The following is a 52,282-nucleotide window of genomic DNA, read 5'->3' as shown; positions in this document are numbered from 1 at the left end:
CCCAGCCGCACCCAGACACTGACCGTCCAGGCCAGCACCAACGTCGCGCGCGAAAGCAGTATCCCGAGCGCCTGCAAGTCACCCTCACGCAAGCGTCACCGATTGGGGAACCATGACCGAGGTAGGCAGAGGCATGGCGAAAAGCCTGCTCTCCCGGCGTGCCTTCACCACGTCCGCGGCGGCTGCCGCGTTGGCACCATTGGTCACAGCGAATCAGACCGCGGCGTCGACCCAGGCCGGTACGGCCGGCACGACCATGGGCGCGGTCCGCCGCATCACCCTGTACGCCGAGCGGCTGGAGGACGGCCATCTGGGCTACGGCCTGGAGCCCGGCAAGGCCACGATTCCCGGGCCGCTCATCGAGATGGTCGAGGGCGACACGCTTGAGATCGAGATGGTCAACAACCTGGACGTGACGGCGAGCCTGCACGTCCACGGGGTGGACTACGACGTGGCCAGCGACGGTACGAGACTGAATGACAGCGTGGTCGAGCCCGGGGGCCGACGCACCTACATCTGGCGCACCCACGCGCAGGGCAGGCGCGGGGGCGGCGCCGGCATCGAGCCCGGCAGCGCGGGCTACTGGCACTACCACGACCACGTGGTGGGGACCGATCACGGCACGGGCGGCATCCGGCAGGGGCTGTACGGCCCGCTGGTGGTCCGGCGGAAGAAGGACGTCAGACCGGACAAGACGTTCACCGTCGTCTTCAACGACATGATGATCAACAATCGCCCCGCGCACGACGCGCCGGAGTTCGTCGCCAAGGTCGGCGAGCAGGTGGAGTGGATCGTGATCACCCACGGCGAGTTCTACCACACGTTCCACATCCACGGGCACCGCTGGGCCGACAACCGCACCGGCATGCTGGAGAGCCTCGAGGACCCGAGCCGGATCATCGACACCAAGATCACCGGGCCCGCCGAGTCGTTCGGCTTCCAGCTGATCGCGGGCGAGCGCGTCGGCCCGGGGGCGTGGATGTACCACTGCCACGTCCAGAGCCACTCCGACATGGGGATGGCCGGCATCTTCACGGTGACGGACGCGGACGGGAACGTGCTGGGTCAACCGGGCGGCGGTCACTCGGGCGGTCACTCGGGCGGTCACTCGGGCGGTGACCACGCGGACCACTGACGGCCGCGCACGGCCGGCCCGGCCCCGGGCCGCCCCCTCGAGACCGGATCCGGTCGTCCCATGCCGTACGAGTACGGCCCCACGCAGACGTCGACACCCCGGACCGCGGCCGACCCCCGAACTCGTCCGCATATGGTCCCGAACCACCCTCGATCCCAAGGAGCAATGATGGGTCGAACAGGCTATTTACCGCCCCGACCACCCGCCTGGCGACGCGTACTGATCACGATGTCGGGTGCCGTCCTGGTGCTCGGACTGGCGACCCCGACCGCCGTGCCGGCCCAGGCACAGGCCCCCGCCCCGGCCGCCAAGAAGCCCGCCGTCAACGTGCTGGTCTTCAGCGGTCAGGCCGCGCAGCAGGACGACCCGGTGCGGGCGGCCGCGACGGCGATCAGGGAACTGAGCAAGAAGAACGGGTTCTCCGTCGAGGAGGCTCAGGATCCGGCGGTCTTCACCGCCGACAACCTGGCGCGGTTCCGCGGCGTGGTGTTCCTGTCCGCCAACGGCCTGAGCCTGGACGCATCGCAGCTCGCCGCCTTCCAGGCGTACATCAGGGGCGGCGGCGGGTTCGTCGGCATCCGCGACGCCGCCCGCGCGCAGGTGGACTCGGCCTGGTTCACCGAACTGATCGGCACCCGTCCCGTCGGCGCCGTCCCCATCGCGGAGAAGGTGACGGAGACGGCGGCGAGCGCGGAGAACCCGCCGAACGAGACCAAGGACAAGGCTTTCGACGGGGACAACGACACCAAGTGGCTGGCCCGGACGCCGACCGGGTGGGTGCAGGGCAAGCTGGAGAAGCCCGTCGTGGTGGCGCACTACGCGCTGACGTCGGCCAACGACTCCGCCGGCCGGGACCCGAAGGACTGGACCCTCCAGGGCTCGCAGAACGGGACGACCTGGACGGATATCGACAAGCGCAGCGGGGAGACCTTCCCCCAGCGGTTCCAGAGTAAGGAATACAAGTTCGAGAACACCACGGCGTACCAGTACTACCGGCTCAACGTCACCGCGAACGGCGGTGAGCCCCTGATCCAGCTCGCCGAGCTGCGGCTGTTCGGGCCCGACTCCGCGCCTCCCCCCGTGGCGAAGGAGCAGAAGGCCGTCGTGGACATCCTCGACCGCCGGCATCCGGCGAACGAGGGACTTCCGCTCACCCTGTCGCGGACCGACAAGTGGCTGAGCTGGAACCCCAATCCGGTGGGCAAGGTCCACACGATCGCGCAGGTCGAGGAGTGGACCTACAACCCGAGCATGAATGGCAACGGCCCGTTCCATCCGGTCTCCTGGTGCCGTGACTACGACGGCGGCCGGTCCTTCTACACCGGCATGGGCGGCACCGCGGCGAGCTACACCAGCGACAAGCAGTTCCGCACGCACCTCGCCGGCGCCATCCGGTGGGCGACCGGCATCGTCCGGGGCGACTGCCAGGCGACCATCGCGGCCAACTACACCAGGGAACGGCTGACGGCGCCGAACACGCAGGGCCAGCTCGACCAGATCGGCGAGCCGCACGGCCTGACCATCGCGCCGAACGGCAAGGTGTTCTACATAGGCAAGGCGGCCTGCGCCACCGGCCCGATCCCCGACTGGAACGACCCGAAGGTGGGCCTCGGCTGCGGCACCATCCACCAGTGGGACCCGAGGACCAAGCAGGTCAAGCTGCTGACCACGCTGCCCGTCATGGGCAACCGCGGCAGCGGCGACGAGCTGGTCAAGAACGAGGAGGGCCTGGTCGGCATCACCCTCGACCCGGACTTCGCGGAGAACGGCTGGATCTACGCGTACTGGATGCCGCACGCGTCGATCGACCGGGACAGGCGCATCGGCAAGCGGACGGTCTCCCGGTTCGACTACGACTCGCGGACCCAGACGATCGACCAGAGCAGCCGCAAGGACCTCCTGCAGTGGGACACCCAGATCCACAGCTGCTGCCACGCGGGCGGAGGCATGACTTTCGACGAGGACGGCAACCTCTACATCGGCTCCGGTGACAGCAACTCCTCCGGCGGATCCGGCGGTTACTCGGGGAACAACTGGACCCAGGACTACAAGGGCACCTCGTTCCAGGACGCCCGCCGTACCTCCGGCAACACCAACGACCTCAACGGCAAGATCCTGCGCATCCACCCGGAGCCCGACGGCACCTACACGATCCCCGAGGGCAACCTGTTCACCGGCGAGGAAGAGGGCGGCGGCAAGAGCCGCGCGGAGATTTGGGTGATGGGCGTCCGCAACATCGCGCGGCTGGAGTGGGACAAGGAGAACGACTGGATCACGGCCGGCTGGGTCGGTCCGGACGCCGGCGGCCCGAGCGAGACGTGGGGACCGGCGAAGTACGAGACCGTGACGGTTCTCACCTCCGCCGGCAACCAGGGCTGGCCGTACTGCATGGGCAACAAGCAGCCCTACCGCGACCGCAGCAACAGCGACGCCACCCAGCCCGCCGAGTGGTACGACTGCGACAACCTGAAGAACACCTCGCCGCGCAACACCGGCCTCGTCGACATCCCGCCGGCGCGCGACAACATGATCTGGTACTCGCCGCAGGGCGGCGGCCCGGTCTACCCGGAGCGACAGGACGGCAGCGGTCTCCCGACGTACAAGCAGGGCGAGGAGACCTTCACCATGCCCTACCTCAAGGGCGGCGGCCAGGCGGTCATGTCGGGCCCGACCTACCACCGCTCCCAGACCGACACCGACAGCGGGGTCGCGTGGCCGGAGTACTGGGACAACAAGTGGTTCATCGGTGACGAGTCCAACGGCAACAACCGCATCGCCGTGACCGTGAACCCGGAGACCGCCCGGGACGCGGGCCGGCCGGCGTTCGCCGAGGACCTGCGGAACATTATCCCGGGCGGCGGCGGCGCCAACCAGCTCCAGTCGTGGATGGACGCGAAGTTCGGTCCCGACGGTGCGCTCTACCTGCTCGACTACGGCAGCGGCTTCTTCAGCCTGCACGCGAACCAGAAGCTGGTCCGCGTCACCTACAAGGGCGGCCCGGCGACGCCGAACCCGGATGCCGCCGTGGCGCGTCCCGCCCGGCAGAACGCCGAGCCCAGGACGATGACGTTCTCCAGCGCCAAGGCCGGCGGCGTGGCGTGGGAGTGGGACTTCGGCGACGGCAGCGCGCCGTCGAAGGAGGCCGCCCCGACGCACACCTACGCCGGCTTCGGCACCTACGAGGCGACACTGAAGGTCACCTACGCCGACGGCGAGCAGACCACCGGGAAGATCGCTGTCACGGTCGGCTGCGCCGCACCCGACGCCCGGCCGACGGTGCAGCTGCTCGACGCCTTCACCGGCGTGCGCAACAAGGCGGCCGGCGGCGGCTGCACGATCAACGACCTGATCGACGACGAGCGTGACTGGAAGAACCGCAACCAGTTCGTCCAGCACCTCGACACCGTCGTGAGGCAGCTCCTCAAGGACGGCGTCATCACCGCCCAGGAGGCGGAGGCGCTGCGCACCGCCGGTGCCAAGTCGGAGGTCGGGAGGGTGAACGGGTACCAGCCCATCTTCGACGGCACGGCGTCGTCGCTGCTGGGCTGGAGCCAGGCCCCGTCCGGGCAGTTCGCCCTCCAGCCGGACGGCACGATCCGCAGCTCCGGCGGTCTGGGCATGCTGTGGTACTCCGACAAGGCGTACGCGGATTTCTCGGTCCGGCTGCAGTTCCGTGACAGCTCGCCCGACCCGAATCGCGCCAACAGCGGCGTCTTCGTCCGGTTCCCGGACCCGAGGACCCCGCTGGAGCAGCGTCCCGCCGGAAGCTGCGGCACGGTCGGCGCGGCGCGCACGTCACCCGCGTGGGTCGCGATCTTCTGTGGCCACGAGATCCAGATCTACGACGGCGACACGGGCGAGCCGCAGAAGACGGGCTCCGTCTACAACTTCTCGCCCAACGGCCTGAGCCGGGCCGGGGTGACCCCGAAGGGCCAATGGAACGACTACGAGGTCCGGGCGGTCGGCCAGCACTACACGATCATCCGCAATGGCACAGTGATCAGCGAGTTCGACAACACGCCGGGCAAGGCGTCGTCCCGCGCCGGTGACCCGCCCACGGACCTGCGCCAGTTCATCAGCGGGTTCGTCGGGCTGCAGAACCACGGCAACAACGATGTGATCGACTTCCGCAACATCCGCGTGCGCGAACTCTAGGACGGTACACCGGCCGGGTGCCGGGCCGGGGAGCGTTCCCCGTGCCCGGCACTCCACCCCAGCTCGGAAAGGTGCATCGACACATGCATGCCGGATCTCTCCTCTCCCTCGTGATCAGAGCCTTACGGCGGGCGTCCGGAGCGGTGAAGGCGCCGCGCCTCGCCGTGGTGCTGCTCGCCGTGGCGCTTCCCGCGCTCTTCCTGTCGTCGGTCCAGGCCGCCGCGCAGCCCCGAACGCAGCTCACCGCCGCGCAGGCGGCGGACCAGGTGCTCACCTGGACCGCCGACGACAGCATGACCGCGTACAAGTCGGCGCCGGAATCGGCGACGGCGGGTCCCGCCACCATCGTCTTCGAAAACAGCGCGGCCACCGGCAACACCACCGGCATGACGCACACGCTGACGTTCGACACCTCCACCCCCGGCTACAACCACGACGTCAGCCTCAACATCATCGCCAGCCCCTTCGACGCCGACGGCGGCCGGCACATCGCGCAGGTGAACCTCACCCCCGGCAAGTACCGCTACCACTGCGTGATCCCCGGTCATGGCCAGATGACCGGCGAACTCGTCGTCACCGAAGGCGGGGGCGAGGACACGACCGCACCGCAGGTCTCCGCGCAGGTGGCGGGCGACCAGGACGCGGACGGCAACTACGTGGGCGCGGCGACGGTCACGGTCTCGGCAAGTGACACCGAGTCCGGGGTGGACACCGTGGAGTACGCGCTCGACGGCGGGGAGTTCGCGGCCTACTCGGCCCCGGTGTCGGTCAACCAGGTGGGGGCGCACACGGTGACCTTCCGGGCCACCGACAAGGCGGGGAACACCTCGCCGGTGGGCTCGGTGAAGTTCACGGTGGTGGCTCCGCAGGAGGAGGACACCACCCCGCCCGAGGTCACCGGGGAGGTGACCGGTGACCGGGACGCGGACGGCAACTACGTGGGCGCGGCGACGGTCACGGTCACGGCGAGCGACGCCGGCTCTGGGGTCGACACCGTGGAGTACTCGCTCGACGGCCAGCCGTTCGCGGCGTACACGCAGCCGCTGTCGGTCAACCAGCCCGGCGCGCACACGGTGACCTTCCGGGCCACCGACAAGGCGGGCAACACCTCGCCCGTGGACTCGGTGGAGTTCACGGTGGCGTCCTCACAGGAGAAGGACACCACCCCTCCGCAGGTCTCGGCGCAGCTGTCGGGCCAGCAGGACTCGGCGGGCAACTACGTCGGCTCGGCGACCGTGATGATCTCGGTGAGCGACACCGAGTCGGGGGTCGCCACGGTGGAGTACTTGCTCGACGGCGGGCCCTACACCGAGTACCCGTCCCCCGTGTCGGTCAACCAGGCGGGCGCGCACACCCTGTCGTACCGGGCCACCGACAAGGCCGGGAACACCTCGCCGGTGGCGACGCTGAGGTTCACCGTGGTGGCTCCGGAGGACGACACCACGCTGCCGCAGGTGTCGGCCGCGATCACCGGCACCCAGGACTGGGCCTGGAACTACGTCGGCTCGGCGACGGTGAAGCTGACGGCGAGCGACGTCGGCTCCGGGCTGGACACCGTGGAGTACTCGCTCGACGGCCAGCCGTTCGCGGCGTACACGCAGCCGCTGTCGGTGAACCAGCCCGGCGCGCACACCCTGTCGTACCGGGCCACCGACAAGGCCGGGAACATGTCTGTGGGCACGGCCAAGTTCATGATCGTGAAAGCCGGCGGCGAGTAGCGCCCGCCGCCGGGCAGGGGTGACGGCCGCCCCGAGAGGCGAGTCCGTCAGCCGGTGAGCGTGTCGGTGCCGAAAACTCGGCCACCCTATGCGACCTGGGGGCCGGGATCGTCGGCAGAGGCGGGCGGAACGTTCTGGTTAAGCCGGAAAAGGTTGTCGGGATCCCAGGTTCGCTTGATTTGGGCGAGCCGCTGGTAGTTGTCGCCGTAGGCCCGGCGAACCCCCTCAGAACCCTCGTCGGCGAGGTGGTTGACCTCCACCCCGATGGCCCATGACCGTGTCTCCGCCCACAAGCGGTCAGCCCACTCGATGTGCCTGCGCGGGTTCTCGTCGTCCGCCGACCAGGCCGCCCCGATCTCCATGCAGTAGGACGTCTCCCGGTGCCGGAAGGCGGTGGCGTCGGCCGCGACTCGCGCCACCGCGCCACCCATCGGCAACAGAAGCACACCGTTGTCCGGCGAGCTCAGCCCGCCGCCGTGCTCGATCATTGTCGCGATGAGCTCCTCGGTTATCGCACCGCCCAGGTGAGAGCGCATGTGATAGGGCGTGGGCCGGCCCTGCGGGTCGAAGATGTGCTGCAGTATCTCGAACGTCGTCGGTTCGACCAGGTCGGCGAACGGCCTGCCGAACCCGCGCACCGGCGCGAGCTCGCGCTCTCCATCAGCGAGGGGCCCGACGTAACACATCGCCAGCGCGAGCACCGGCTTCCCGTGCAGTTCCTGAGGAACGAACGGCGCCGGCGGACCGGCGAGGATCGCCGGCGCCACATTGACCTCGTCGGGGGCGCTCTGGCCGTACTCGGCGAGGAAGCGCAGCACGTCGGCGGCGTCCTCCAACCGGTGCAGGACCATCCCGCCGAGCAGCCGGTCGACCGGGTGCAGGCGCAGGGTGAACTCGAGGACGATCCCGAGATTGCCGCCGCCGCCCCGCAGGCCCCAGTAGAGATCTTGATTCTCGTCGGCGCTCGCGCGGACGATCTTCCCCGAAGCGGTCAGGACGTCGGCCGCGACGAGGTTGTCGCAGGCGAGCCCGAAGACCCGCGCGAACCACCCGTTGCCCCCTCCGAGCGTCAGCCCAGCGACGCCCACATCGGCGACGTGCCCGCCGACCGGCGCGAGGCCGTGCTGTGCGGTAGCCGCGGTGAGCTCACCCCACCGCACACCGGGGCCGACGTTGGCCGTCCGCCGCTCTACGTCGACGACGATCTGCTTCATCGGGCCCAGGTCCAGGACCAAGCCGCCCTCGGTCGTCGAGAAGCCGGGGAAGCTGTGCCCGCCGCCGCGCACGGCGAGCTCGAGGCCGGTGTCACGTGCGACCGTCAGTGCCGTGACGGCATCGTTTCGGGTTCGGCAGCATGCGATGGCAGCGGGTTTGCGGTCGATCAGTTGGTTCCAAACGCGGCGGGACGATTCGTAACCGGCGTCCTCAGGCCGGATCACCTCGCCGTCGAAGCCGTCAGCCAACGCGCGTAACGCGTCCTCAGGAGTCACGTTGCCTCCGATATTTCAACACACAGGATGACTGGGTCGTATCACCTCCAACCAGGAAGTTCTACGCCTTGGCTTTGCCGACTTTCGGACGTCGTCCTTCAGCAACCGAAATCCCACCCACAAGCCGTCGGTGTGGTGAAGTGTCTCGGCCTCCGCCGTGAGCAGTTGGGCGTCGTCCGTGGCGGCGGTGCGCCGGTCCGGCGGCCGTTGGCGACACGCGAGGCTCGCGCGCGGCACACGCGTCCCACGGCCATGCGTCCCACGGCCATGCGTCCCACGGGGCTCGGCGTCAGCGCCCGCGTACGGCGGGTGTCACGGTGACCTCCACCCCCTTGCGCCGCAGTCGCTCCACGTGCTCCGCCGGGGTTCGCCAGTCCACGATGACCTGGTCGAAGGCGGTCAGCGGCGCGAGGGCGTGCAGGGCGCGGCGTTCGAACTTGGTGTGGTCGACGATCAGCAGGCAAATGGCCGCCGACTGTAACATCGCACGCTTGGTGTCGACCGTCTCCTCGGTCTGGTGGAAGCAGATGTCGTCGGTGATGGCGGAGGTGGACATGATGACGATGTCGGCACGCACCTCGCGGATCGCCGAGACGGTCATGTGCCCCATGAACGAGTTCGACCAGGGGTGGAACCGGCCGCCGAGCGCGATGAGGGTGAGGTCCGGTTCGCCGGTGAGATCCTCGATGACGGGCACGAAGTTCGTGATCACGGTCAGGGGCGCCTTGTCGGCGAGCATCGGTACGAGGTTCAAGGTGGTGGTGGAGTCGTCGAGGATGACGGCGTGTCCCGGCTCGATCCACGCGTACGCGGCTCGGGCGAGCGCCTCTTTCTCGGCCTGCTGCCGGCCGCGCCGGAACAGGTCGCTGGCCTCGACGAGGCTGGAGGGCAGCGCGGTGACCACGCCCCGGGTCTTGCGGACGATCCCCCGGGCGACGAGCGCGTCGAGGTCGCGGTGGGCGGTCATCAAGCTGATCCCGTGCATCTCCACGAGCGCCTCGATGCGGACAGAGCCCTTCATCATCACGTCCTCGGCGATCGCACGCTGGCGCGCGCGCTGCCGCTCCAGGCGGCCCTCCGCGGGCGGCTCCTTCATCACATCTCCCGCTTATCAGGATGTTCGGCCTCCCGACTATCTCGCATCCGCCCGTCCCTCGTGACAGGCACAAGCCGCGATGCGCACCAGCTCGATGAATTCCGCGACGTCCCACGCGGCCCGGCCGACGAACAGGCCGTCGGTCCCGGGTACGCCGAGCAGCGCCGCGGCGTTGCGCCGGTTGACGCTTCCCCCGTAGAGGACGGCCGCGGGCCGGAATCGGGCGGACAGCATCTCCATGACGGGGGCGATTTCGTACGGCTGCGCCTCACGGCCGAGGTCGCCGATCGCCCAGACGGGCTCATAGGCAACGACGACCTTGTGCAGGTCGGGCGTGGCGAGCCTGGAGAGCCCGCGGCTCACCTGTCCGGCGACCCAGTCGGTCTCTCCTCCGGCGGCGCGTACCCCGGCCGGTTCGCCGACGCACAGCAGCGGCGTGAGACCCGCCGCGACGGCGGCTGCGACCTTGAGCGCGACGGTTTCGTCGGTCTCGCCGAAGTGCTGCCGGCGCTCGGAGTGGCCGATCTCGACGAGCGTCGCGCCCACGTCCGCGATCATCCCCATCGACACCTCGCCGGTGTAGGCTCCGGCGGGTTCCCAGTGGGCGTTCTGGGCCCCGATGAGGACGGGGACGTCGGCTGGCAGACGCTCTCGTACGGCGGCGATCGCGGTGTGCGCCGGGATGACGAAGGCCCGGACGCCGTCGAGCGCGCTGCGGGCGGCGACGAGCCCGTCGACGAACGCGCGTGCCTCGGCCAGCGTCTTGTTCATCTTCCAGCTGGTGCCGATCCACGTCATCCGAGCTCGGCCCATACGGCCGTCATCCTCTCCACGATGCGCTGATAGCGCCGGTAGCTCTCCTGCTGCCGTGCCACGCCGCCGGGCGCTGGCTCGCAGACCACGGGCTTCGTGCCGGTCGCCGCGGCGGCCTCCGGCAGGTCGGCGTAGACGCCTGCCGCAATGCCGGCGAGCATGGCGGAGCCGAGCGCGCCCGCCTCCCGCACGGTGCTCACCCCGACCGGCGCGGCCAGCGTGTCGGCGAACATCTGAACCCACCGGGCGCTGTTGGCGGCCCCGCCGGTGAGCCGTATGTCGGTGACGCTGAACCCGTCCCGCAGCGCGTCGACATGGTGACGGTGGTTGAAGACCACGCCTTCCATCACCGCGCGGAGCAGGTGGCCGCGCTCGTGCCACCCGCGCAACCCGACGAAGGCCGCACTCGCGTCCACCGGGTAGGGGGAGCCGTAGAGGAAGGGCAGGTAGACCAGGTCGCTGGGGCTCGACTCGGTCGCACGGAGCTCTTCTTCCACGAAGCCGAACGGCCGGCTGGCGGCACTGCCCGCCCGCATGTCGGCGGCGGCGAGCCGGGTGACGAACCACTCGAGGTTGGCCGCGCTCGAGGGGGAGAGTGACATGTTCATCCACTGGCCCGGTACGACAAACGCGCGGGCGTTCCACCGCTCGTCCACCCGGGCCGTGTCGGAGATGACCTCGTTGATGCTGAACGTTCCCGCGATGATCGCGAGCTGGCCGGGGAGCACCGCACCCATGCCGATGGCCCCGCAGTCGACGTCGTGCGCGCCCGACGCGACCGGCGTGCCGGGGACCAGGCCGCACCGCTCCGCCGCGGCGCCGGTCACCTCGCCCGCGACCTCATCGGACCGGATCACCTCGGGCAGCAGGGGGAACAACTGCTCGACTCCGAAGACGCGCAGCGTCTCAAGGTCGTACTGCTGCGTGTGCACGTTGGCGAACGACAAGCTCGACTCTGTTGGATCGGTGGAGAAGACGCCGGTGAGGCGGTGCTTGATGACGTCCTTGCCCGGCAGCGCGTAGGCCGTGCGGTCCATGACGTCCGGTTCCATGCGCAGCAGCCAGGCGAGCACCGACACCGGCGAGCCCGGCCAGGGCTTCTGTCCGCTGAGCGGGAGTACGGCGGCGCTGCGGCCGGTGCGCTCCCAGCCCGCGACCAGCTCGGCCGCGCGGGTGTCGAGTGAGAGGATTCCCGGACGGGTCGGCCGGCCCCGCTCGTCGACCAGGTAGATCCCATCGCCGTGGGAGGTCACCGCGACGCCCGCGATCTCCGCGGCCGGCACGCCGGTCGTGGCGACGACCTCCCGGATGACCGAGCACGTCACCTCCCACAGCTCGTCCTGGTCGCGCTCGACGTGGTGGGGTCGCGGGTAGCTGTGCGGCACCCGCTGTGCGGCCTGGCCGATCTCCCGGCCGGTCTGGTCGAAGAGCACGGCCTTGGTGACGGTGGATCCGGCATCGACGCCGAGGAGAAAGCGTCCCATCTACACCACGGGCCCTGGTTGGAGTTCGCGGAAGCGCCGGAGATAGGCCAGGTAGGCGGCCTTCTGCCGGGTGGTCTCCGCTTCATCCCAGCCGAGTTCGGCGGCGCAGACGGCGGCGACCGCGTCCATGGCTCCCTGGCCAAGGTCTGGCTCCAGGCCGATCATGGTACGGCGGGCGAGCACGTCGGCGAGGCTGACGGCCTCTTCTTCCCTGATCGTGAAGACGACCTCGCCGGCCCGCAGCCCGATGGAGGGCGCGACTGTCCGGGAAAGGGTCTCGGACGAAGAGATCAGGTCGGTGGCCAGGCGGGCGCGGGCGCCGTAGACGCGCACCAGCCGGCGGGCCTCGGCGGCCGGCAGCTCGCTCTCCTGCTCGAACCTGAACTCCTCCGGCGGGCGGCCGGGGAGATCGAGCTTGCGGGTCCGCGATGCCGTCTTCCTGCCCAGGCGCGCGCCTACCTCGTCGACGGCGTGCTCGGCGAGTGTGCGGAAGGTGGTCAGCTTGCCGCCGACGATCGAGAGCAGCCCGTCGAGTTGCGGGCGGTGGTCGTGCAGGATGTGCTTGCGCGTGATGTCTCCGGGTGCGCCGCTCGGCGCGAACGGCAGGGGCCTGACCCCGGTATAGGTGTACAGGATGTCGTCCTCGGTCAGGTTCGCGGTGGGGAACAGGCGGTTGGTCTCGGTGAGGATGTAGTCGATCTCTCCCTGATTGGCCGTGACCGTGCCGGGGTCGCCTTCGAACCGCTCGTCCGTGCTGCCGATGAGGTATCTGCCGAGCCAGGGGATCACCATGAGAGGGCGGCCGTCGCTGAGCGCCTCGTAGTACATCGCGCAGGGCGGCGCGCCGGGAAAGGGCTCCACGACGAGATGCGTGCCTTTGGTGCCGCCGATCAGCCGCTCGGGCGCGGGCAGCGAACCGGAGAGCACGGAGTCGGCCCAAGGCCCTGCGACGTTGACGGTGAAACGTGCCGTGACCTCGTGGTCCGTGCCCGTGAGCAGGTCGCGGACCGACGCCCCGGTCACGCGGCCTCGCTCGACCCGTAGCCTGGTGGACTCGGCGTAGTTGAGCGTGGCGGCCCCGGCCGCCCGCGCGGCGAGCATGATCTCGACGCAGAGCCGTTCGGCGTACTCGACCTGCGCGTCGTAGTAGACCGCCGCGCCCTGGAGCCCGTCCAGCGACAGACCGGGCAGTCGGGCGGCGGTCTTGCGCCGCCCGTAGGTGCGATGGGCCGGCAGCGACTTGTCGAAGGACAGGACGTCGTAGAGCACCATCCCCGCACGCAACACCAACCGGTGGTGGCTGTTGCCCCGGTAGAACGGCAGGGCGAACAGCAGCGGCGCGACGAGGTGCGGCGCGCCGCGCAGCAGCCACTCCCGGTCGCGCAGCGACTCGCGGACGAGTCCCACCTCGAGGTTGTCGAGATATTTCAGCCCGCCGTGGATCATCCGAGACGACCACGACGACGTGCCGCTGCCCCAGTCTCCCTTGTCGATCACCAGCACCGACAGTCCGCGGTCGGCCGCGTCCCACGCGATGCCGAGCCCGTTGACGCCGCCACCGATGACGAGCAGGTCGAAATCGTGCTGAAGGCGCTGGAGGGAGCGGTCTCGGTAGCTGCTCATCGCGCTCCTGTGATCATCTCATGTTCGGATGAGGTCGGCGGTGTGATTTCTAACGTGATGTTCGCCGAAGTTAGCGTGATTCGCGTGATAAATCTAGCGAATGGTGACCTGTGTCACACTTGTGGACACTTTTCCGCGTACTTAGCAGGTCAATCTTGATACATAACGAGATGTTCTGTTACGTTCCCATTAACGCGTGATAAGACTGCGCACTCTCGCCTCCGGATCGCCGCTGCCGGCGAGTTCCTGGAAAGGAGCCCCCACTCCAATGAGCACCGCCGCCGACCCGCCCCGCATGCTCGCGCGCCTCCTCTGGCCTGCCGCGCTGGTGGTGCTCCTGGTCGCCATGGGCATAGACACCAAGGTCCTGACCAGGCAAGAGGTCTCCGCGGTCAACCCCGCGGAGTTCAACGCCAAGGACTTCGCCGCCGCCGCGTACCCCAAGATCGTCAAGACGGTCGAGGCGAAGGCCGTGGAGCTCAAGGAGATCGCCACCGCGGTCGACGCCGACGCCTCGGCCGCCGGTGCGAAGTACGGCAACATCGCGGGCACCGACAAGTACGCGATCCCGGTGCGCTTCGCCGGCAAGGTCACCGAGACCGACGCGGGCCTCCTCACCGTCCACGTGACGGGGCTGCCCAAGGGCAGCGTGGTCCGCGTCGCGGTCGGTCAGGCCGCCAACGGCACCGCCCTGCGCGACGTCACCGGAACCCTCAAGTTCAAAGACTTCCAGAACCAGACCGACTACCAGCAGGTGGCCAACGAACTGAAGGCCAAGATGCTCGCTGACGTCGCGGGCAAGGTCGACGCCGCCGCTGCGCGAGGCAAGAACGCGACAGTGGTCGGCGTCTACGTCACCAACACCGGCCCCGAGCGCAGCTACCTCGTCACGCCGGTCAAGGTCGAGGTGGCAGGCTGATGCCCGGGGAAGCCGCGGGCTCCGCCCAGACCGACGTCATCCTGCGGGCGATCGACATCACCAAGCACTACGGCGCCACCCAGGCGCTGAAGGGCGTCACCTTCGAGGTGCGCCGAGGCAAGGTCACCGCCCTGTTCGGGGAGAACGGCGCCGGCAAGTCGACCCTGATGAAGATCATTGCCGGCGTCGAATCACCCACCTCGGGACACCTCGAGCTCGACGGGGAGCCGATAGAGCTGCGCTCGCCCAACCAGGCGGTCGAGCACGGCATCTCGATCATCCATCAGGAGCTCAACCTCTGCCCGAACATGAGCGTGCGCGACAACATCTTCATCGGCCGCGAGCGCATGAGCAGGTTCGGCACAGTGGACTACCGCGGTGAGCGCAAGGCCGTACGGCGGCTCATGGAGCGGCTCGAAGAGGACATCGACCCCGACACCCTCGTCGCCGACCTCCGCATCGGCCAGCAGCAGATCGTCGAGGTCGCCCGCGCCCTGGCACTGGACGCCCGAATCCTGATCATGGACGAGCCCACCTCGGCGCTCAGCGCCCCTGAGGTCGAGGTCCTCTTCAAGGTCATCAAGGACCTCACCGCCAACGGGGTCGCGATCATCTACATCTCCCACCACCTGGAGGAGGCGATCGAGATCTCCGACCACGCGGTCGTGTTCCGGGACGGCGAGCTGGTGGCCACCGCGGACGCCGCCGACATCGACCTGTCCTGGGTCGTCGGCAAGATGGTCGGACGCGCCGCCGAGTACGACTTCCGCGACGCCGAGCGCGACTGCGGCGACGTCGCGCTGAGCATCAGGAATCTCAAGGTCATCGATGTCGCGGGGGAGGGCCGTCTCGCGGTCAACGACGTCTCGCTGGACGTCAGGTACGGCGAGATCGTCTGCCTGTACGGGCTTATGGGCGCCGGTCGGACCGAGCTGGTGGAGGCGCTGGCCGGCCGCGGGGCGATCGCCACCGGCCGGGTGGATCTCGGCGGCAGGGACCTGTCCGGCCTGTCCATCGTGGAGCGGATCGAGCTCGGCATCGGTCTCGTCCCGGAGGATCGGCAGCGTGACGGGCTGGTCCAGTCGATGTCGGTGGGCCAGAACCTGTCCCTGTCGAGCCTGCTGGAGCTGACCCGGTCATTCGTCGTCTCCCGTTTCGTCTCCCGCAGGCTCGAAGCAGGCCGGATCCGGGACGGGATCTCCGAGGTGCGGGTGAAGACCTCCGGCCCCGGCGCGGCGATCACGTCGCTGAGCGGCGGGAACCAGCAGAAAGTTGTGATCGGCAAGATGCTGCTCACCGGCCCGAAGGTGCTCCTTCTCGACGAGCCGACCCGCGGTATCGACGTCGGCGCCAAGGGCGAGATCTTCTCGCTGCTCTTCCGCGAGGCGCGCAAAGGTCTCGCGGTCCTCTACGTGACCAGCGAGATCGGTGAGGCGATCACGGCATCGCACCGCATCGTCGTCATGTCCAAGGGGCGCGTGGTCCGGGAGTTCGACCCCCGCACGGCCTCACGTGAAGAGATCATGGCCGCCTCCGGGGAGTCCGAGGCCGGCATCCAGCCGATGGGAACCGCAAGTGAGTGAGCTGACCCAGACCGCCGTCAAGACGACGGCGCCGCGCGTCCTCCGCAAGATCAACACCAGGACCCTGATGATCGAAGGGCGCGCCCTGCTCGCGCTCGTCCTCATCGTGGTCGTCTTCTCGCTGCTGTCCCCCAACTTCCTCAGCCCCGACAACCTCATCGTCATGACGCGGCACGTCGCGATGAACGCGATCCTGGCCATCGGGATGCTCCTGGTGATCCTCAACGGCGGCATCGACCTGTCGGTCGGCTCGATCGTGGGCCTGTCCGGGGTCATCGCCGGCATGCTGCTCGAAGGATTCGAGATCCCCGGCCTCGACCTCTTCCTCTACCCCGCCGCCTGGGTCGTGATCGTTGTCTCCCTCGGCGTGGGGACTCTCGCCGGATGGGTGAACGGGGTGGTGGTGGCCAGACTCAACGTCGCGCCGTTCATCACGACACTCGGCATGCTGTACGTCGCCCGCGGCATCGCGCTGCTGATCACGAACGGCACCCCGTTCTCCCGGCTCGGCGGGGAGGAGAAACTGGGCAACACCGGCTTCCTCACCTTTCTCAAGAGCGCGCCGCTCGGGCTGCCCATGCCGGTCTGGGCCATGATCGGCTTCGCCGTGGTGTTCGCGGTGGTGCTCAGCAAGAGCCCGTTCGGCCGATGGCTCTACGCGACCGGCGGGAACGAGCGCGCGGCCGAGCTGTCCGGCGTCCCGATCAAGAAGGTGAAGACCCGCATCTACGTCCTGTCCGGGCTGTGCGCGGCGGCGGTCGGCCTGCTCCTCACGGGCGACCTGTCCTCGGCCACGCCGTCGGCCGGCGAGTTCTTCGAGCTCAATGCCATCGCCGCCGTGGTGATCGGCGGAGCCGCGCTCTCGGGCGGCCGCGGCACCATCCGCGGAACCCTGATCGGCGCTTTCGTCATCGGCTTCCTCGTGGACGGTCTCGTCCTCGTCGGGGTCTCCCAGTTCTGGCAGCAGATCATCAAGGGCGCCGTGATCATCGTCGCCGTCGCGCTGGACCAGCTCCAGCAGACCCTCCAGAAGCGCCGGTCCGGGAAGGCCGCGCTGTCACCCCCCCAGCCGTCGGAGCAAGTACCCGCCCCGGTGTGACCCGAAGCACCCCGGACGGCCCGGCCAGCGCCGTCTGCACTACCAGTATTCGTGAAAGGCTCCACATGTTCCGAAAGATCGCCTCCATCGCAGCGACGAGTGTGATGGCACTAGGCCTCGCCTCCTGCGGCTCGTCAGGGACCGACACCGCCTCGGGCTCCGCCACGAGCTCCGCTGCCGCCCCAGCCGGCGCCTCTCAGGGCGGGACCATCGCCGTCATCACGGTGGACCTCGCCAACTCCTACTGGCAGGCGGAGGCGAACACCGCCAAGGCCGAGATCGAGAAGGCGGGCTACCAGGCCACGGTCAACGCCCACAACGCCGACCCTGACAAACAGAACCAGCTGATCGACACCGCCGTCAGCAACAAGGTCAAGGCCATCATCCTCGACCCGGCCGGCGCCGACGAGTCCGTGGCCGCCGTGCAGAAGGCGACCGACGCCGGCATCCCGGTGTTCCTTGTGAACGCCGAGATCTCCAAGCAGGGCATCGCCAAGTCGCAGATCATCTCCAACAACGCCCAGGGCGCCACGATCGGCGCCGAGGCCTGGGTGAAGTCGATGAACGGCAAGGGCAAGTACGTCGAGCTGTTCGGCAACCCGACCGACAACAACGCCCAGGTGCGCTCCGACGGTTATGCCGCCGTCATCTCCGCCTACCCCGACCTGAAGAAGGTCGGCCAGGAGACGGCGAACTGGGACCGCGTCCAGGGCAAGGACAAGATGGAGGGCCTCCTGGCGGCCCACCCCGACATCACCGGCGTCATCGCCGGCAACGACGAGATGGCCCTCGGCGCGATCGAGGCGCTCACCGGCGCCAAGAAGATCGACAAGGTCAAGGTGCTCGGCTTCGACGGTAACGCCGACGCGGTCGCGGCGGTGAAGGCCGGGACCCTGGTGGCCACCGTGCTCCAGCCGATCGTCCAGGGAACGACGAATGCGGTCGCCCAGGCGGTCGAATACATCAAGACCGGCAAGACCGGCGTCGCCGACGAGAAGCAGAGCATCGACTGCGTGCTCATCACCAAGGAGAACGCCGACAAGTACTCGGCGCCGTTCGTCCTGGACAAGTGAGCGCGCGCCACCCAAGCCGGGGAGTGGGCGCGGACCTGACCACTGCCGTCGTGCTCTCTATGGCCGGCGCCCACTCCCCACACCTCTGAAGAACCCTCTGCGAGAAAGGTCCCGATAGCGCATGCCGAACGGCCAGCTCAGCCCGGCGGAGCGCGCGCAAGCGCTGGCGCGGCTCGCCCGCACCGAATACGACGTCCTCGTCATCGGCGGCGGCGTCACCGGAGCCGGGGCCGCCCTGGACGCGGCCACCCGCGGGCTGACCGTCGCCCTCGTCGAAATGCGCGACTACGCGGCCGGCACCTCCAGCCGGTCGGGCAAGCTCATCCACGGCGGTCTCCGCTATCTCGAGCAGTTCGACTTCGGGCTCGTCCGCGAGTCGCTGCGCGAGCGCAGGCTGCTCCTGAAGGACCTCGCGCCGCACCTCGTCAAGCCCATCCGCTTCCTCTACCCGCTGCGCCGCAGGCTGTGGGAACGCGCCTATGTGGGCGCCGGTCTCCTGCTCTACGACACCATCGGCGGCGCCGGAGCGGTTCCCCGTCACCGCCACCTGTCCCGCGGCGCGGTGCGGCGCCTGGCGCCTGGTGTCAAGCAGAGCGGGCTGATCGGCGCGATCACGTTCTACGACACCCAGGTCGACGACTCGCGCCACACCCTGGAACTCGTGCGCACCGCGGCGGCGCACGGCGCGGAGGTCGTCTCCGCGGTCAAGGTCGTGGGGCTCGCCACGTCCGGCGGCGCCGTCCGCGGCGCGCAGGCGCAGGACCTGGAGAGCGGACAGACGTTCACCATCCGCGCCGGGCACGTGGTCAACGCCACCGGCGTCTGGACGGACGGGCTGAGCAGGCGCGCGGGAGGCAGGCCCGGCTTCAGCGTGAAAGCGTCCAAGGGCGTGCACATCATGGTGCCCCGGGATCGGATCAGGAGCGAGGTCTCGCTGTTCGTCCGCGCCGAGGACAGCGTCCTGTTCGTGCGGAGCTGGGGCAGCCACTGGCTGATCGGCACCACGGACACGGCGTGGACGGCCGGGCTCGACCATCCGGCGGCGACCTCGACCGACATCGACTACCTGCTGCGCAACGTGAATGTCGCGCTGGAGACGGAGCTCACCAGGGACGACATCGACGGGGTCTTCGCCGGGCTGCGCCCGCTCATCCGCGGCGACGCCGACACGACCTCCCGGCTCAGCCGGGAGCATGCGGTGGAGACGTCTGTTCCCGGGTTCACCACGATCGCGGGCGGCAAGTACACGACATACCGGATCATGGCCAGGGACGCGATCGACGAGGCGGTGAAGGGACTCGGCCGCGCGGTGCCCCCGTCGCGCACCCAAAGCGTCCCCCTGATCGGCGCCGTCGGCTACGCCGCGACCATGACGCGCGCGGCTCGGCTCGCCGCCTCCGCCGGTCTCACCCCGGCCCAGGTCGATCACCTCCTCGGCCGTTACGGCTCCCTGACCGAGGACTTGATCGCTATGATCATCGAGCAGCCGGAACTCGGGCGGCCCGTCGGCGGAGCGCCGGACTACCTCCTCGCCGAGGCGGTGTACGCCGTCACCCACGAGGGTGCGCTCCACCTTGACGACGTTCTGACCCGCCGTACCCACATCGCGATCGAGACGCGTGACCGGGGCGCCGCCGCCGCGCGCGCGATCGCTCCGGTGATCGGCGTGGAGCTGGGATGGGACGCCGAGCGCGTGGGGAAGGAGCTGGACTTCTACCTCGCCCGGATCGAGGCGGAACTGGCCGCCCAGCGCCTTCCCGACGACGAGTCAGCCGTGGCGGCCCGCGAGGCCGTCAGGGACCCCCGGCTCCGAGTGGCGGACGGCGAGCGACTGTGACGAATCCTCTGAGTCCCCCCGACGTCGAAAGAGTGCCCGTGCGAAAAAACAAGGCACGTCAGAGTCAGATCGCCGACCTCATCCTGGAGCAGGGGTCGCTGACGGCGCAGGAGCTCGCGGAAATGTTCGGCGTCAGCGTCATGACGATCCACCGGGACCTCGATGAGCTCGAGCGGCAGGGCGTCCTGCGCAAGGCGCGCGGCGTCGCGACCGCCCAGCCGAGCGGCGTGTTCGAGGCTCGCGTGGCGTTCCGCCACGCGGCCGCCGTCGACCAGAAGCGCCGGATCGCCCAGGCGGCGCTGCGCCACGTCGAATCCGGCATGTCCGTGATGCTCGACGACTCGACGACCGTCCTGCACATGATTCCCGGTCTGGCGGAGTTGGCGCCGCTGCACGTCGCCACGAACTTCCTCGCCGCGCTCAAGGAACTGGCCGCCCTGCCGGACATCCGCGTTATCGGGATCGGCGGCGACTACGACCCGCTGCACGACTCCTTCCAAGGCATGCACGCCATCGAGATCATCCAGGACATCCATGCCGACGTGCTGTTCATGTCCACCTCCGCCGTCACGGCCGGCCACGCCTACCACCAGGAGGAGCGCATCGTGGCGTTCAAGCGCGCGATGATCGAGTCCGCCTCCGCGCGCTACCTGCTGGTGGACAGCAGCAAGCTGGACAGGACCGCGCTGCACCGGCTGGCCCCCCTGTCCGCCTTCGACCTGTTGATCACCGACTCCGAGGCGAGCCCGCAGGCGCTCAACTCCCTTGATGCGGCCGGAGCGAACGTGGAGGTGGCCTCATGACCAACGCCCAGACCATCGAAGGGGTCGTCTTCGACCTGGACGGTGTGATCGTCGAGAGCGAGCACCTCTGGGAGGAGGTCTGGCGAGACTTCTCCGAGTCCCGGGGGCACCCGTGGGAGCTGTCCGACACCCTGGCCGTCCAGGGCATGAGCTCGCTTGAGTGGGCCGGCTACCTCGCCTGCCACGTCGGCGCCCCTGGCGACGCGGACGTGGCCCGTGATCACTGCGTGAACGGGCTGGTCGACCGCATCCAGCGCGGCGAGGCTGAGCTCCTCCCAGGCGCGCGGGAGCTGGTCACCAGCGTGAGCGCCCGGGTGCCCATCGCGCTGGCGTCGTCGGCCGCCCGCAAGGCGATCGACGCGGTGCTCCGCCATCACGACCTGGCCGGGCTGTTCACCGCGACCGTGTCCAGCGAGGAAGTGCCGCGGGGCAAGCCGAGCCCCGACGTCTACCTCGAGGCCGTGGCGCGGCTCGGGATCAGCCCCGGTAACGGCCTCGCCGTGGAGGACTCCAGCAACGGCATCCTGGCCGCGTACACCGCCGGCCTGCTCGTCGTCGGAATTCCGAACGCCACATACCCTCCCAAACCGGATGCGGCGGCACTGGTGGACCACCTTGCCGCCGACCACGTCGATGCACGCGAGTTCATCCTCGCCCAGCTGTCCGAGGGGGCACGCCAGTGACCAAGATCTACAACGACCCGGCGGAATTCAAGAACGAGGTCATCGACGGGTTCGCCCTCGCCTATCCGGACTACGTCGCCCGGGTGCCCGGCGCCTCCGGCTTCATCCGGTCCGGCGGCCCGCGCGCGGGTAAGGTCAGCCTGGTCATCGGCGGCGGATCCGGCCACTACCCGTCCTACTCGGGGGTGACCGGCGTCGGGTTCGCCGACGGTGCCGTACTCGGCGACGTCTTCACCTCGCCCTCGGCCGAGCAAACCTACCGGGTCGCCCGCGCCGCGCACGGCGGCGCCGGCCTGATTCTGGCCTTCGGCAACTACGCTGGTGACCGGCTGAACTTCGCCGCCGCCGCGGACCGCCTGCGCGCGGAGGGCATCGACGTCCGCATCGTGTACGTGACCGACGACATCGCCTCCGCCCCCGCCCCCGAGGTGGACGAGCGGCGCGGGATCGCCGGCACGTTCACCGTGTACAAGATCGGCGGCGCCGCCGCGGAACGCGGCGACGACCTCGACACGGTGGAGAGGATCATGCGCGCGGCGAACGCCCGCACCTTCTCGTTCGGCGTCGCCTTCGCCGGCTGCACCTTCCCGGGACAGTCCAGCCCGCTGTTCGCGGTGGCCGAGCGGACGATGGACTTCGGCTTGGGCATCCACGGCGAGCCCGGCGTACGATCCGACACCTGGATGCCCGCGGCGAAGATCGCCAACGCGCTGGTGGAGCCGCTCCTCGCCGAACGCCCGGAAGGCGCGCACCGCGCCGCCGTGCTCCTCAACGGCCTCGGAGCCACCAAATACGAGGAGTTGTTCCTGCTCTGGAACAACGTGCGGCCGCTGCTCGCCGCCGCCGGCGTCGAGCCGGTCATGCCGGAGGTCGGCGAGCTGGTCACGAGCCTGGACATGGCGGGCTGCTCGCTGTCGATCACCTGGCTGGACGACGAGCTGGAGGAGCTCTGGCAGGCCCCGGCGCATACGCCCGCCTTCCGCAGGGGCAGCGTCCGCACCGCGACCTTCCAACGCTACGTCGCCTCGGACGAGACGGCCTTGGCGGGCACGGCCGAGCAGGCCACCCCCGAGTCGGAACGCGCCGCCGCGGTCGTCAGGGAAGCGCTTCGCGCGATGACCGCCGTCGTGGCCGAGCACGAGGACGAACTCGGGCGGATCGACGCGGTCGCCGGCGACGGCGATCACGGCTCTGGCATGGTACGCGGGCTGCGCGCCGCCCAGTCGGCGGCCGAGGCGGCCCGGGGAGGCGTCCAGACTGTGCTGGTGGCCGCGGCCGGGGCCTTCGGCGACCGCGCCGGCGGCACCTCCGGAGTGCTGTGGAGCCTGTTCCTGCGCACGATCGGGGAGTCCCTCGGCAACGCCGAGCCGGTCGACCCGGCGCGACTCGCGCGGGCCGTTGGGCGGGGCGCGGCGGCGATCAAGGACTTGGGCGGGGCCGAACTCGGCGACAAGACCATGCTCGACGCGCTCTTCCCGTTCGTCGACGCCCTTGACACGTATCTCGCCGCGGGCTCCGCGCTCGACCGCTCGTGGGCCGCGGCGGCCCGGTCCGCGGTCGAGGCGGCCGCCGCCACCGCGGACCTCGTGCCCAAGGTCGGCCGGGCCCGTCCCCTGGCCGAGCGCAGCATCGGGTCTCCGGACGCCGGCGCGACCTCCATGGGCCTCATCCTCACCGCCGTCGGCGACGCGCTCGCCCGGCACTGCGGCTGACTCACCGAAAAAACGTACGAAGGAGACTGTCCATGGTGTCCAAGCGCTGGCGGATGGCGATCGGCTGCGACTCCGCCGGACTCGCCTACAAGGAGCTGATCCTCGCGGATCTCCAGCACGACGACCGCGTGGAGTCGGTCCGCGACCTCGGCGTCCCCGCGTCGGATCCGGACAGCGAGTCCTACGGCCAGGTCGGCATCAGGCTCGCCGAGCTCGTCGCGGCGGGGGAGATCGACCGAGGTGTCCTGATCTGCGGCACCGGCATCGGCATGGCCATCAGCGCCAACAAGGTGCCCGGCGTGCGCGCCACGGTCGCCCACGACTCCTTCAGCGCCGAGCGGTCCATCCTGTCCAACGACTGCCAGGTGCTCGCGCTCGGTCAGCGCGTGATCGGCCCCGAGCTGGCGCGCCGCCTGGTCAAGGAGTGGCTCGGCTACGAGTTCGACAGCTCCTCCCCGTCGAATGAGAAGGTCGTGGTCATCACCCGCTACGAGGAGCGTTCGGCGAGCTAGGGAGCCGGCGCGGAGCCACGAAGGAGCGAGAAGCATGGCCATCCTGTGCGTCGATGCGGGCACCACCATGGTCAAGTCCGTGATGTTCGACGACGAAGGCCGCGAGCTGCGGGTCGCCCGCCTGGCGACGCAGGTCCGGCGACCTCGTCCGGGCTTCAGCGAGCAGGACATGTACGGCGTCTGGGACGCGGTCGTGCACACCGTCCGATCCATCGTCCACGCTTCCCGCGAGCCGGTGCGGATGATCGCGTTCACCGGCCAAGGGGACGGATGCTGGCTGGTGGGACCCGACGGCCGCCCCACGGGGCCCGCCATCCTGTGGAACGACGGCCGGGCCGCCGACATCGTCGACCGCTGGGAGGCCGAGGGGGTGCTCGACGACGTCTTCAGGATCAATGGCAGCCACGGCTTCGCCGGTACGTCCGGGGCCATCCTGACGTGGCTGCACGCCAACGACCGGCAGCGGCTCGACGCCTCCCACAAGGCCCTCTACTGCGGCGGCTGGCTGTTCCTGCGGCTCACCGGCGAGTACGCGGCCGAGGAGTCCGACGCCGCCTCGCCGTTCCTCGACATCCGCACGCGCGCCTACGCACCGGAGATCCTCGATCTCCTGGGCATGCCCTGGGCCGAGCGCCTCCTGCCCGGCGTCCGCGGCGACGCCGAGCGGATCGGACAGCTGCAGGTCACCACCGCGGCGGAGCTTCGGCTCCCGGCCGGGCTGCCGGTGGTCATGGCGCCCTTCGACATCCCGGCCACAGCGCTCGGCATCGGGGCCGTCACGCCGGGACAGGCCTGCACGGTCCTCGGGACCACCCTCTCCACCGGGACGCCCGTGGCCGCAGTCGACACCACCGGCACGCCGGCCGGGATGACCCTGCCCTCCGGCGTCCCAGGCGGATACCTGCGCTCCCTCGCCTCCATGGCCGGCGTCGAGGCCATCGGCTGGGGGATGAAGCTGATCGGCCTGGACCGGCCCGGCTGGATCTCCGACCTCGCGCAGACCACCGATCCCGGCGCGGACGGACTCTTCTTCCATCCCTACCTCAGCCCCGCCGGCGAGCGCGCCCCGTTCCAGGACACCCGTGCCCGCGGTTCGATGAGCGGGCTCTCCTTCGAGCACACCAGGTCTCACATCGCGCGCGCCATGCTCGAAGGGATGAGCTACGTCGTACGCGAATGCCTGGAGTTCACCGGCACCCGCGCCACGGAGTTGCGGATCACGGGCGGCGGCGCGAACAGCGACTTCTGGTGCCGGCTCCTCGCGGACATCACCGGGGTGCCCACGATGCGCTCCGCCGACTCCGAGATCGGGGCCAAGGGGGCGTTCGTCGCCGCGCTCGTCGCCTCCGGCGCCGAGCCCTCCGTGCCGGCCGCGGTGAAACGGTACGTGTTGCCGCGCGACGTCTTCGAACCCGACGAGAAGCGCTCCGCGCTGTACGACGAGCTGTACGGCGACTTCCTGGCCATCCGTGAGGGGATCACGAACGATTGGGGGCGCCTGGCCGTGTCCCGGGCTCGCCACCGGCCGGCCGGACCGGTCGGCGGGGAGGACCCCGGCACGGCCATTTGACCGCGGGACCCCGCTGGCTCGCCGACTCTGCCCGGTACATGCCAGTGTGTGCACGCCTGACACGCCCGCACGGCTAGATGGCGGTCATGCCCGCGATCCCCGCCTCTACCAAGACTTCGCTGGACCAGCGGCTCACGCTGCACGCCAGAGAGCACTGGCCCCAGCTCGTCACGGTCCACGTGCGCTACCACGGCCAGTTCGCCTACGGTGAAGGACAGCTCCCCGACGGCGGCAGGCTGCCCCTGATGCGACTGCGCTACGGCGGCTCGGCCACCTACTGGGGCTGGCCATCCACACCCCCAGCAACGACCGCTACGAGGCCGCACCCTGGTTTACCGGCACCCCTCAGGACGCCCTGAACCTGGTCCGCGACCTGTATGTCACCCGCATTGACACCTGAAGGCCGACGCACGACCAGCCTCAGTCCGTCAACCTTCCTGGTTCGGCGTCTTGTCGCGCCTGGTCCGGCCGGTCGGCTGTGTTCGCCAGGGCGGTCGATATTGACGTGCCAAGAATGGCGGGGGAGCGGCAGGCGGGGGTCATGGCTGTGCGAGAAGTGTTCTGTCGTCGGCCGAATTCTCCACCGGGGATGGCAATTTCGGTTCCTATGCCGGGCGTTATGAGCGGCGCGGACGCGCGCCGGTGGAGCCGGTCACCGGACCCGCGTCCTGGCTGATGGCAGGGGAGCGGCCGGTGCGGATAGGAGGAACCGTACGATGAGCTTTGGTGCCACTTCCTGTGCCATACGGAGCTGAGACATGATGGCCATCCTCAAGAAACTCTGCGTTTACGGGACGACGGTCTCCTGCCTTTCCGGCCTGGCCGCGTGCGGAACGAGAGAACAACACGCCCTGCCTTCGCACATAAACTCGGCATTCGCCCAGGAAATGATAAAAAGCATCGAGAAAATGCACAGGGACATGGCGGCGGCCCCCATGACCGGTGACCCGGGCCGGGACTTCGCCGCCATGATGATCCCGCACCATCAGGGCGCCGTGGACCTGGCGAAGGCCCTGCTGGCACAGCCGGGTGGGGACCCCGTCCTGCGGCGGCTGGCCCAGGAGATCGTCATCACCCAGGGGCAGGAGATGACCCTCATGCGCCGCCGACTGGCCGCCTCGCCTCCGAGCGCCCCGTCACCCGCACCGCCGGGGGCGGATCGGATCCCCGTCTCCGGCCAGGACCGGGTCTACACCGCGGACCAGACCTCGAACACCGTCTCCGTCATCGATCCCGCCACGAACCGCCTCCTTGGCGTCATCCGTCTCGGGGACACCGTGCCCGGCGCGCTGAGCCCGCTGTACAAGGGGCAGGTGCTCGTGCACGGCATGGGATTCTCGCCGGATCACCGTACCTTGTGCGTGGTCTCCATCGCCTCCAACTCGGTCACGCTCATCGATACGGCGACCAACCGGATCAAAGGCGTCGTCTATCTCGGCCGCTCGCCGCACGAGGCGTTCTTCACGCCCGACGGCAAGGAGGTCTGGGCCACCGTACGCGGTGAGGACTACGTCTCGGTGATCGACCCGGTGCGGATGCGGGAGACGCGGCGGGTCCGGACGGCCAACGGGCCGGGCATGGTGCTCTTCCATCCGAACGGGCGCTACGCCTACGTGCCGTCGAGCTTCACCCCGCAGGTGGACATCGTGGACACGCGGACGTACCAGGTCATCGCCCGGGTGCCGCAGACGAGCCCGTTCTCGCCGAACCTGGCCGTGACCAGGGACGGCAAGGAGGTGTGGTTCACCCTCAAGGACTCCGGCAAGACGCAGGTGATGAGCGGAGAGCCGCCCTTCCGCGTCCTCGCCACCCTGGACACCGGCCCGATCACCAACCACGTCGCCACCGTGGACAACGCCAACGGCCACTTCGCCTACGTGACGGTCGGCGGGGAGAACAAGGTGAAGGTCTACCGCCGGGGTGAGCGGCCGGTGCAGGTGGCCACGATCCCGGTCGGCGACCTGCCGCACGGGGTCTGGGGATCCGGCGACGGTACGCGCGTCTACGTCGGATTGGAGAACCAGGACCGGGTGGCCGCCATCGACGCTCTCACCAACCGCGTCGTCGCCACCATCCCCATCGGCCAGCAGCCGCAGGCGCTCGTGTACGTGCCGAGAGCGGTGCCCTCCGGCGACGGAAGGTCGGGCCTGGCGCCACTGGGCTGGGCGGGCAAGGCCGATCACCTGGTCATGACCGGCCCTCATGGCAAGGGACACGCGACGGTCTCCGTGAACGCGATGGGTCCGATGGACACGCTCCAGATCGCCGCCTCCGGCCTGGAACCCCGCAAGACCTACACCCTCTGGCTGGTGAGGGAACGAACCGCGCCGTTCGGACACAAACAGCAACTGGCCAACTTCACCACGAACGTGGCCGGGGCACAGGTCGCGCAAGCGATCGGCCCGCTCCGCGAGATCCTTTCCCCCTCTAACGCCGCCCAGGACCGCCGCCGATATCTCCTCCTGACCTTGGCGGGCTCGGACGCCCCCGTTCTGACCCAGCGGACGCCGTGAGCCAGGACTTCGGGACGTTCACGGTGTACCGCTCGAATATCGAGTCTGTGGTCTGAGAAGCGGCGTGGTGGGTATTCGCTGATCGTGCCTTCGACGACGCGTCTTCGGCGGATGGATCGCGGGTCGCTGAGTTCGGTCACGTCGCGGGCGGGCCGCGTTGCGGTCTCCGGGGGCCGTTGGTGCCGGGACTGGTGCGGCCGGTGCCCGTTGTAGTGGATGATCAGATGCTCCTGGAGCACGAGGGCCAGGTGGTGTGCGTTGAGGATCAGGATCCGGTCCAGGAGTTCGCGACGCAGGGTGCCGATGACCCGCTCGCAGATGGCGTTCATCCTCGGTGTCCGCGACAGCGTGATGATGACCCGCAGTCCTTCACCTGTGAAGACCGCGTTGAAGGCGGCGGTGAAGAGCGGATCCCGATCGTGGATCACGAATCGTAGCCCGGCGATGCGCTCCTCCAGGTCCATGGGCAGGTTGCGGGCCCGCTGCACTGTCCACAACACCTCGAGATGGTCGCAGTCGCCGCCTGATCACGCGGCGAAATCCCAGCTCACAGCACGCAACCGTATTTCCGAGCGGGACACCACGATGCGGCAGAAGATCAGATAGAAGAGACGGAGCGTCACGAGCCTCGAGCATGCCTGGCCCAGGCCACTGCTTAGGCCAGGAAGCCGAGACGAACCCGCAGCTCACGACCGTGAACGAAGTATTGACACCCTTCACGTGCCCGCCCGGTCGCCGGGTCAGCCGCCACGCTGGATCAGGCCGTCGACCGTGTCGACGGAACGGTAGAGTCGCCTGAGCGTGGTGGCGCCCAGCAACTGGTCGTTGACGAAGAATGACACGCTGTCCACCTGCCACTCCGTAGGTCTGTAGGAGGTCGACTCGGTGCGGCGGATGGAATAGTTCTTCCCGAGCAGCTGGCTCAGCAACGGGCCGCCCGGGTGGGCGCGATAGAGCTCCGGGGTCAGGTCGTAGACGTCGTAGTCGCCGCCACGGTTCCGGCCGCCGTACCAGTGGGCCGCCCCCTGCGACCACAGCTGCGTCAGGTCGTAGTCGTGGCCGTCGATGTTGCACGCGAGCGGGTCGGATGTCGTCGCGTCATAGCCGGTGCGGATCACGAGCAGGAGTTTGCAGATCCGGTCGTTGTCGTCGAGTCGTGTACGCCACCGTTCGACGTCGTCCAGTACCCGCTGGTCGATCCGCCGGATATAGGCGTGGTCGTATCCAAGTTCGAATGTGATGTCGTACCCACCGCGCCACTCGCCGTGAGAGAACACGCCGACGGCCTTGTAGGTGTTCCCGTCCAGGATATGGATGGGCGAGCCGCTCGCGCCGCCCCTCATGTTCGTCCTCAACTCGGCGAGCAGGTCGTCGTAGACGGACAGGGTGACGGGTTCCTCGTACATCCGGGCCGGGATGCGCGGATGCCGGAGGGGGAAGGGGCGGTCGGCCGGGTAACCGGTGAGCTGGGCGGCCTGGCCGGTGAGCTGGTTGTCGGTCATCACCGTCGGCGTGAACCCCCCGCTGTCCCACCGGGGAGTCGCGATGCTGTTCACCCTGATAAGAGCGTAGTCGTGGACCGGTGGGCAGTAGACGGGGAGGATCCTAGCCTGGCTGACCGCCAGCCAGTCGAGTGGGATCTCCATGTTCTCCAGCGGGACGTTGACCATGGCATAGGGGAACGTGGAACCGTTCGCCCCGGGTGTGATGTCGATGGATTTGGCCCAGCCGTTGGTGCCGTGGCAGACGTTGTGGGCCGCCGTCATGACGTAGTAGGAGCCCGGTTTGCTCGTGGGGATCAGCCAGCCGCTGCCCGCGGAGCTGCGCCCTGCCTGCCAGTTGATGGAGAAGAGACAGACCCATCTGTACGGTTTGTTCGCGGTGTTCGCCAGCGGAGGTCCCGCCACGGCACGAGCCGTCAACGGATCGGGGTCCGGCTGCGGATCGAGAACACGCACCGACGTGCCCGCGATCTTGGCCGCGGCACGGCCCGCCACCTGCCGGGCGGGCGTGGCGCTGTGCTCGATGCGGATCTTCCGCAGGCCGGGCCCGTACTGGGACACCGTCTGGAAGAACGACTGGAACGCGGTGGTCCGCAGGTTCGTTGTCCGCACCTCGACGGCACCTGAGTCCACGGTGGCCAGGACGGTGTCCTCGGCGTTTCGCAGCTCGGCGCGCACGGCGTAGGTGCAGGTCACCTCCGGGTCGGCCGCCATCCACTGGCCGATCCGCACGGTGGGCGCCTGGTCGAGGAAGTCTGTGCGGTATCCCGCTTCGACGAGGTCGATGACCTGATACTTGGTGGCGGTGCCTGAGGCCACCGCGAAGGCGGCCTTGCTCGCCGAGCCGGGACAGGCGATCCCGGAGTCCGGCTCGGTCACCCAGGTCCCCGCGCCTGTGGCGGAGGTCCACCCGGTGAGCTGCCCGGCGCCGTCGGGGTTGCCGACCAGCTCCGCGGGGCGGGGGCCGGGCCCGATCAGCACCCGCACGGTGGTCCCGGTGACCTGGAAGCCGTGGCCGGTATCCGTTCCGGAGGGGTTGCGCCCGCCATGCTCCACGGAGACGTACCGGACCCCGGGTCCGTAATCGCGCAGCCGCAGCAGGATCTGCCTCCAGTCGGGCCGGTACGGGATCCCGGTGGCCGGGATGACGTCCACGGTGTCCGAGCGGACGTCCTTGACCACCTGGCCGGCGGCGTCCAGAAGCCGTACGCGCAGGTAATACTGGCAGCCAGCGGTGGTCACCGCGCTGACCCAGTCGCTCACGCCGAGGTCCGGGGCCCCGTCCAGGTAGGGGTCGGTGAGGCCGGCCGCCGCACGTAAGTCGATCAGCTGCGACTTGCGGCACCAGCCGTTCGCACCGGCGCCCGCCGTGAAGGAGGTCGTCCAGCCGAGGGCGTCGGCGTACCCCGAGGCGACCTGCCAGGAATTCTCCAGTACCGACCATCCGCCGACTCCGTCTTGGCCCGACCCGTTCGCCAGCACCTGCCGCTGAAGGCCCGGGCCGGCGAACGAGAGCTGCTGGGCGAGAACGGTCAGTACGGTCGTGGCGTCACGCCCGCGTACCAAGTCGCGGATGTGTGATGCTTCCGGCGCGGCGAGGCCGAAGACGTCCACGAGCAGCGCGGCCTGGTCCATGATGAGGCCGGACGGGGCGGCGGCGAGCACGGCGGCGAGCGGGCCGTAGGCCCAGCCGAACATCTGGAAGGCCGCCAGCAGCGGATCGGAGGGCGCGGCCCGCCCGCCCGGCCAGTGCGGGCTGAGCGTCAGCAGTGCGTTCGCCAGCGGGTCCGCGGCAGGCACGGTGATCAGGGCGGCGCATGCCCGCACCCCCTCATCGGCCTGGCAGGCCAGCGTCCAGGTGCCCGGAGCCGGTGCGCGCAGCACCAGCGCTCGCGGCCGTCCGTCCGTGCCGAGCACGACCAGGGTGTTCCCGGTGTTCTTGGCGGTGCTGTGAACCGTCCCGTCCGGGGCGGTCACCGTGATGCGCGCGCCGGTCACGGGGCCTCCGGTGACCGGATCGGCGACGCCTGCGTAAAGGACGGGTGTGCCCGGGACCACCTCCACGCTGCCGGCGAGCAGACCCGCCGCGCCATCCACATTGATCTCGCATGCCGCGAACCCGTCCTCGCCCTTGACCGTGAAGCCGTCCACGTGCGCTCGCTCTCCCTGCTGTCATGTGACCGGGGGCATTCCGTGCGGTCCGTTACGCACGGGGCCGTCGGGAGTTCCCGCCGTCGCCCGTCACGTGAAAAGGCCGTCCTTCAGGTAGGTATGCATCTGCTCGGCGAGGTTGAGGTGGGTGAAGTCGATGGCGGTGATACGCCACGTCAGGTAGCCCGCCTCACGCAGAGCCGGGATCGCCCACTGCTCCACCGACGCCAGGCTCGGCGTGTAGTGCCCGGAGGAGTTGGTCAGCACGATGTCCCTCTGCTTGTTCCGGACGCGTAACATCCCTGCCGTCTGGGCGCACCCGCCGCCGTTGAGCTGGCTGTGCCGCACGTACAGCTCGTGGCCGCCTGCCCGGTCGCTCATGTCCCGGTACCGGAACACGCCGTCCTCGTCCATGACGAAGATGTAGAACCCGTCTGGGATGGGGGCGACCGGCAGCGGCCGTAGCCGCTGCCCGCCGATCGTCTCCATCGGCCCGTAGAACTGCAGGTGGTAGACGTCCTCGGCCAGGCTTTCCGAGCCTATGCCGAACAGGCCGCGATCGGCGCAGGACCTGGTGAGGTAGCGGTTGTAGGCCCAGCGCGGCAACCCGTACAACTGCGGAGTGAGGAACATCAGCGCGCCCGCCGCCCGCATGGTGCGCGTGGCCGGCGGCCCGCCCATCGTCATGGCGAAGACGGACCAGTCGTAGGGGTTCCAGCCGAGGGTCTGGGCGACCAGGCCGTGAACTGGCCAGGCGTGCGGGATGTACTTCCAGGATGTGACGAAATGTAGATGCAGCACATTGGTCACGGTGGTGACCAGGCCACTCGCCACGGTGCTGAGCCCGGCCGCCCGGCCGAACCACCCGTCGCCGTACGGGGACGTCGTGATCGCCGGCGCGAGGGGATCGGGCGCCGCGGCGGACATCGATCCTCCGGGATCGGCCGCCGGCGTCAATGCCCGCCCGAGTACGGGATCGTAGGGCGCCGTGCCGTGGGGCGCCAGGCCGGAGAGCGGGTCGAGTTCCTCCGCGAGCAGGGGCAGGAGGGGTTTCCCAGACGTGGCGGATCGGGGCAGCGCGCTCTGCGGGCGGCCGAACGCGTCCAGCTCGGAATACCGGATCAGCCGCCCATCGGGATCGACGACGGCCCTGACGCCGCCGTCGGCCCCGCGGATCGGATAGCTCATCCGGCCGTCGTCCTCGACGGCGACCGCTCCGAAGGGGCCCGGTATCAGGTAGCGTCGGCGCACGGTCGTGTTGCCCGCGACATCGGTCACCGCGTCGAACTGGGCGAGCGGCGAGCCCGCGGGCGTGCGCAGCGTGAGCGAGCGCACGGTGAAGCCGTCGCCGTCCGGAGCGGCCACGCGGCAGACCGGCCGGTCCGCCGCGTCGAAGCCGAAACCGACGTCGTACGGGCAGACTCCGGCGGACGCGAACCCGCTCACGGCGTCGTTGCCGGGCGTGTAGGTCAGCGAGCCGACGCCGGCGGACGGCAGGCCGGTGACGCGCCCGGCGGGGTCGTAGTCCAGCGACCCGCTCGATCCCGTCCCGCTGATGGTGACGTCATCGACGCGTAGCGCGCCGTTCCTGCCGTTGACCAGCCGCAACGCCACCTCGGTCACGCCCGCGCCGCCACTGGCGCCGAGACCGGGCGGGAGTGTGGCGAGGTCGAGGGTGAACGACTGCGGGCTCCACGTGGTGGTCAGCCCGTCGAGCGCGCGCACGAGCCGATGGGCGAGCGGGCCGTCGGGGCCTGACACGGTGACATACCAGCCGAGGACCCCGGGGCGTCCGGCGAGATCGGCGTCGGCGGAGATCCGGTACGCCACCGTGTAGCTTCCGCGCGCGTCGAACCGCCACCGGTACTCCAGGTAGCACGAACCGCCCGGAGATCCTCCGCCGGGGAGACGGAGGCACTTGGCGTTCTGGTCGGGCACGACCGGCTCCACGGCCGGTCCCCCGGGGCCGGCGTTGGCGCTGCCCCATGTCCAGCCGGCGCTGGGCCGATCGAAGTCGCAGCCGGTCGTGAGCGTCGTCTCGACCTCCAGCACCCTGTCCGACTCCGTCTGCGCGAGCAGGACGTCGCGGGTGGCGTCTTTCGGCGTGTAGCGGTAGACGGACAGGGAGTCGCCGCGACGCACCTCCCGGAGGTTGCCGTCGCGGTAGTAGGTCACGCCATCGCCCGCCCCTCCCAGGTAGGGCATGGCCGCGATCACGCGTCCCGCCGTGTCGTACCCGAACCGCTCGGTCGTGTCACGCACGGGATAGAGGGCGCCCGGTTCCGTGAACCACATCGAACGCCGCCGTGCCACCTTCCCGTCGTGGTAACCGCCGGGTCCGGGATAACCGCCATCGGCGTAGCCGATCTCCTCGCTATAAGTTCCGGTGGTGATCCGCTCCGGCCAGCCCGCCGCCGTGTAGTCCAGCCTCACCGGTACGGCCCCGTCCGCGTAGGAGATGGACCGGGGAGTGCCGTCGGGGTTGTAGGCGAACCGCGAATAGATGCCGCTGGTGTCGGGACGGGGCCCGAGCCGCTGGAAGGCGCCCTCGTCAGGCGGTGCTCCGACGGCGACCACCCGCCCGGTCCGGTCGTAGGTGTAGGCAACGCTGAGCGGCGGCGATCCGTCGCTGACGGCCTTGGGAAGGTCGATCCTCGCCGGCCGCCCGCGACCGTCGTAGGCGTAGGACGACTCCCAGACCGTGTCGGCGTAGGCGGGTGCCGAGACGCGATAGCGGGTGACTTGCCCCCGGGTGTCGTAGGCGTACGACTCGGTGACCCCGGTGCCGGCCACCGAGGTGAGCCGCCCCTCGTTGATGGCGGCACCTCCCTCTGCTCCGGCGCCGTCCGTGGCGGTGTCGTAGACGAAGGACTGCCGGACCTCGTGGGCGACCCCCGTCCCCGGCCATCGCGGGTCGTCCACATGCTCGATGGCGGCTTCCCACGCGACGGCGGTGTCGGCGATCGTGCCCGCCTCGACCACCCGGCCGAGCCGGTCCAGGCGGCGGTAACCGATCCGGACCGGGCTTGCCGCCGCGCCGGCCGCGTCCATGCGGAAGCGCGGTCGGCCGAGACCGTCGTACGCGAACCGGGTACTGCCCGTCTCCGGGGTGACCAGCAGCGTCAGCCGTCCGAGGAAGTCGTAGCCGAACGTGGTGGGCCGGCCGGTGCCGCCGTCGAAGGAACTGGGTGGTTCGATCCGGGTGAGCTGCCCGGCCGCGTCGTAGGCATACCCGCGTGTCAGGGACGTGCCGTCGCCGAGCTCGACGCGCTGCGCCACCAGCCGCCCGCCGGGCGTGGCGAGAGCGTGGGCGAGGGCGCCGTCCGGTCCGGTGACCTCCAGGAGCCGGTGGTTGCCCGCGGCGGCGTCGGGCACCAGCCCACGCATCGGGCCGGTGACGGTGTTGCGCGCGTAGGCCATCGTGGCGGCGTGGTCACCGCCGACGGCGAGATCGTCGCCGGGCAGCCCGAGACGGAGCGGTCTGGTCAGCGGGGAGCGCTCGTGGTCGATCCGGGTGAACGGGCTGCCGTTGCCCCGCTCCAGGTAGTGCTGGAGGGTCTGGTTCCCGCTCGGGAGGTAGGCGGTCGCCCCACCGGCGATGAGGTTGCCGGTCGCCGCCACGGGGGCCAGCACGGGGTTCTTGCCATAGGCCACCCTGCCGAGGTCGTCGTAGACCACCCCACGTGCTTCCACCTGCTGGGAGTCGCGCAGTTCGAGCGACTGCTGCGCAATGCCCCTCCCGTCGTGCAGCGTCATCCGCAGCTCTGGATCGGTCAGCGCGATGAGGTTCGCGAAGGCTCCCGGCCCGGTCAGGGAGAGCCCGAGGGTGCCGTCCGGGACGAGTCCGGGAAGCCGGGCGGAAAGGATCTGGCGGCCGGACGCGAAGAGGCTCACCCGTCCGTCGAGCACCGAGAAGACCAGGTCGCCATGGGTGAAGTCGCCCGATTGGGTGATCGGAGTACGCCAGGTGGAACCGTCCAGGTACTTGAGCGACCACGCTCCGTCCTTGTGGGAGACGAGCACGTTTCCGCAGCCGACGGCGACGTCGCCCGGTGGTGTCGGCTCGCCGGTTCCGGGCGGCAGGACCTGGACGTAGACGACGTAGTCGGGAGCGGAGAAACCCTTGAGCAGGGCACGGTCGCGCCACGGCCCCGAGACGGTGCCCGCCTCGCCCCCGGTGCCGGCGAACGTGAGCCTGCCCGCCGCCACGTCCCATCCGGAAGGCAGGTCCCACAAGGCCCGGTCGGAGGCCTCGAAGTTCTGGTGGACGGCACCGTCGCCCGCCACCGCTTCGAGCAGTGTGTTCGGCAGGTTCTCGGCGTAGTCGCCGTCGGAGGTGAGCAACCGGGCGAAGCCGGGCACGCGTAGCCGTGCCACCGAGTCGTCGGGGCCGAGCGTCGCGGTGACGATCCGGTTGGCGTCGCGGATGAGCCGGAACGTCGCGCCGTTCGGGCCGAGCGATCCGAGGGGGAGCCCCGTGAGGGGGTGCGTGACCTCGGCGTGGAACGCCGCGTCGACGGGCTGGAAGCGCAGCCCGTCGACCAGGACCTGCGCGCTCGTCCCGGCGTTGCGCCCGCGGATGGTGACGCTCGCGCGTTGCCCGCCCCGCCTCGCGGCCAGCGGGATGACACCGCTGAGGTAGCGCCATCCGCCGCCGGTCGCGGGCACGTCGAGCGGGATCGCGTCGCCGAGCCGCTGAGGCGACTCACCGAGGGTGGAGATCGTGATCTCGAACCGGGCCTCTCCTGCGGTATAGCCGGGCGGTGTCTGCGCCCAGCAGGAGAACAGGTAGGTCCGGTCCTGGTCCTCGGGCACGAACGAAGCGAACGGGCCGGCGATCCCCCCGAGGTCGGACACCATCCGCAGGCTCCGGGTGCCGAGGTTGCTCTCACCGGCGACGAGGTGCGCCTCCACCGGGCCGGTGCGGCGGTCGGCGGCGCGGTAGCGCCACGGCCCGGGACTCTCACCGGGCTCGCATCCGTAGAAGTACGCCTCACCTGCCATGACGTCGGCTCCGCCGAAAAGGGCACTCGATCCGGCGCCGCCGTACAGAGTCGTGTTCCGGCGGCCGAGCGTGTCCCGCGTCCGGGTCACGAGCCCGCCGGCCGTGCGCGATGTCACCGTCTCCCGCGGCAGCCACCCGTCCTCCGGCGCCACCAGCTGACCGCGCCACTGGGTGAACGGCCGGGGGTCCGGGCGGGTCGCCACGTAGGAGGCGCTCGGCGCCCAGCATCCGGGTCCCGAGCCCCAGTCGTCGTCCCAGGCCGTCACCATGCCTTCGGTGAGCATGCCCGCGGCCGACGTCATGATCTGCACCACCGGCGTGAGGAGGTTCGCGGTGCGGTCGGGGTCGTAGACCTCCCACCAGTAGGTGAAGGCGGTCTCGACGGCCGTGCCGTCAGGCAGCGTCTCGCCGACCCTGGTCACGCGCCCGGTCCTGGCGTCGTGGACCTGGGTGCGGTGCTGGGGCACGCCGTCCACGGCGGTGACGTCCTCGCGGGAGCGCACCCAGGCGCCCATCGCGCGAGGCCCGGTACGCGCGGGCGTGGCCCACCACCAGCCCGTGGCCCGCGTCACCTCGGTGCCGCCGTCCTGGGTGTAGCAGGTGGCCGAGTGCTGCACGCCGCGCACTCGGGACAGGTGCGCGGCCGCGTTGGTCGAGAGACCCGCCGGATAGCTCAGGCCCGCGGCCTCCTGGCTGGTCAGGCCGTTGAAGAATTCCACGACCGTCCGGCCGCTCATCGGCCGGGTGGCGTCGGCCGTGCCGGGTGCGACGGTGGTCCGCGCGGAGGCGAGCAGGTGGCCGTCGGCGGAGACGGTCGCTGTCTCGGAGGCCACCGCGTAGCCGATGGAAACCGTGTTGTAGGCCCCGTCGGGTCCGGTTCCCGTGTGCACGCCGGAACCGTGCAGCTTCACCGACGTGACGGCGAGCGGTGTGAGCGGACCGCGCACGTCTCCGGTCACCGCGCGGTACAGCCGCAGCTTGGCGCCCTCGTTCCAGACGCCCGTGTAGGCCGCGAAGGCCGTCGCTCCCGCGCCGGTCAGCCGGGCGCCGCGGAGCCTGATCGGCGTTGCCGCGCTGCCCGGTTCCAGCGGTACGGCGGTGATCCCCGCGTCGGCCCCTGTGCCGCTCTGGTAGATCAGATAGGACTCCGCGAACAACTCCGCACCGGTGAAGGCCGCGTCGAGGTCGAAGGCGCGCGTCCAGCCGCCGGACGCGCCGAGGAGGACCAGGCCGGTGTCGATGATCGCGTACCTGCTGGTCGCCCCGGGTTGCCAGGAGCCGAATCTCGCCGCGGCCGCCGTGCCGCCTCGCACGCTCACTCCGCTCAGCCCTTCGGCGTACCCCCAGCGGCCCGCGCCCGCGGCGGCCGGGTCGTAGACGATCAGGTCGTAGGTGGTGGCGCCGTCCGAGGAGCGATCCGAGGTGGTGGCCCGGGTGATGTGATCCCCGCCCAGGGTCAGGACGGCGTCTCCGGGACGGGCGAGCAGGGACAGATCCTGGTGGAACCATCCGGCACCGTCGTAGCGGTAGGCGTCCTGGCCGATCAGCACGGTGTCGCGGCGCAGGGCCACCGGCGGGAACGCGCCGGTGGTGTCGCTGGTGGTCCTCCCGCCCAGGGGAGCCGTCACCGGCGCGCCGGCGTCCCACCGCACGGCCTGCCAGGTCACGGCGCGCTCGGTGCCAGAAAGGCCCTCGCAGGTCAGCACGGCGAAGCCGTCGCCCTGGGCGACGTTCAGCCGGTTCAGCCCCGCGGTCCACGACCGCAGGCGGTAGGACTGCGCGCTCCAGCCCGTGACCGGGTGGGGGCGCACCAACGTGAGATCGAGATCGAGATCGGGTCCTGGGCCTCCCGCGCAGATCCGGGTGATCGTCTCACCGGCGCCGTCCAGTGAGGCCAGCGTGGTCCCTGCCGGGGCCGCGCAGTCCAGCCTCTGCCAGGCCGCGCCGTCGAACCACCGGACGACCATCGTGCCCGTGCGGGAGGCCAGTAGCGCCAGGGCCCCGTCCGCCCCTGCCGCGGCGACCGCCTCATCCGCCGGCAGCCCGATGGGTTCGGCGGTGGCCGAGCCGGTCCAGCCGCCGGGCGTCTCGGGGTCGGCGTGGAAGAGCGTGTAGGTGGTGGCGCCGACGATGGCGAAGCACCGCGTGCCGGGGATCACGCGAAGTGACTCGTACGTTCCGGCCGGCACGGGAACGGTGCCGCCCACCCAGCGTCCTTCCCACCGGTAGGCGTTGGCGGTCGTGGTGCCGTCGTCGCCCGGCCAGAGCACGACGGCGTAGTCGTCGCCGAAGGTGATCCCGGGTTCCGTGCGCCCGGCGCGTGGGGGAGGGGTGAGGGGGATGTCGCGCCGGGCGAGCGCAGGCGCGGGACGGTTGTAGGCGAACTCCGCCACCCCGCCGGCCGACGTGGTCACCGTGAGCAGGGCGCCGTGGGAAGGCGAGATCGCCGACAGGTCATAGCCGAAACCGACGGCGGGCACCGGGTAGCCTCCGGGAGTGGTCCGGCCGACCGTGGTGAGCAGGCGCTTGATCCGGTCGCCCGTACCGATCGTCGCCGGGCCGCCGGTGTCGCCGTACCCGAGGGTGGTGATGGTCAGCGTCGTCCCCGCGGGAGTGATCGCGGCCACCGATGCCAGCGCCCGGGTGCCGTACCGCGACTGCCAGGCGGGGGAGCCGTGGTGCGGGTCGGCGTACTCGCGCGGGTCCTTGTCCGTGTACGCCAGCTCCAGCCGCCCGCCGTCGTGTCCTTCGACACCGCGGAGATAGGTGGCGCGGGTGAACGGCGCGCCGCCTGCGAGCTGAGCCGTGTCCTGCAGGTAGGTGTAGGTGGTGGTGTTGCCCCACACGTCGGTGCGGGAGGACAGCCACCAGCCGGTCGCCGCCCGCCTGCGGCCCTTGGTCTGGACGCTCGCCCCGGTCCACCCGCCGACGGTGTGGCCCCACTCGACGGCGCCGTTCTCACCGTCGCCGCCGAAGACGAGCCGGGTGCCGTCGTCGAGGATCACCGTCCACGCGTCCCCGGTCGTGCGGGTGCACCGCCAGAACGTGTGGGGTGTGGTGACGTACGCGTCACCGTCGGGAAGCAGGCGGTAGCCGGCTCCGTTCAACCGCAGCCGGTACCCGTCCGGACCCATGCTGATCCGGTCCGTCTCCAGCGTCCAGCCGAGCCCCGCCACCCCCGTCGGCGCCGCGAGGTTCCACCCGTCCCTTACCGCGTCCACCATCCCGCTGTCATAGCTGAGCAGCACGTCGCCCACCCCGGCCAGCGAGGCCAGCGGCAAGGTGAATCGCACGGTCCCCGTGTAGGCGTCAGCCGCTTCACGCAGGTCATCCAGCCTCAGCATCTCGCCGTGCCTCCTAGAGGAGCTCTTGCATCTCGATGACGTCGGGTATCCGAGCGGCTGAGCGCCGCAGGAGCTGGCTTGTGACCTGGCGCACGACGCTGCCGAGCCCTTGTCCCTCGGCCGAGCCCAACGCCGCCGGGGCCGCCAGCGCCGGAGCCGCCACCGCCGGGGCCGCCAGCGCGGGGGCCGCCAGCGCGGGGGCCGCCAGTCCGAGGGCGGCGGCGATCTCAGGGCCGAAGATCGCGAGCCCGGCGCCGAAGACGAAGAGGGCGCCGATCCCGCCGAAGAGCGGGCCCCATAGGGAGAGGAAGTCCAGACCGAGAGGATCGGCGTGCAGCAGCGGGTCGTTCCTCGTGTAGATGTACCGGTTCGTCCGGCGGCCGTCGACGGGAGGGCCGAACAGATGATCGTGTCCGGTGAAACGGGCCAGGTGGGCGGCGTAGACGCGGGCCCGCATGTGCAGCAGTTCGGGGGTGTCGGTGACCACGCCGGACCGGCCCGCGTAACCGTACGGCTGGTCGAGCGGGTCGCCGCCCGTCCGCGTCCCGAACAGGTCGTAGGCGTGCCGCGCCACGAGGACGCCGTCACGGACCAGGCCGATCGTGCTCCCCTGGCCATCGAAGACGTATGTGGTGAACCGCCCCGCGGCGTCCTCGGCGCCGATCAGGCCCACACCGTGCACGTACCGGTCGCGGGCCGCCGGGGTCTCGGCGACCAGCAGGCGATCGCACCCCGCCGTCCAGGACGCGGGAACGGCGCTCACGGCGCGGACCGGGTCGGCCTGCTCCCTCCAGGGATGGGCATAGCCTCCGACGTCGTAGCGATAGATGGTGGCGCTCTGATCCCGCTGGACCCGGACCCGCAGGCCGTCCGCGTCATAGGTCGCCTTCCGGCTCCCGAGATCTATGAGCGCGTTGAAGACGTCGTAGGTGGCCGTTCCCTTCACCTCCGGTATCTGGCTCATGTTCCCGTCGCCGTCATAGCCGGGGACGACGCCGTCCACGCCGGTCAGGCGGCCCTGCTCGTACACCATTGACCGGTCTTTCACCGGGTCCGGCCGGGCGGTGAGGATCTCCCGCACCTCGGTGACCTCGCCGAACGCGTTGTAGCCGTAGGTCGCGCGGGCGAGCAGTGCCGTGCCGAGCCAGGTGGACAGCTCGCGCAGGCGGCCTTCGTCGTCGAGGCCGGTGGTCGTCCGGACCCCGCCGGGTGCGGTGACATCGGCGGGCTCGCCGGTCGGATGGTAGCCGTAGGTGGTCACCCGGCCCGCCCAGTCGGTGACCTTCCTGAGCCGTCCCAGCGCGTCGTAGGTGTGCCGCACGGTCACCGGCTGTTCCCCGGCGGGCGAGGGATAGGTGAGGGTGTCGATGCCGCCGAGCGCCGCGTAGGTATAGCCGGTCCGCTGGCCGCCCGAGGTCCGGCCGCTCAGCCGTCCCAGCGTGTCGAACGTGCGGACGATCTCGGCGACGTCGCCGACGCGCGTCTCCGCCCGGTTGCCGTTCGGGTCCAGGATGTGGTGGATCGACGGCCCGCCGGGCACGGTGATGTCGATCAGGCGTCCCGCGGTGTCGTATCCGTACGTCACCACCTGGCCCCGGCCGTTGCGGAAGGAAGCGATCTGCCCGTTGGGCGTGTAGGTGTAGGTCTCGTTCTGCCCGGCCGGGCCGGTGACCTCGCGCAGCCTGCCCGCCGCGTCGAACCGGAAGGCCGGGCCGCCCGCGCGGTCGGTGTCGACGACCAGGCCGACCAGCCCATCGGCGTAGGAGTAGGCCGAGGTGGTGGTCGAAGCGGTACGGTCGCCGCCGGCCTTGGCGACGCCGATCGCGCGGTCCAGCGGGTCGTAGGCGAGCGTCGTGGACCGGGCGCTCGCCCCCTGGCCGCGCCGGACCTCCACCAGACGGCCCAGCCCGTCGAAGAGCCGCAGATGGGTGCCGCCCCCGGAGCCGGTGACGGTGACGGCCAGGACGGCGGAGCCGTGGCCGGGCACGGTCGAGGCAGGCCCGTAGGCGTAGCGGGTGCTCATGCCCCGCTCGTTCACCTGCTCGACCACCCGGCCGAGGGCGTCGGTGGTGACGCTACGGGTGAAGGGGGCGGCCTGCGTGCCGTCGGCCACCGGTAGCGCGGTGGTGACGCGCAGACCCCACGTCGGAGGAGATCCGGCCAGCGGGATGCTCTCGTAGCGGGTGGTCGTCTCCCCTCCGGCGGTGTCGACGCGCGACACCTCCCGGTCCAGCGCGTCGAGCGTCGTGCGGCGGGTCAGCGGGCCCGCTCCACTGGGGCCCGGCTCGGGCAGCGTGACCGTCTCGGTGAGGTCGAACGGGGTGGTGCCGGGCGGCGCGCTCGCGCGGGTCGCCATGGCATAGGCGTGGAGGGTGAGATGGCCGCCCGGGTCGGTCTCGGTCACGACGCGGCCGAGCGGGTCCAAGGTTCCCCGCTCGACCACCCCCGCACCGAGATCCGCGGAGACGAGGCGCTCCTCACGGTCGTGCCCGAGGGTGATCGCGTCACCGCTCGGCCGGACGATGCTCCGGGGCAGCCCCGCCTGGTCGTACAGGTATCGGGTGACATGGCCGAACGGGTCGGTGACGCTGGTGATCCGGCCTTCTCCGTCGTAGGCGCAGGCGGTGACGAAGGCCGCGCTCTCCGGCTGGTTCGCGAAGCGGACCCGCCTGCCGACGAGGCGGCCCATCGCGTCGCACTCGCGAATCTCCGTCCGTGCCGCGGAGATCCCGGCATCGCCTTCGCCGGCGACGGCCCGCCGGGCGACCGTGCGCGGCCAGCCCCAGCGGTCGTAGCCGAGCTGGGTGATCCCGCCGGGGTCGGACACCGTCGCGATCCGGCCGTGCTCGTCGTACGTGAGCGTGCTCACGGCCCCGTAGATGTCGGTGATCGTCTGCGGAAGACCCTTGAACGTCCCCGGCCGGTAGGTGACCGTCGCGACCTGGCCGGTCGGGACGACGACCCGCCGCGGGAGCATCCCGTCGTACTCGTAGACCGTGGTGTTGCCGAGCCGGTCGGTACGGCCGCGCAGCCGGTTGAGCTCGTCGAAGACGCTCCGCTCCACGCCGCCGAGCGGGTCGGTCACGCTCGTCCGGTTGCCACGGCCGTCATAGGCGTACCGCCACAGGTTGCCGCGCTCGGACGAGGCCGCGGGGCCCTCGAACACCGATCGGGTCACCATTCTGCCGTTTCCGTCATGGGTGTAGCGGGTGCGTCGTACCCGGTCGTTCCCGAGCTGGACGACCTCTTCCGACGGCAGATGGGTCGCGGCGCCGAGCGTGTGGACGCTCACCTGGCCGAGACGGTCGGTCACGGTGGTCGTGATCGTCCGCGTGTCGCCGGACAGCGCGTACGCGAAGGTGGTGCCCCATGGCTCTCCCGCGGCGATCGCCCGGCCGTCGCGCTGGAAGGTCACCCGCCCGTCGGTGTAGGTGTTCTCAAGGATGATCGCCCCGGTGGTGTCCGTCGCCGTCGTCATGCGCGACCGGCCGTCGTACGTGAAGTGGCGGGTGCCGCCCAGCGGGTCGGTGACGGCCGTCAGATTCCCGGCCGTGTCATGGGCATAGAAGACGGCCGCCCCGGTGTCGGCGGTCACCGAGGCCACCCGGCCGCCGGGGTGGTAACTGAGCTCCAGCCAGTGGCCGGACGGCTCGGTCACCCGTTCGAGCCGCCCGTTCCGGTAGGTCAGCTCGGTCGTGTTCCCCGGCGGATCGGTGATCGTGCGCAGCGCGCCGCCCGGGTCGAACCCGTAGACCGACTGTTCCCGGGTGGTCAGGCGGTAGTTCAGAGAGGCGTCCACCTGCAGGGTGCTGCCGGTCGGCACGCCGCGCTGAGGATGGTCGCCGGTCGTCCCCGCCGGCACGTCGAAGACCACCGTGGACAGGCCTTCACCTCCCCAGCTCACGGTCACGGCCGTCCCGTCCGGGGCCCGCACCACCCGCGTGTTGTAGCAGTGGTTCCACCGGGCGCCCATCGGCGTGGCGGGCAGGGAAGGCTCGTCGCCGGGCAGCGCGAGGTCGCCGCGGTAGGCGACCTCGAAGACCAGCGGCACGACCCCGGGAACGACGAGGTCCCGGTTGGCATAGCCCAGCGCCCCGGTGGCGAGGTTCACCGGGTCGCCGCGCTCCGGCGTGCCGGGGACCGGCGGCCGCTCGGCCTGGCCCGCCGTCACCTCGCGAGAGGCCCACGGCCCGTACGCCGGTTCCGCCCCGCCATAGGGCACGACCACTCTGACCTCTACGGTGTAGGCGGTTCCGTTCACCACATGGGTCTCGGCGGCGGGAAGGATCACGGCCGTTCCGGCGATGCCGGAACGGCCGAACTCCAGGCCGGGCGTCCGCGACCGGACGCGGGCCTCGAACGTGGCCGACTCGACCGGTTCCTCCATGGTCCAGCCGAGGGTGAGGTCTCCGGCGTCGTTCGAGGTCACGCTGAAAGCCCGCAGGCCGAGCCTGCCCACGCCGAACGCGATCGTGGCCGGACCGCTCCACGGCCCGAGTTCGGTCGACCCGCTCACCGTCCGCACCCGAGCCCGGACCCGTGCGGAGTAGGTCCGTCCCGTCGTGAGGGGATGCGCGGTGGAGTCGGAGAACACGGCGCTGCGCCCCCCGGGATCGGTGACGTCCCGCGTCTGGCTGTCACCGCTCTCCTGGGCGTCGAGCTCGGCCAGGAAACCGAGGAGCGTGGCACCCGGGGCGGAGTCGTACCGCCAGGCCACGGTGATCTGCTTCGCCGGAGCGCGCGCGTAGGTGAGAGGGTCGGGAATGGGCGCGGGAAGCGGCGGCAGGGTCGTTACGGCCTCGGCGAACGGGCTCAGTGCCGCGCCGCGTACGGCTCGTACCCGTACTGTGGCCTGCTTCCCGTCCGCCCCTCCGCTCGCCGGGATCTCCGCGTGGTTCACGGTGCCGTCGAGCCACGTGCGGTACTCGGGGACGTTCTCGCCCGCCAGGACCATCTCGACGTAGTAGTGCTCGGTGGCGGCGTCGCCGGTCCAGCTCGCCCGCAGCATGCCGGTGACCCGGTCGTGGACGGCGGTCGGCGCTCCGGGGGTGACCGCCGTGGTTTCCGTGCTCCAGGGGCCGACGTTGCGTTCCGCGGTGCCCCGCACGGCCACGCTGATCGTGCCGTCCGTACGCAGCAGCCCGGTCACCACTTCGCTGAGGCCGGTGACCGTGACGGCCGGGCCCGCCGATCCGTTCGTGGTGGTCCGGTGCTCATAGGCCACGGTCAGCGGTGGGTTGATCGCGGGCCAGCTCATGGTGAGAACGGGTGACCCGCCCATGGTGGCGGGAGCGGTGTAGCCGATGGCAGGCGCGGGGGCGGCGAGTTGCCGGATGGTGAGGCTCGTGCTTTCGATCGGACCGAGACAGCCGGGGGTGAGCCCGCGTACCCCGCACTCCACGACGGTGCCGTCGGGGAAGTCGACCGGGGGCGCGGGCAAGGCGACCACCCCGGCGGTCGACCGCTGTGCCGCGAACGCGGTCGTCGCCCCGTCCTTGAACAGCCGGAGGTAGGCGTCGGGTTGCCGCGCCGACCAGGTCACCTCGATGGTGTGCGAGGCGACCAGATGGCGCGACACGGGCGCCGCCGCCGCCGGCGCGAGGGGGGTGTTGGCCGGTCCGGTGATTCCGCCCTCCACGGCGGACACCGCGAGACGGTAGCCCTCGGGATCGGCCAGGAGCGTCGTCATGGGACGGACGCGGGCCGTCTGACCCGTTTCGTGGACGACCAGGGTGGCGTCCTTGTACAGGTCCACGTCGTAGACCGAGCCGGGGGACACCTCGGCCCAGACGGCGTCCAGGATGTCCGCCGCCGATCCGTATCGCCAGTCGAGAACCGGTGCGGGCACGGTGTGCGGGGTGAGCCTGACCCGGGTCCACGGTCCGATCGTGCCGTGTCCGAAGACCCTGAGCTCCACGGTGTAGAGCGTCCCGGCGGCCAGCGGGTACGCGGTGTCCGCGAGCGATCGCCCTGTCGAGGCCGGTGACAGCGTCTCGATGTACGGTGCCTGCGTCGTCATGCCGCCAGGGGCCGGCGCCACCCGCAGCCGGAACCCCTCGGCGTCCGGGCGAGCCGGCCACCGGCAGTTCAGGATCTTGTCCGCCATCCGGTATCCGGCTTCCAGGACCGCCTGCGGCGAGGCCTGCCTCGGCTGCGCGGGCCCGAGCGACCCGAGCGCGGCGGCGCGGACGTCCAGACGCCAGGCGGAGTCGCTGTCGAGCAGGCCGGTCGCGTCGTAGGCGAGTGCCGTCCGCCCGGGCAGGATGGTCTGCGGAGCCGCGTCGGCGTCCTGGTAGAGCTCAAGGGTGAAGGTCTGCCGCTGCGCCACGTCCCCCCACCCCGCGGTGAGGCGTTCGGCGGTCGCGTCCCAGGCCAGCGTCACGGACGGAGGCGAGAGCTCGAACGCCGTGATCGTGACGGTGGGGCTCCAGGGCCCCTGCAGGCCGCCGGCGAAGGCGGCCACGGCGGCGCCGAACCGGGTGCTGAGCGGATGGTCGGTGACGATGTAGGTGTTGCCGGGATCGGTGAAGCCGAGGTCGTTGCGACTCCACAGGCCGTCGACCGTGCACAGCCTCACCTGGTAGCCCTCCGGATCGCCGGCCACCGGATCCCAGGCGGCCGACAGGGCTCCGGTACGGAACCGGAGAGAGGAGCCCGTGATGACGGCGGCGGGGTTGTGCGGCGGTGGCACGTTCAGCGGCCAGTTGAGCACCAGCCCGGCCGCCTCCGGCGCGGCACGGCGGAACAGGCCGGTGGCCACCTCCGAGGCGGTGAGAGCTCTGTCCCAGACCTGGACCTCGCTGAGCCGTCCGGTCAGGTCGGCGGGGGAGGCGAGGCCGCCGCCGATGGTCAGATCGCCTCCCGGCATCGGGCGGGCCGTGGTGGCGAGCCCGGCGGACGACATGAACAACAGGTTCTCGTCGACGTAGACGCACACCGTGTAGTGGCCGGCCTGCCCGCCCGCGGCATAGGTCACGGCGAGCCGGTGCCAGCCGCCGTCGTTGATCGCCACCCCTGTCGGACCGGTCCCGGCCGTGCCCATACGGACCTCTATGTTCGCCGCACTGGAGACCGTCAACGCCCCGACTCTGGACCTTGACGGCGAGGTGTAGCGGAACAGCGTCTCGCCCCCGGTGACACTCGTGGTCGAGACCCACATCGCGAGGGTGCCGCTCAGCGCGGGAAACCCGCCGCAACACGGTTCGAGCAGGCGGGGAGAGGAGACCGCCGTCAGCTCGCAGACAGGCTGCGGGTCACCAGCCGAGCTCACGAACTGCAGGCTCGGTGCGGGACGGCCGAGTTGCGGCATTGGATCGCTCCCTTGGACTGCCGTGTTGATCCAGCGCGGCTGGGCTGGAAGGTCAGCGTGCGACCGTGTTGATCGAGGTGATGTTGCCCAGAGCGTCCTGGCTGTAGCTGGTGGCCGACTTCTCGTCGGCGACTCGCCTCACCCGGCCGAGCCCGTCGCGCTCGACGACCTGGTTCCGCAGATACGGCCCCGGCGCGGCGGGACTCCACGGCCCGCTGCTCGCGTCCGTCCTGGCACGGACGCGGACCCGGTAGATCGTGCCCGGCGCGGGCGTGCCGGGGAAGTCCGCCCGCGTGGCGGTGCCGCCGGCGGGCTCACCCCAGACGCCATCCGTGGCGAGCTGCGCGGTATACCCGTTGATCGCCACCGCTCCGGCCGCTTCACTGGATCCGGTGTTTCCGGTGCTTTCGGTGCTTCCGGCGGCGCTGGGGACGGCCTGCCAGCGAGCGGTCATCACCGTGCCGTCGGTCGTCACCAGCACTCCTGACGGCACCGCCGTGACGACCGGCCGGGACGGCCCCCACGGGCCCGAGACGGCGTCACCGATCGCACGCGCGCGCACGGTCAGCGCGGTGTCGAGCGGCAGGCGGCCCTGCAGGTCCGTGGTGACGGTGCCGGTCCGGCGGCCGTCGGCGACCTGCCCGTTCGCGACCCGGAGGCCGGAGGCGGCCAGGATCTCGACGACGTAGCCGGTTACCGGGTCCTGCGCGACCGGCGGCCACTCGGCGTGGAGCACGTCCTGGTCGTAGGTGATCGAGGTGAACGCGGGGGCCTCGGTGATGACCCGGCCGAGCGGAGGGCCCGGCGTCGCGTAGCCGATGGTGCCGACCGCCTGCAGGCCGTTGCCGGCACGGGAGCCGTCCGTGCCGTCCTGCCTGTCGAAGTTCCAGTAGCCGGCCAGCCGTTCCTCGTCGCCGCGCAAGGGAGCGCCGAGGTCGGCCGCTATCTGCCCAGGATCTCTCGCGGCCTGCCAGAACATGACGGAACCCACGCTGCCGGTGAAGAGCTGGTACGGTTCCTCGCCCTGGTCGCTGGTGCCGATCGTCAGCCGCTGGTCGCTGTTGACGTTCAGCGGAGACCGGCCGCGCCCGCCCCCGGTGCCGGGCATCGCCCTTCCGTCGAGGTGGACCTTCATCGCCTCGCCTTGCCTGACCGCCGCCAGGTGGTGCCAGTAACCGTCGTTCACCGTCGACACGGGGGTGGACACCTCATAGAGGTTGACGCCGTCGTTGGTATGGAAGGTCACCGAGCCGTCGGGCTTGACATAGAGCCGGAAACCACCTTGCCGCATGCTCTTCTTGCCCTGCCGCCCGACGATGGTTCCGGAGCTTGCGGCGGTGGCCGTCCTTATCCAGGCCTCGATCGTGAAGTCGCCGACCCCGACCTGGTAAGCGGCGTTCGCGGGCGCCTCGAAGTATCCACCTGCTGAAAGGATCGCGGCATAGTCCACAGTCCACCCTTTGGCCCGTGAGTAGCGATAGATCGCCCCTGCTTTGGCGGATCCGTCGCCGGAATGGATAATGCGACTCTGCCCCGAACAGCCCGGCATCCAAGGTCGCGCGTCGATGCCGTCGCTGTCAAGGATCAATGCGGTGTTCACGCCGGCAGGCGGCCGCGCCTCGGCCGGTGCCCTTCGGAGCCGCCGGGCTGATCAACAAGAACCGCCTGGTCAATGAGCCGTTGTGGGTATGGAGTGTTCGCTCTGCGTAGCGACGCCGATTGTCCCCGTCTCGGTGACGGACGCGGATTCGCGCGGACATTCGTCCGCCAGTCCGCACAGGAAGCGTTGCGGGTGCCGATTATTCATCCGTGCAGGTCAAGCTACATGCTCGTACTCCTTGTCACGATCGGTTACGGCCCTGCCGGCGTTCCAACTCCGCGACCCGCGCGCTCAACCGCTCCACGGACGCTTCCAACCGCGCGATCGTTTCCCGCTGGGCCTCGATCGTGGCCATCTGCCGGACCACCAGCGCGGCCAGCTCGTCATACGACGGGCGACGCTCCGGAATCTTCGGCACCCAACGATCACCCACCGAGCGGGCGGCGCTCACGCCACTTCTGAATGCTTACGATTTCAGACGTTGGAAAGGGGTCAGGTTTTGGGGAGGCTGTTGACAAGCCGCCCCGGTACGCCGAATGAGCCCGCGTAGGCACAGTAGGACGAGACGCCGGCGCTTGCCCCACGTAGAAGGCCATTCCCCGTGATTAAGGGGAATGGCCTTGTCAACCTACGTCGGTGCTGGACTCTCTGCTACGACTCCAACCGCTCATCGAGTTTCTTGAGCGCTCGGTGCGTCTCTGTGGACGAGACTTCGCTGTACATGGGCTTGATCCGGTTGACGGGCATCCGAGATCAGTGGTTCGTCCACGGAAGGATGGCAGGTCTGGCGGCTCGGTTCTAATAGACGACGTAGCAGTTGACGCCGTCCGACTCGCGGTAGCACTTTGCCGTCTCGATGCTGCTGATCTTGGTGTAGACGTTGGCGTTCACCCTTCGCCACGACCCGTGGAAGCTCAGCCAGTAGGCCTCGTACTGGATCGTGAACGCGTCGGTGTCAGCCCAGATGTTCCAGCTGTAGGTTTGGCCGTTCATGCTACGCGTGTCGCAGTTGCCTCCGGGGTTCACCGGGTTCCAGACATTGCCCCCGCCCAAGTTCCAGATGTTGCAGTTCGACCCCTTGCCGACGTTGGTGCTGTTGATGTTCGCGGCGATGACGAGGTTCTGGATGCTGTCGTAACGAATGACGAGACCGCAGCACTCCACGGCGGCGGCGGCCGGAGCCTGCGGTGCGGCAGTGGGGTCGGGGTTGGGCTGCAGCGGGGTCGCGTCCAGCGGCTTCGGCTGGAGGTCGGCCGGCTTGGCATCGGTGCCCGGCTTCTCTGGCGCCTGGATGCTGGGCACGTCGTCGGCGTTCGCCGCGATCGGAGTCTGAATGGCGATGGCCGACACGGCCAGCGCGAACGATACGGCGAGCCAGCGGACTAAGTTGTGCTTTCCTGATGCCATGTGTGGTCCTTAATCTAGGTCTGGGCGTACGACGATCAGGTCCGGCGCCGATGCACAACATTTCTTGGCCGCTCGTGAACGAGCTGGCGTCCGTCCCCCGTGACGTGAGACACAGTGACAGCAACCGCCACCACCGGCAACGCCCAGACGCTCGCCTGGGATGGTGGGACGAAAACCCCCATCCCACCTGCGGGAACGCAGAGAAGTGGGACGCCCCGTCACCGCCAGAGCGTTCGGTACTCCACCCACACGCGGCTCCGCCTCCGTGCGGTCTTCAACGCGGTGAGTTCCGGTGGACGGAGCCCGGGCGGACCTAGGGCCGAGACTCGATGAGGATCGGCTCCTCGGTGACCGTGATCGCGTCTCCTGGCTGGATTGCCTCCGTGGTGCCGTCGAGTCGACGCACCGCGCGGACGCGAGGGCCGGCCGTGGTCTCGGCCGTTCCGTCGATCGTCCAGCGGATCGTCGCCTCGTGGCGATCCCCAGGCTTGGTGACGGTCACCTCGCACTGCCAGACGTTCTCCGGCAGGTTGATGGCCATCCCGTGGCCGCATGACCGGCTGCCGGCGTGGACCAGCCACCGTTGCAGTTGTTCCACTGCCAGCGCGGCGCGGGTGGGGACCCCTCCTACCGCTTGCAGGACGATCGGGATTTTGGTGCCACCCCAGTTGTAGAAATACATGCGTTCGAGATTCAAATTGCGCGCGTACAACCCGGTGAGAAAGAAGCGCACGGCATAATTCCGGGCTGTGGTCTCGTCCAGCGGCCCCTGCAGCAGAATCGAATAGGTGGTGCCGGTGTTCCACACCCGGGGGTGGATACCGGTCTGATGGAACGCCCGATCGGCGGTGGTGACGAGTTCCAGCATGCTTTCGGGTGGGTCGGTCGGGCTGCGTTGGTAGAGCTTGATCCCGGCGACGTCGCAGTAGCCGTACCCACCGAGTGCGGCGAACCGCTGTAGCATCTGACGACCTTCGTCGGTCCATAACTGCCCCATGCCGGGGCATACCAGGGTCGCTTTGGGGTCCGCCGCCCGAATGATCCGGCTGGCCCGGCGCGTCATCTCCGCCAGCGTTTCCATGCTGCCCGCGTAGAATCGTCGATCGTTGCCCAACACCCAAAGCTCATAGGCCTGGATGCGTCCTCTGTAGCGCTTCACCACAGCGCGTACGAATGTGTCCCAGTCGTTCAGGTCGTCGGGCGGCGCCGCTCGTGAGCCGTCCGAGTAGGGGGCCGGCGGACCTGCGGGACTGGCCCACGCGGGAGTGCCACCCGCGACGAACAGCACGGGGAGCCCGGCCTTTTCCGCGCCGTCGATGTGCCGGTCAAGCACTGACCAATCGAACACGGCCCGCTCCGGCTGGATCTCCGCCCAACGGGTCCCGCCGTCCCACAGGCGCACCGCGCCTACCCGGAACGTCGGCATGGCCCCGGTCGCGCTGTTGAGGGTGACACCGAAGAGCGTGCGCGGCACCGGCGCCTCGGGCAGGGTCCACGAGGGGCCGTTCACCCATTGCGGCGTCTGCCGGGAAGGCTGCCGCGCGGGCGATGTGCTCGCCGTCAGGACGAACACGCACAGGATCACCAGCGCCACACCGAGGAACGTGAATCCGTACCGCCCATGGATGTACTTGGACCGCCACGAGATCACGCCGCTCGCCGACGGCTCAGGAGCTCTCCCGGCCGCCTCCTGGTCCAGAAGGTTCTCTCTCGTTACCTGCTGATCAGGGGGCGGCGCGTTCTCGGCGGTGCCGATATGTGGCGGCGGCACGGACTTCGGCGTCCCTGTCCCTACGTGTTCCTGAGAGGCGATTGCGTACGTCCAGCGCCGGTACAGCTCATCCAGTTCGGCCTTGCTCACACCACACGCTCTGGCGATGCGCTCTATCGTCCCGTAGTTGTCGGGCACGATCTCGCCGCGGCAGTAACGGTGCACCGTGGATCGGCTCATGCCGGTGCGGCGTCCCAGGGCCTCGTAACTGCGGCCGCTGCGCTGCTTCAACTCGGAAAGTAATTCGGCCAGACCTTCCGCCGATGCTCCTCCCACCCTCATCTCCCCTGATCCGAAATGGTGGAGCATCCTAGGTGTCAACGGCCAAGTGCGTGTCGCCGCTGGTGGCCAGATAGAAGTCCCCAACTCTTCGAA

At 70.0% G+C, this 52,282-nt stretch carries 28 protein-coding genes and 1 pseudogene; 16 read left to right on the top strand and 13 right to left on the bottom strand.

Translation table 11 applies throughout. From position 1 onward, the window contains the following. Positions 1-133 precede the first annotated feature (133 nt). From ACFPZ3_RS31490 to ACFPZ3_RS31480, 3 genes are all read left to right on the top strand, one after another. The gene (locus ACFPZ3_RS31490; protein WP_379517917.1) at positions 134-1,135 is read left to right on the top strand and encodes a multicopper oxidase domain-containing protein; all 1,002 of its coding nucleotides are present in this window, start codon (positions 134-136) and stop codon (positions 1,133-1,135) included. 228 nt (positions 1,136-1,363) lie between these two features. Further along, positions 1,364-5,290, top strand: a complete 3,927-nt coding sequence (locus ACFPZ3_RS31485; RefSeq protein WP_379517916.1) for a ThuA domain-containing protein — start codon at positions 1,364-1,366, stop codon at positions 5,288-5,290. Positions 5,291-5,400: 110 nt separating this feature from the next. Then, entirely contained in the window at positions 5,401-7,008 is a 1,608-nt protein-coding gene (locus ACFPZ3_RS31480) for an OmpL47-type beta-barrel domain-containing protein (RefSeq protein WP_379517915.1), read from the top strand. Between the two features lie 86 nt (positions 7,009-7,094). Here ACFPZ3_RS31480 and ACFPZ3_RS31475 read toward each other — a convergent pair whose 3' ends face one another. The 5 genes from ACFPZ3_RS31475 to ACFPZ3_RS31455 all read right to left on the bottom strand — a co-directional run bounded on the left by ACFPZ3_RS31475 (position 7,095) and on the right by ACFPZ3_RS31455 (position 13,514). Beyond that, positions 7,095-8,498, bottom strand: coding sequence for an FAD-binding oxidoreductase (locus ACFPZ3_RS31475; RefSeq protein ID WP_379517914.1), 1,404 nt, complete (start codon positions 8,496-8,498; stop codon positions 7,095-7,097). Positions 8,499-8,787: 289 nt separating this feature from the next. Beyond that, positions 8,788-9,594 carry a DeoR/GlpR family DNA-binding transcription regulator gene (locus tag ACFPZ3_RS31470; RefSeq protein ID WP_379517913.1) on the bottom strand — a complete coding sequence of 269 codons (807 nt, stop codon included), beginning with the start codon at positions 9,592-9,594 and terminating at the stop codon, positions 8,788-8,790. Between the two features lie 36 nt (positions 9,595-9,630). Then, positions 9,631-10,407: a triose-phosphate isomerase gene (locus tag ACFPZ3_RS31465; protein ID WP_379517912.1), complete on the bottom strand. Its 777-nt coding sequence runs from the start codon at positions 10,405-10,407 to the stop codon at positions 9,631-9,633. After that, positions 10,389-11,891 (bottom strand): FGGY-family carbohydrate kinase, encoded by a 1,503-nt coding sequence (locus ACFPZ3_RS31460; protein ID WP_379517911.1) that lies wholly within the window; start codon positions 11,889-11,891, stop codon positions 10,389-10,391. The genes ACFPZ3_RS31465 and ACFPZ3_RS31460 overlap by 19 nt, the downstream gene beginning before the upstream one ends. Further along, positions 11,892-13,514, bottom strand: coding sequence for a glycerol-3-phosphate dehydrogenase/oxidase (locus tag ACFPZ3_RS31455; RefSeq protein ID WP_379517910.1), 1,623 nt, complete (start codon positions 13,512-13,514; stop codon positions 11,892-11,894). A 268-nt stretch (positions 13,515-13,782) separates the two neighbouring features. Here ACFPZ3_RS31455 and ACFPZ3_RS31450 point away from each other — a divergent pair, with 268 nt between their 5' ends. The 12 genes and pseudogenes from ACFPZ3_RS31450 to ACFPZ3_RS31395 all read left to right on the top strand — a co-directional run. Next, positions 13,783-14,433 (top strand): DUF2291 family protein, encoded by a 651-nt coding sequence (locus tag ACFPZ3_RS31450; protein WP_379517909.1) that lies wholly within the window; start codon positions 13,783-13,785, stop codon positions 14,431-14,433. After that, a complete protein-coding gene (locus tag ACFPZ3_RS31445; RefSeq protein WP_379517908.1) occupies positions 14,433-16,016 on the top strand; it encodes a sugar ABC transporter ATP-binding protein in 1,584 nt (527 codons plus the stop codon). The genes ACFPZ3_RS31450 and ACFPZ3_RS31445 overlap by 1 nt, the downstream gene beginning before the upstream one ends. Then, positions 16,009-17,115: an ABC transporter permease gene (locus ACFPZ3_RS31440; protein ID WP_379517907.1), complete on the top strand. Its 1,107-nt coding sequence runs from the start codon at positions 16,009-16,011 to the stop codon at positions 17,113-17,115. Before ACFPZ3_RS31445 ends, ACFPZ3_RS31440 begins: the two co-directional genes overlap by 8 nt. Before the next feature lie 104 nt (positions 17,116-17,219). Beyond that, positions 17,220-18,188 carry a D-ribose ABC transporter substrate-binding protein gene (locus ACFPZ3_RS31435; protein WP_379517906.1) on the top strand — a complete coding sequence of 323 codons (969 nt, stop codon included), beginning with the start codon at positions 17,220-17,222 and terminating at the stop codon, positions 18,186-18,188. Between the two features lie 121 nt (positions 18,189-18,309). Then, positions 18,310-20,025 carry a glycerol-3-phosphate dehydrogenase/oxidase gene (locus ACFPZ3_RS31430; RefSeq protein WP_379517905.1) on the top strand — a complete coding sequence of 572 codons (1,716 nt, stop codon included), beginning with the start codon at positions 18,310-18,312 and terminating at the stop codon, positions 20,023-20,025. A 38-nt stretch (positions 20,026-20,063) separates the two neighbouring features. Further along, positions 20,064-20,828 carry a DeoR/GlpR family DNA-binding transcription regulator gene (locus ACFPZ3_RS31425; protein WP_379517904.1) on the top strand — a complete coding sequence of 255 codons (765 nt, stop codon included), beginning with the start codon at positions 20,064-20,066 and terminating at the stop codon, positions 20,826-20,828. Beyond that, on the top strand, positions 20,825-21,511 hold the full coding sequence (locus tag ACFPZ3_RS31420) for an HAD family hydrolase (protein WP_379517903.1): 687 nt from the start codon (positions 20,825-20,827) through the stop codon (positions 21,509-21,511). Before ACFPZ3_RS31425 ends, ACFPZ3_RS31420 begins: the two co-directional genes overlap by 4 nt. Then, positions 21,508-23,223, top strand: coding sequence for a dihydroxyacetone kinase family protein (locus ACFPZ3_RS31415; protein WP_379517902.1), 1,716 nt, complete (start codon positions 21,508-21,510; stop codon positions 23,221-23,223). The genes ACFPZ3_RS31420 and ACFPZ3_RS31415 overlap by 4 nt, the downstream gene beginning before the upstream one ends. Before the next feature lie 32 nt (positions 23,224-23,255). Further along, a complete protein-coding gene (locus ACFPZ3_RS31410) occupies positions 23,256-23,735 on the top strand; it encodes an RpiB/LacA/LacB family sugar-phosphate isomerase (RefSeq protein WP_379517901.1) in 480 nt (159 codons plus the stop codon). 34 nt (positions 23,736-23,769) lie between these two features. Further along, positions 23,770-25,305 carry an FGGY family carbohydrate kinase gene (locus tag ACFPZ3_RS31405; RefSeq protein WP_379517900.1) on the top strand — a complete coding sequence of 512 codons (1,536 nt, stop codon included), beginning with the start codon at positions 23,770-23,772 and terminating at the stop codon, positions 25,303-25,305. Positions 25,306-25,391: 86 nt separating this feature from the next. Continuing rightward, a complete protein-coding gene (locus ACFPZ3_RS31400; RefSeq protein WP_379517899.1) occupies positions 25,392-25,664 on the top strand; it encodes a hypothetical protein in 273 nt (90 codons plus the stop codon). Between the two features lie 399 nt (positions 25,665-26,063). Next, positions 26,064-27,401 (top strand): annotated as a pseudogene (locus ACFPZ3_RS31395) (DUF305 domain-containing protein); the annotation flags it as partial. A 197-nt stretch (positions 27,402-27,598) separates the two neighbouring features. Here the strand turns inward: ACFPZ3_RS31395 and ACFPZ3_RS31390 are convergent. Further along, positions 27,599-28,123, bottom strand: coding sequence for an integrase core domain-containing protein (locus tag ACFPZ3_RS31390; protein WP_379518006.1), 525 nt, complete (start codon positions 28,121-28,123; stop codon positions 27,599-27,601). On the opposite strand from ACFPZ3_RS31390, the gene ACFPZ3_RS31385 reads away from it, so the two are divergent. Continuing rightward, positions 28,043-28,255, top strand: a complete 213-nt coding sequence (locus ACFPZ3_RS31385; RefSeq protein ID WP_379518011.1) for a hypothetical protein — start codon at positions 28,043-28,045, stop codon at positions 28,253-28,255. The two genes, ACFPZ3_RS31390 and ACFPZ3_RS31385, sit on opposite strands and share 81 nt — an antisense overlap. Positions 28,256-28,558: 303 nt before the next feature. On the opposite strand, the gene ACFPZ3_RS31380 is transcribed toward ACFPZ3_RS31385, so the two are convergent. The 7 genes from ACFPZ3_RS31380 to ACFPZ3_RS31350 form a co-directional block, all read right to left on the bottom strand. Next, positions 28,559-31,471, bottom strand: a complete 2,913-nt coding sequence (locus ACFPZ3_RS31380) for a hypothetical protein (protein WP_379517898.1) — start codon at positions 31,469-31,471, stop codon at positions 28,559-28,561. Positions 31,472-31,561: 90 nt separating this feature from the next. Continuing rightward, on the bottom strand, positions 31,562-39,820 hold the full coding sequence (locus ACFPZ3_RS31375; protein WP_379517897.1) for a hypothetical protein: 8,259 nt from the start codon (positions 39,818-39,820) through the stop codon (positions 31,562-31,564). Between the two features lie 13 nt (positions 39,821-39,833). Next, on the bottom strand, positions 39,834-47,129 hold the full coding sequence (locus ACFPZ3_RS31370; protein WP_379517896.1) for a LamG-like jellyroll fold domain-containing protein: 7,296 nt from the start codon (positions 47,127-47,129) through the stop codon (positions 39,834-39,836). A gap of 52 nt (positions 47,130-47,181) precedes the next feature. Continuing rightward, complete coding sequence (locus ACFPZ3_RS31365; protein WP_379517895.1) at positions 47,182-48,579, bottom strand: LamG domain-containing protein; 1,398 nt, start codon at positions 48,577-48,579, stop codon at positions 47,182-47,184. A 391-nt stretch (positions 48,580-48,970) separates the two neighbouring features. After that, positions 48,971-49,180 carry a hypothetical protein gene (locus ACFPZ3_RS31360; protein WP_379517894.1) on the bottom strand — a complete coding sequence of 70 codons (210 nt, stop codon included), beginning with the start codon at positions 49,178-49,180 and terminating at the stop codon, positions 48,971-48,973. 347 nt (positions 49,181-49,527) lie between these two features. Beyond that, the gene (locus ACFPZ3_RS31355; protein ID WP_379517893.1) at positions 49,528-50,136 is read right to left on the bottom strand and encodes a hypothetical protein; all 609 of its coding nucleotides are present in this window, start codon (positions 50,134-50,136) and stop codon (positions 49,528-49,530) included. 313 nt (positions 50,137-50,449) lie between these two features. Beyond that, a complete protein-coding gene (locus tag ACFPZ3_RS31350; protein WP_379517892.1) occupies positions 50,450-52,183 on the bottom strand; it encodes a helix-turn-helix domain-containing protein in 1,734 nt (577 codons plus the stop codon). Between the last annotated feature and the right edge of the window lie 99 nt (positions 52,184-52,282).

It is taken from the genome of Nonomuraea insulae (assembly GCF_042656245.1).
Note: the sequence above shows the minus strand (reverse complement) of the source record. Positions and strands in the feature narration are given on the sequence as shown.

What these genes read in the sequence shown, in the direction of transcription:
- ACFPZ3_RS31385 (WP_379518011.1), top strand. Translation starts at nt 28,043, where the DNA reads ATGCTCCTGGAGCACGAGGGCCAGGTGGTGTGCGTTGAGGATCAGGAT.
- ACFPZ3_RS31460 (WP_379517911.1), bottom strand. Translation starts at nt 11,891, where the DNA reads ATGGGACGCTTTCTCCTCGGCGTCGATGCCGGATCCACCGTCACCAAG.
- ACFPZ3_RS31485 (WP_379517916.1), top strand. Translation starts at nt 1,364, where the DNA reads ATGTCGGGTGCCGTCCTGGTGCTCGGACTGGCGACCCCGACCGCCGTG.
- ACFPZ3_RS31400 (WP_379517899.1), top strand. Translation starts at nt 25,392, where the DNA reads ATGCCCGCGATCCCCGCCTCTACCAAGACTTCGCTGGACCAGCGGCTC.
- ACFPZ3_RS31445 (WP_379517908.1), top strand. Translation starts at nt 14,433, where the DNA reads ATGCCCGGGGAAGCCGCGGGCTCCGCCCAGACCGACGTCATCCTGCGG.
- ACFPZ3_RS31490 (WP_379517917.1), top strand. Translation starts at nt 134, where the DNA reads ATGGCGAAAAGCCTGCTCTCCCGGCGTGCCTTCACCACGTCCGCGGCG.
- ACFPZ3_RS31455 (WP_379517910.1), bottom strand. Translation starts at nt 13,514, where the DNA reads ATGAGCAGCTACCGAGACCGCTCCCTCCAGCGCCTTCAGCACGATTTC.
- ACFPZ3_RS31435 (WP_379517906.1), top strand. Translation starts at nt 17,220, where the DNA reads ATGGCACTAGGCCTCGCCTCCTGCGGCTCGTCAGGGACCGACACCGCC.
- ACFPZ3_RS31450 (WP_379517909.1), top strand. Translation starts at nt 13,783, where the DNA reads ATGAGCACCGCCGCCGACCCGCCCCGCATGCTCGCGCGCCTCCTCTGG.
- ACFPZ3_RS31470 (WP_379517913.1), bottom strand. Translation starts at nt 9,594, where the DNA reads ATGAAGGAGCCGCCCGCGGAGGGCCGCCTGGAGCGGCAGCGCGCGCGC.
- ACFPZ3_RS31430 (WP_379517905.1), top strand. Translation starts at nt 18,310, where the DNA reads ATGCCGAACGGCCAGCTCAGCCCGGCGGAGCGCGCGCAAGCGCTGGCG.
- ACFPZ3_RS31410 (WP_379517901.1), top strand. Translation starts at nt 23,256, where the DNA reads ATGGTGTCCAAGCGCTGGCGGATGGCGATCGGCTGCGACTCCGCCGGA.
- ACFPZ3_RS31405 (WP_379517900.1), top strand. Translation starts at nt 23,770, where the DNA reads ATGGCCATCCTGTGCGTCGATGCGGGCACCACCATGGTCAAGTCCGTG.
- ACFPZ3_RS31420 (WP_379517903.1), top strand. Translation starts at nt 20,825, where the DNA reads ATGACCAACGCCCAGACCATCGAAGGGGTCGTCTTCGACCTGGACGGT.
- ACFPZ3_RS31355 (WP_379517893.1), bottom strand. Translation starts at nt 50,136, where the DNA reads ATGGCATCAGGAAAGCACAACTTAGTCCGCTGGCTCGCCGTATCGTTC.
- ACFPZ3_RS31370 (WP_379517896.1), bottom strand. Translation starts at nt 47,129, where the DNA reads ATGCCGCAACTCGGCCGTCCCGCACCGAGCCTGCAGTTCGTGAGCTCG.
- ACFPZ3_RS31465 (WP_379517912.1), bottom strand. Translation starts at nt 10,407, where the DNA reads ATGGGCCGAGCTCGGATGACGTGGATCGGCACCAGCTGGAAGATGAAC.
- ACFPZ3_RS31375 (WP_379517897.1), bottom strand. Translation starts at nt 39,820, where the DNA reads ATGCTGAGGCTGGATGACCTGCGTGAAGCGGCTGACGCCTACACGGGG.